The organism is Nonomuraea sp. NPDC054003, from assembly GCF_055585125.1.
Genome location: NZ_JBVJKR010000013.1, coordinates 161,526 through 214,282 on the forward strand (window position 1 = coordinate 161,526; position 52,757 = coordinate 214,282).

Genomic DNA, 52,757 nt, shown 5'->3' on the forward strand with positions numbered 1-52,757 from the left:
GTCCGGTGCAGTTCGGGCGTGCGGGTCCAGCCGTGGTCCGTGGTGTCGGCGAGGCTCACCCACGGCGTGAGGATCGACTGCCACACGCCGAATCCGACGATGAGCAGCAGCGCGATCGCGGCGACGACGACGCGGAACACGATGTGGCGACGGACTCGCGCGGGCGCGGGCGGAAACGCTTCGGCGGACAGGGACATGGATCTCCTCCGGATCACGAGCTGGTGGACTGGGTCGTCCTCGGCCAGCGTCGCGGCGCGGAGGCGTCCCGGGACAGGGCGAGGGAACCCGTCGACCCGGGCGATGTGCCCGGCCGGACGGGACACCGGCCCGTGGCGTCCCGGGCGCGCGGGCCCCAGACTGATCCCATGTGGGTCCCGAGAGCCGCCGTCGGTGCGGTCGCCGTGCTCGTCGGCGTGGCCGGCCTGGCGGGCGCGGCGGCCGAGGGGTTCGCCGCGGCCGCCCATGACATACGGCTCCCTCTCGCGCTGGCGCTGGCGGGCACGCTCGTCGGTGTCGGGTGGTCCGTCGCCGGTGCGCTCCTGGCCTGGCTCCGCCCCGCCAACGCGATCGGCTGGCTCCTCCTCGTCGTCGGGACCATGACCCAGCTCTCGCTGACCGAGGAGGCGTTTCGCCGCGGCCGGCTGGCTCGGCCCCGCGGCGGCCGCAGGCGACTGGACGGCACGCGTTCCCGGGCTGGTCCTCACCCTGGTGGGCGGATGGAGCATCATGGCGATGCTGGGCACGCTGCCCGCGTTCTTCCCCACCGGGCGCCCGCCCGGACGCGCCTGGTGGTGGCCGGTGGGCGTGGTCGCCCTCGGGGCGGTGCTCATCCAGCTGCACTGGCTCGCGGGGCAGCCGTCGGACGGCCCGCTCGGCGCGGTGTCCTTCGTCGTGTACCTGGCCGGTGCGGCGACGATCTGGGTGCTCGCGATCGTCAGGTGGGCCAGGTCGGCCGCGCCGCGACGCCAGCAGCTCGCGTGGCCGCTCGGCATCGTCATCCTCATCATCGTGGTGAACCTGCTCGGCGACAGCCTGGCCGCCCAGGTCGCCCAGGTCACGAGCCTTTACCTGCTGCCGGCGGCGATCGCGGTCGCGGTGCTGCGCTATCGCCTGCTGGGCATCGACGCGTCACCACGGGCGGATCCGGTGCGGATCGTGGCCGAGATCGGCACGCACGTCGGCGCGCCGGCCGACACCGACGGCGAACTGCTCACCGCGGTACTCGCGGCCGTGCGGCGGTCGGTCGGCGCCCCCGGCGCCCGGATCCGCGACGCCTCCCGATCAGTGATCGCGTGCAGCGGCGACCTGCGGCCCGACGCCGAGTTTCCCGCCACGGCGTTCAGCGCCACCCTGGCGGTCGGCGGCATGCCGCTCGGCGTGCTGGAGGTGGTGCCGAGGTGGCCGGAGGAGGGGTTCGCACGGCGCGAGGAACGGATGCTCGCCGCGCTGGCCGCCCAGGTGGCCGCCGTGCTCCACGCGCGAGGCCTGGCCGAACAGCTGGAAGCGCAGCGTGATGCCGCGATGGACGCCCGCACGCGGGAGCGCGAACGGCTCCGCCACGAGCTGCACGACGGGCTCGGGCCCGCCCTGACGGGGATGGGACTGGGGCTCGCCGGACTGGAGGACGCGATCCGGGCGTCCAGCGCGACGACCGCGCTGCAGATCACCGGGGTGCTCCGCGCCGAGGTGGCCGTGACCGTGTCGGAGGTGCGTCGCATCCTCGACGACCTGCGGCCGGCGGCGATCGAGGAGCGCGGCTTCGCCGAGGCGATCCGGCGCGGGGTCGTCTCGGTGGCCGCGACCCTGCCGGTCAGCGTGGAGGTCGGTCCGCTGCCCGCGCTGCCGCCGAGGGTGGAGCAGACGGCCTACCGGGTCGTGACCGAGGCGGTGACCAACGCCGTCCGCCACGCCGGCGCCAGACAGCTCGACGTGTGCGTGCGAGGCGACGAGGGCGACAACCTCGTGGTCGACGTGCGCGACGACGGCGCGGGATTCGACCCGTCCCGGCCGCCGCGCGGCGGGATCGGCCTGGCCTCGATGCGGGCACGCGCCCGCGAGCTCGGCGGCGAGGTCGCGATCAGCTCGTCGGACGCGGGCACCACGGTGACGCTGAGGGTGCCGATGGCGGTGCGGATCGCATGAGCGCCCCGGTACGTCTGGTCGTCGCCGACGACCATCCGATGTTCCGCTTCGGCCTGCGCGCGGCGCTGGCCTCCTCACCCGACGTCGACGTCGTCGGCGAGGCCGCTGACGGCGCGGAGCTGGTCCGGCTCGTGGAGGAACTGTCGCCCGAGGTCGCGCTCACCGACCTGGAGATGCCCGGGGTCGACGGGCTCAGTGCCCTCGCCACGCTGACCGACCGCTTCCCCGACCTCGGGGTGCTCGTGCTGACGATGCACGCCGACGACGAGCGGCTGCTCGCCGCGGTACGCGCCGGCGCTCGCGGCTACCTGCTCAAGGGCGCGGAGCGCGAGGAGATCACCCGCGCCGTCCTCGTGGTCGCCGCCGGCGGCACCGTGTTCGGCGGAGAGGTCGGCCGCCGGATCGCCGCGTACGCGACACGGCCGCTCACCGCCGCGGGCAAGGTCTTCCCCGAGCTCACCGATCGCGAGCACGAGGTGCTCGGCCTCGTGGCGGCGGGGCTCGGCAACCACGGGATCGCGGCCAGGCTCGTCCTCTCCGAGAAGACCGTGCGCAACCACGTCGCCGCCATCCTCGCCAAGCTCCAGGCACGCGACCGTGCGGCGCTCGTCGCGCGCGCCCGCGACCGCGGACTCGGGCAGCATCCGGTCGAGTGACGTCGCGCGCGGTCGACGATCGGCGCCTGCGCCGCGTCCCGGGACCTTGCCTGACTCGGGTGAGTCAAAACTCTTGTGATCCATCCGTGGGACGCCGACGAATCAGAGTCTGCTTCGCCAAGTCGACGAAAGGACTCTGCGATGAAGCATCCACGCCACTGGTTACGCCGGCCACTCGCGGCAGGCACCGCCCTGGCACTTACTCTGGGCCTGCTGGCCTTCGGTTCTCCCGCTGCGGCGGCCGGTCCTCCTCCGCCCGCCTACGCTGCCGGCCTGCCCGACCTGAGCACTCCGCGCGTGGCCCACGACTACACCCTCACCCGGTCGGCCAAGGGGGTGGCGGCGCGCGGCGCGGACGGCTCCTTGCTGTACAGCACGTTCTCGGGCGGCGTCTTCGGCCCCTTCCAGTCGCTGGGAGGGGTGATCGTCGGTGACCCGAACGTCGTGGTGACCTCCTACGGCACCGAGTTCTACGTACGCGGCACCGATGACCAGGTCTACACCAACACCATCACCCCGTCCGGCGTGGTCACCGGCTACTCCATCGTGCCCGGTCTGAGGGTGACCGGCGAGGTCGAGGCGATCGTCGCCTTCGACGAGCCGCCCGCCAGCGTCAAACTCTTCGCCCGGGGCACCGATGGCGCGGTGTGGACGAACGTCCGCCGCAACGGCGCCTGGGTCGGCTGGCGCAGCCTCGGCGGTTTCGCCACCAGTGACATCACCGCCAGCCGCGGGTTCTTCACTCTTCCCTTCAACGTCCGCGTCTTCGTCCGGGGCAGCGACAACCGCGTCTACTTCAGCAATGTGAGCGCGAACACCGCCACCGCCTTCGAGCCGATCGGCGACCTGCGCGTCACCAGCAACATCGCCGTCCGCGACGACTTCGGCATCAACGCGTACGAGATCGCGGCCCGGGGCGAGGACAACCGGGTGTGGACCATGAACCTCGTCACCATAGGCGCCACCTGGCAGCCGCTGGACGGCCTCACCGCGACCAGCGACATCGCGCTCGCCACCAACTTCCTGTACGTCCGCGGGCCCGACAACGCCGTCTACGCCTACCGGCGTGACCGCGTCGTGGGCTACGAGCGGGTCGACGGCGAGGCGACCGGCAATCCCGCGGCCTTCGCCACCGCCCCCAACGGGGGCCCCCACGACCAGACGCTGCTGGCCCGGCTGACCTCCGGCGCGCTGGCGTCCAACTTCCGGCCCTACGTCAACGGCCAGCCGGCCGGCCAGTTCGGCGGCTACACCACCATCGCCGGTCCCCCTGTCGACTGATTCCCCGATCGGTGGCCGGGGTAGCCCCCGGCCACACGGCACGCCGCCTTCGCGCCGGCCGCACCACCTGCCCCGCTGCCACGTGACGTCACGAGTGTGAGTCGTCCCTCTGACTATGGTGGATGCTCAAAGATCGAGGGAGTGGCGATGTCGGTGGTGCGGCTGCTGGTGCTCGGGGCCGTGCGGCGGCGCGGCAGCGCGCACGGCTACCAGGTCCGCTCCGACCTGGAGTCGTGGGGCGCGCACGAGTGGGCGGGGCTCAAACCGGGCTCGATCTACCACGCGCTGCGCCAGATGGCCGTCGAGGGACTGCTGCGCGCGGACGAGGAGGCGCCCAGCACCGCCGGCGGCCCGCCCCGGATCGACTACGAGATCACCGAGGCGGGCGAGGCCGACTACTTCGCGCTGCTCCGCCACGCGCTCTCCAAGGCCGACCAGCGGCTCGACATGCTGAGCGCCGGAGCCGGCCTGATGGACGACCTGCCCAGGGCCGAGGCGGTCGAGCTGCTGAAGACGCGGGTGCGAGCGCTGGAGGAGTGGCGTTCCCGGGTCCGGCGCGACTGGTCGCCGGACGAGGACCCGGAGGCGTGGGGCATGGTGGGGGAGGTGCTCGGCATGTGGGTGCACACCGCCGAGAGCGCCGCCGAGTGGACCCGCGGCCTCATCGAGCGACTGGAACGCGGCGCGTACGTGATGGCGGGCGAGAAGCCTCGCGCGGCGGTAAGCCGTCCAGACCGCGGGTGAAGAAGACATCAGGCCGCGGATCGGCGGGCGCTGAGTGACCCCCGCGGGCGGTCAGTCGTCCAGACCCCGGGCGCTGAGTGCCTCGCCCAGGGCGTCGGCGTGCCGCAGCGCGCCCACCACCAGCGGCACCGCGAACGCGCGCATGCTCCACTCGACGCCCCTGGCCCGCTGCGCCTCCCGTACGCGGGTGGCGAGCGCGGCGATGACCGGGATGCTGCGGATGGTGAGCGAGAGCAGCAGCGACAGCCGGAACGGGTCCAGCCCCACCCGCCGGGCGGGCCGCAGGGCACGCTCCAGCGTGGCCATCATGGCCGAGGTCCTGGTCGTCAGCGTGACCAGCCCGGCCAGTGCGACCGCCAGCACGATCCGGGACGTCACCAGGACCGCGGCCGACGGACCGGCGAGGACGAGCTGGATCACGAACAGCGCCGCCACGAACCAGAGGACCGGCCGCACCTGCGCCCACGCCGCTGCCGCGCCCACCCGCGCGACCGCGTACAGCGACACGACCACCACGGCCGCGCCCGCCATCGCCCACACGCTGGGCAGCAGGATCAGCCCGGTGCAGCAGACCGCCAGCGCCGCCAGCTTGGCCCCGGTCGGCATCCGGTGCAGGAACGAGTCGCCGGGCACGTAAGCGCCGGTGAGGGCGTTCACGCCATCAGCCCGCGGTAGTGGCCGATCGCCTCGTCCGGCGGTGCGTCGGCGACCACCCGGCCGTCGTCCAGCACCAGCACCCGGTCGAAGTCCGCCAGCAGCGACAGGTCATGGGTGACCACCACCACCTGCTGGGGCAGGACGCGCAGGTGCTCGGCCACCAGCCTGGAGTGGCGCAAGTCGAGCAGCGTCGTCGGCTCGTCCATGATCAGGATCTCCGGCTCCAGCACCAGCACCGAGCAGAGCGCCAGCAACTGTTTCTGCCCGCCGGACAGCTGGTGCGCCGGATGGTCGGCGTGCCCGGCCAGCCCGTGCCGCTCCAGCACGGCCGCCACCCTGTCCCGCACCTCCTCGGCCGGGAGCTTGTGGCGGCGCAGCGAGAACGCCACGTCCTCGGCCACGGTCGGCATCACGATCTGCGCGTCCGGGTCGGTGAACAGGAACCCCACCCGCCGCCGGATCTTGGCCGCCTGCCGCCGCGTGTCGTGACCCAGCACGGTCACCGTCCCCGAGGTGGGCAGCGCCAGCCCGTTGAACAGCCGGGCGAGCGTGCTCTTGCCCGACCCGTTGGCCCCGATCACGCCGATCCGCCGCTCGGCCAGCGTCGCGCTCACCCCGCGCAGCACCTCGCGCTCCCCGAGCCGGACACGCACGTCAGCGAGCTCGATCACTCACACCACCTCGACCGGACATAGACGTCAGCGAACGCGAGCACTCCGACCACCCCGGCGAGGACGAGCCCTTTCACTCAAACCACCTCGAACAGGGCGGCGACGCCGAGCCCGCCGCCGACCGCCGCCGTCGCCAGCCCGAGTGTCCCCCGGGGCGCCCCGGCGCGTACCAGCCGGCTGAACAGCCGCGTCACCACGACCGCGCCGCTGGCCCCCCACGGGTGCCCGAGCGCGATCGCGCCACCGTCCGCGCACACCCGCCCGGCGTCCGCGCCCAGCGGGTCGAGCCCGAGCGCGTCGGTGACGGCCAGCGTCTGCGCGGCGAACGCCTCCACGATCTCCACCGCCGCCACCCGTTCCAGGCTCGTGCCGGTACGGGCGAGCAGCCGGCGCACGGCGGGCACCGGCCCCCAGCCGGGCAGCGCCGGATCGCACCCCACCACCGCGCCCGCCACCAGCCGCAGCCCCGGCCTGCCATCACGCAGCCGCTCCGGCACGACGGCGACCGCGGCGGCGCCGTCGCTGTTGGGCGAGCAGTTGCCCGCGGTCACCGCGCCCCCCGGCACGAACGCCCCGGGCAGCCGCGCCAGCGTCGCCGGGCGCAGCGTCCGCGGCCGCTGGTCGCTGGAGTGCTCCCCGACCGGGACGATCTCCGCCGCGAACCTGCCCGCCGCACGGGCGTCCACCGCCTTGGCGTGGCTGGCGGCCGCATAGGAGTCCTGGCGCTCACGGCTCACGCCGCGCGCCGCGCCGAGGGCCTCCGCCGCTTCCCCCATGTCCGGATCCGGGTGCCCTTCCGGGGCGAAAGGAGCACGCTCGTACGGGGACCCGTCCCGAAACGCCCGCACCGGCGCGGTCGACGCGCTCTCGGCGCCCCCCGCGATCACGAACTCCATGTCCCCGCTCCGTACGGCCTGCGCCGCGATCAGAATGGCGGCCAGCCCGCTCCCGCACTGCCGGTCCACCGTCACCCCCGGCACGCCTTCCCCCAGCCCGGCCCTCAGCGCCGCCACCCGCGCCACATTCCCTCCGGGCCCCATGCAGTTCCCCAGCACGACGTCCTCGACCCTGGCGAACTCCCTGTGTCGAGCGGGGCTGACCGCACCCGGGTCACTCTCCGCGAGAACCCCGCTCGGGGTGAGGTCCCGGGCGCTGGGACGAGGTTCTGCGTGCTCCCCAAGGTCTGGGTCGCGTCCGTGCCCCCCGCAGGTGAGGTCGTGCGCGTTCGCGCGGTCCTGGTCCCGGCCGTCGGGGAGGTGGTCCCGGTCGTGCTCCGGGAAGAGCCCGCGACGGGCGTCCTGGGCCACTGCGCCGATCACCGCGGCGGCCAGGGCGTCGACCGTGACCGTTTTGAACGCGTGGCCGGCGGTGCCGATCGGGGTCCGGCGGGCAGCCACGATCACCGGATCGTGCGGGCCCGTCATGGGAGTCTCCGCAGGTCGGCGTCGCCGGCGGTCGGGTGGCCCGTCACGGGAGTCTCCGCAGGTCAGGGATGCCGGTGGTCGGGCGGCGCGCCATGAGAGTTCCCGCAGGTTGGGATTGCCGGTGGTCGGGTGGCCCCGTCATGGGAGTCTCCGCAGGTCGGGGTCGGTGGTGGTCAGGCGGGCCGCTACCTGGGCGCGGGCGGGCTTGCCGGTCGGGGTGCGGGGGAGGTCGGTGATCGCGTACCAGCGGCGGGGGCGCTGGGCGGCGGCCAGGCCGTCGCGTGCCACCTTCTCCAGGGTGGTCCTGGACGGGAGTGGGCCGGCGCCGGCCTCGACCACGGCGGTCACGACCGAACCCAGCTCGGGGTGCGGGGAACCGACGACCACGACGTCACCCACGCCGGGCGCGCGCCGGAGCACCTCCTCGACGTCCTCGGGGACCACCGTCGCGCCGCCGGTCTGGATCGCGCCGTCGCCACGGCCGCGCAGCCGCAGCGGCTCTCCCGGGGTGTACGGATCGGCGAGGTCGCCGACGCTCATCCACTTGTCCTCGGCCTTGAGCGGGCCCGCCACGCCGCCCAGGTAGCCCTCGGCCAGCCAGGGGGAGCGCGTCCACACCTCGCCCAGGGGCGGCCTGACCTCGATCTCCACCCCGGGGAACGGCCGCAGCCCGCCGCCGTCGGCGTCCACGGCCACGAAGGACAGCTCGGTGGCGCCGTAGTAGGCGACCACCCGCACGCCCCCGGCGCGTTCCCGCACCTCGGCCGGGAGCGCGGCCCCGCCCACCACGACGACCCGCAGCGGCGCGTCCTCGGGCAGGGCGTCCAGCAGCCGTGGCAGCAGGTGCGGCACCACGTGCACCGCCGTCGCCCGCCGCGCCAGCTCCGGCAGCGACCCCGGCGCCCACCGGCCGGGCGCCAGCACCGTCGCGCCCACGGCCAGCGCGTGCACGGCCGCGAACCCGTACAGGGAAGACGTCAGCGGCCCCGGGACCAGCACCACATCATCCGCGCCGATCCCGGTGATCTCGCTCAACGGCCCGAACGACCCCGTCCACGACTCCCGCGTACGGACGACGGCACGCGGCCGCCCGGTGCTCCCCGAACTGAAACACGCCCACGCCAAATCAGCAGGCGACGGCGCGAACCATCCCCCAACGGGCAAGGACCGGGTGACCGGCCCCGCCGAGCCGACCCCGGCGAGGTGGGTCTGTGCGCCCGAGCCTGTCGGTCCGGCCCCGACGGGCGAGGGCTGGGCGTTGGGGTGGGTTGGGTCGGCCCCGACGGGCGAGGGCTGTGCGCCCGGGTCGGTCGGACCGGTGGTGAGCAGGGTCTCGATGAGGAGGTCCGCTGGGACGCCGTCGCGCAGTGTCGGTTCGTACAGCAGTGGTGTGGCCCCCGTCAGGTCGGCGGCCAGGATGGCGATCAGCTGGTCGACGGGGTCACGCAGGCAGATGCCCACGACCGGCGCCCTCGTCCGGGCAGCCGCCGTGATGGCGCGCCCGTCCGCCGAGGGCGGGGAGAGCGCCGGTGGGGTGTCCCGGGCCGCGGCCGGAGCGGCGATCGGCCGGGGGAGGGCGGCCGTGAGGGACGCCGCCTCTTCCAGCGCGCGACGGGCCAGGGCGCCGTACGTGATGTCGCCGTACGGGCCGGAGACCGCGACCCGGTCGGGGTGGGTGGAGGCGTGCCGGATGACCTGTGCTGCGACTGGCATGCCCCGGTCAGCCCTCCTCGCCGGATCTCGGACGCTTGTGGACGGTGGGGATCGCGCCCGGGTAGGCGCGCTGCACCCCTCGCGCGATCCACGAGGCCAGCACCGCCTTGGCCAGGTCGCCCGGCACGAAGGTCAGGGTGAACAGGGCCGCGCCGCCCAGCGTGAGATCACCGAAGATCGCGTACACCGGGATGCCGCACAGGTAGATGACCCCCATGCCGCCGACCAGGCACGCTACCAGCAGCCGGACCATGCTCGGGCTGCGCCCCCCGCGCTCCGCGATCCACCCGGTGACGAACGCGCCCGGCAGCCACCCGATCAGGAACCCCGCGGACGGCTGGGTGAAGACGCCGAGCCCGCCCCGGCCCCCGGCCAGGAGCGGCAGCCCCACCGCCACCAGCGCGAGCAGCACCAGCACCGCCAGCGCCCCCCGCCGCGAGCCGAGTATCAGCCCGGCGAGCATGACCCCCAGGGTCTGAGCCGTGACGGGCACCAGGCCGCCGAAGAGGCTCACCCCAGGAACCAGCCCCAGCACCGCGATCAGCGCGGCGAAGACGGCCACCCGGGCGACGTCTGCAGGGGAGAACCACTTCATCGCTCCTCCTCGATTGTGTGTGCGGATTCGATCCCACACCACGGGGCGGGATTCACGCATGGAGGGTTGCCACAACGTTCCCCGCCGAGGAATGTCTCAGATGGATGGCCGAGAGACGGACCGGGAGGAATACGCGCCTGCGTACGGGAAGAGACTACGTGCGACGAAGGGACGAGGATGACTTCCAGCGGTCTGGGCGGAATCGTCGAGTGGGTCACCGGTCTCATGGAGACGCTCGGCGCGCCCGGCGCGGGCATCGCGGTCGCGCTGGAGAACCTGTTCCCGCCGATCCCGAGCGAGGTCATCCTGCCGCTGGCCGGGTTCACGGTGAGCAGGGGCGGGCTGGTGTTCTGGCACGTCCTGCTGTGGACCACGATCGGCTCGGTGGTGGGCGCGCTCGCGCTCTACGCGATCGGGGCGCTGCTGGGCAGGCGGCGGGTGCACGCGCTGTACGCGAAGGTGCCGCTGCTCAAGCCGGAGGACGTGGACAAGAGCGAGCAGTGGTTCGCCAGGCACGGTCGCAAGACGGTGTTCTTCGGGCGGATGGTGCCGCTGTTCAGGAGCCTGATCTCGATCCCGGCCGGCTTCGAGCGGATGCCGCTGCCCACGTTCGTGCTGCTCACCGCGGTGGGCAGCTTCATCTGGAACACCGCGCTCGTGACCGCCGGCTACTTCCTGGGCCGGCAGTGGTCGATCGTCGAGACGTACGTCGGGATCTTCACGTACGTGGTGATCGGCCTGGTCGTGCTGGCCGTCGGCGTGTTCGTCTGGAAGCGGCTGTCGGAGCGCCGCGGCGCCCGGCAGAACTGACGCGGGTCACGTGAAGTGGGTGACGAACCAGGAGCCGGTCAGGTCGGCGACCTGGTCCAGGGCTCCGGGCTCCTCGAACAGGTGGGTGGCGCCGGGCACGATCTCCAGGCGGCTCTCGCCGCCCAGCTCCCGCTGGGCCTCCCGGTTCAGTTCGAGCACCTGCTCGTCGTGGCCGCCCACGATGAGCAGCGTCGGCGCCCGTACGGAAGCGAGACGCGGGCCCGCGAGATCCGGGCGGCCGCCCCGGGAGACGATCGCGGCCACGTCGGCGTCCGGCTCGGCCGCGGCGCTGAGGGCGGCGGCGGCGCCGGTGCTCGCGCCGAAGTAGCCGAGCGGCAGGTTCGCCGCGGCCGGCTGCTCCCGCACCCGCTCCGTCGCCGTCAGCAGTCTGCCTGCCAGCAGTTCGATGTCGAACACGTTGGCCCGGTCGTACTCCTCCTCCGGTGTCAGCAGGTCGAACAGCAGGGTGCCCAGCCCGGCCTCGTTCAGCGCGGCGGCCACGTACCTGTTGCGCGGGCTGCGGCCGCTGCTGCCGCTGCCGTGCGCGAACAGCACCACGCCGCGCGCCCCGTCCGGCACCACCAGCTGACCTGTAAGTTCGGCGTCCATCCTCACCACCTCCACTCAAGCAGGGTGTCTACCCAGCTCACGCGGGTGTGTTCCTGCGACGATGCCGGGATGGGGGAGCGATCGAGGCAGGGGCTGCCGCCGTTCGAGCGGATCTCCAGGCAGAGCAGGCTGATCCTGGAGCGCGCTCGCAGCCTGGGACTGCCCGGATGGCTGCGCGCCGAGCGTGAGCCGCTGCTCCAGGGGATCAAGCTGACGGCCGCGTGCGTGCTCGCCTGGTGGCTGGTGGCCCGGGTGCTGCAGGACAGGATGCCGGTGCTGGGGGCGATCGGGGTGCTGCTCACGTTCTCGGCCACCGCCTACGGCACGGTCGTGCGCGGGGTGCAGCAGGTCGGGGCCGTCACGGTCGGGCTCTTCGGGGCCGGTGGGCTGATCCTCCTGCTCGGCATCAACGGGATCACGCTCGCCATCCTGGTCGCGGGCGGGCTGGTGGTGAGCCGGCTGCTCAACCTGCCCAAGCAGAACGTGCAGATCCCGATCACCGCCCTGCTGGTGTTCGCGCTGGGCGCCCAGTACAGCCTGGAGCGCCTGGTCGACCTGCTGCTGGGCGCCGTCATCGGCATCCTGGCCAACCTGATCGTGCTCCCGCCCCGGTACGTGGAGGAGGCGCGCAGGGAGATGGCCGAGCTGGCCGGTGACCTGTCGTCGCTGTCCGCCGCCATGGGCAAGGGCGTGCGCGGCGCGTGGGGTGAGGACGAGGCGAGAAGCTGGCTGGAGCGGTCCCGCGAGGTGGACGCGCGCCTGCGGGAGAGCCAGGAGGTGGCCGAGCAGGCCGCCGAGTCGGTCCGGCTGGTGCCGCTCCGGCGGCGACGGCAGGACGAGCAGCTCGACCAGGTGGCCGAGGCCATGACCTGCCTCGACCACGCGGGCCTGCAACTGCGCGGCATCGCCAGGTCGCTCACCGACCTGGCGGCCGGGGTGCGCGGGCTGCCCGCGGAGGACGTCCACCGGGTGCCCGCGGCGCTCGGCGACGAGCTGCTGGCCATCTCCAAGGCCTTCGCCGCGTTCGGCCGGCTCCAGCTCGGCCGGGGCAGCGTGCGCGACCTCGGCCGGCTGCGGACCGCGCTGCGCGAGAGCGGCGAGCACCAGGTGCTGGTCGCCGAGCGCGTCCCCGACACCGAGAACGTCCAGCTGTGGTCGTTGCACGGGGCGATGCTGGACCAGTGCGCGACCATCAGGCACGAGCTCGACCCGGAGAACGGGCCGCACCAGGCGGCGTTCCCCGCCTGGCTCATCCCCGGCTGACGGTCCCGGTCAGGTCATGACCAGCACGGTGACGAACTGCAGCACGTGCCAGGCCACGTAGGCGCCCGCCGCGATGAACGCCCACTCCTTGGCCCTGGAGACGCGGGTGACGCGGCGCAGCACCTCGACCGGCTCCCGCCGCGCCCGCGCGGACCTGGCCAGGAAGTACGCCGACGTGAACCAGGCCGCGCCCGACACCGCCAGCAGCCCCGCCGACAGCAGGAACAGCAGCTCCGGCTCGGGCATCGCGTCGCCCGGGGCGAGCTGGCGGGTCCACGCGGCCGGCACCAGGGTGAGGACCAGGACGGTGATCCGCCTGTCCCCGCGCTCCTGTCGCCTCAACCACCGCAGGTCTCGACGCAGATGGTTCTTGAGCATCCGGATCACCTCCGCTGTCCGTGGCCGGTGAGACCAGTTGAACGCCGGTGACCTGATCAGATCTGCGACCTCCCCCGGGCGGAATTCACGACATTCGTCGGAGTTCCTGGGCGGCCTTTCTCGCCTCGACCACGTCGCCCACCTCGTCGAGGGTGCGCACCGCCTCTCCCAGATGGGCCACGGCGGCCGCGACGTCGCCCCGCCGCCACGCGATCAGGCCGAGCGCCCGCAGCGCGCAGCCCAGGTCGCGGCGGGTGCCGCAGGCGTGGTGGACCTCCCCGGCCCGCGCCGCGTGCACGTACGCCTCCTCGGGCCGGTTCAGGTCGAGCAGGATCATGGCGAGCGTGGTGAGCGCCGCGCCCCAGCGGTCGCGCGTACCGGTCTCGTGCAGCAGCTCGACGGTCTGGCGCGCGTACGCCAGCGCGGGGGACGGGCGGCCCGCGGTGTGCAGCGCCAGCGCGATCGACAGCAGCGCGCTGGCCTTGTCGTCGCGCATCTCCTCCCTGATCTCCAGCGACCGCCTGGCCGCGCGCAGCGCGTCCTGGTGACGGCCGAGCGACAGGTACGTGTTCGCGAGCGTCTCCTGGACGTCGGCCTCGGCCCTGCGACCGCCGACGGCCTGCACGATGTCCAGCGCCTCCAGCGCGTACACGAACGCCACCTGCGACTGGCCCTGCCTGCGCCGCACCCGGGCCAGCCGGTTCAGCATGCGCGCCTCCATGGGCAGGTCGCGGATCACCCGGCTGATGGCCAGCGCCTGCGTGAGGTACTCGTCGGCGCGCAGGTAGTCGGCCAGCCGCCAGTGCACCAGCCCGATGTCGCCGAGCGTCTCGGCCTTGCCCTGCTCGTGGTGGAGCTCGACCTGTACGGCCAGCGCCTGCTCGAAGTGGGCCAGCGCCTCGTCGTACCGGGAGCCGTTGCGCGCGATGCGGCCCAGCGCGCACAGCGCCCGGCCCGAGCCGTGCTGGTCGCCGGTGGCGGTGTAGCCGGCCAGCGCCCGCTCCGCGTCGCGCCGGGCGTCGTGCGGCAGCCGCAGCGTGTCGTACACCTCGGCCAGGCAGAGCAGCGTCTCGGCCTCGGCGTGCTCGTCGCCCAGCTCGTGGCAGATCGACAGCGCCTCCAGCCCTTCCGACAGCGCGGCGTTCGGCTCGCCGAGGCTCTGCTGCACCCGGGCCAGCATGATCAGGCTCTGCGCGGTGCCGCGCCGGTCGCCCAGCTCCTCCCGTACCTCCAGCGCCTGGCCGGCGTGGTGGAGCGCCGGCTCGTGGCGTCCCTGGGACAGGTGGAGGCGGGACAGCGCGTGCAGGCTGTCGGCCACCCCGGCCAGGTCGCCGATCTCCTGGTAGCCGCAGAGCGCCTCGTCCGCCGCCTTCAGCGCGTCCTCCAGGTTGCCCGCGATGCCGTGCACCTCGGCCAGGTCGATGAGCGCGCGGGCGCGGCCCTCCCGGTCGCCGAGCGTGGCGAAGTCGGCCAGCGCCTCGCCGATGTAGCGGGCCGCCCGGGTGGACGGGCCGATGTCGCGGTGGATCGAGCCCAGATGGCTGCGCATCAGCGCGACGGCCCGGCGGTTGCCGATCCGCTGCGCGCACTCCAGCCCCGCCTGCTGGATCTCCAGGTTGTTCTCGTAGTACCGCAGCCGCCTGAACGGCTCGAACACGGCGTGCGCGAGCTGCCAGGCGATCCCGTACGCGCCGCTCTCCTCGGCGGTGCGCACCACCGACACCAGGGCACGCCGTTCGGCCTCGAACCACTCGCCCGGCGTGCCCGGCTCCGTGGCGGTCATCAGGTAGTGGTCGAGCAGCCGTACCCTGGCCTCCCGCACGCCCGCCTCGGCGTGCCTGCCCAGCTCCCTGGCCAGCCGCTTGACCAGGTCGTGCACCCGGTAGCGGGAGCCGGGCAGCGGCTCGACCAGATACGCCCGGTGCAGCCCGGCCAGTGACGCCAGCGCCTCCGGCACCGGCACGCCGAGCGCCGCGGCCAGCACCTCGGGCGTGAAAGGGCCGCCGGGCAGCAGCCCGATGTGCCGGAAGGCGCGCCGCTGGGCCGGGCCGAGCGACTCGTACGCCAGATCCAGCGCCGACCCGAAGGCCTGCTCCGGGTCGCCGGGGAACCGCTGCCGCCGCTCCGGGCGGCGCAGCTCCTGCACCCGGGAGGCGACGCTCAGCTCCGGGTTCTCGGCGAGCTTGGCGGCCGAGATGCGCAGCGCGAACGGATGGTACGAGCACACCCGCGCCAGCTCGGCCAGCCCGTCGCGGTCGGCCGCCCGCGGCGAGTCCTCACCCAGCAGCCCGACCAGCAGCGCCACCGCGTTGCCCGGGTCGAGCACGTGCAGGTCCATCAGGTCCGCCTGGCCGGTGGCGCGCAGCGGCGCCATCCTGGTCCGGCTGGTCACCAGCACCACGCAGTCCTTGCCACCGGGCAGCAGCGTGCGCACCTGGGCCGGGTCGGCGGCGTTGTCCAGGATGAGCAGCAGCCTGCGCCCGGCGATCCGGCTGCGGTAGAGCAGCATCAGCTCGGCCTCGTCGGCGGCCGGCATGTGCTCGCCGACGCCGAGCGAGCGCAGGATCTGACCGAGCGCCTCCGCCGTGGTCATCGGGGGCTGGGCGGGCGACTGGCCGCGCAGGTCGATGACGATCTGCCCGTCGGGGAACCGGCCGGCGTGCAGGTGCGCCCAGTGGGTGACCAGCGCCGTCTTGCCGACGCCCGGCAGGCCCTGGATCACCATCGTGTTCGTCCTGCGGGTCCGCTCCAGCCATTCGGTGAGCAGGTCCAGGCTCTGCTGCCGCCCGGTGAAGTCGGGCACGTCCGCGGGGAGCTGCGCGGGACGGGGCACCTCGGCGGCCGGCAGCGGCTCGGCCGGCGCGCCCGGCCCGGTGAGGAACGGGGTGATCCGGCCCTCCCACGGCACGGCCAGATGCTCCCAGTCGCCGGCCAGCGTGCGCATCGCGGCCGGGTCGGCGACGCGTAACCGTCGGTAGCCGGGACGCACCAGCCAGCCGCGCCGCACCCACTGGGCGAGTGTCCGCTGCACCACGTCGGGAACGCTGCCGACCAGGTCGGCCAGTGTCTCCATGGACAGCGGCGGGGCCGACTCGGAGGCCAGCCCGTAGCGGGCGTCGAGGTTGAGCAGCCACACGGCCAGCCGGGTCGCCACCGGGGCCCTGGCCAGCGCCTCGTGCCTGCGCGCCGCCACGTTCCTGGCGAACAGCTCCTGCACCAGCGCGGTCGCCACGGCCGTGCTGGACGCGGCGTGCTCCCGCAGCCGCCGCATGTCGATCGGCCAGGCGCGCACCTCGGTCAGCGCGTCGACCTTCACCCGCTCCCCGGGGTGCCAGAACGCCGGCTCGCCCACCAGGTCGCCGCCGGAACGCAGGTCGTGCACGATCTCGCGGTCGCCGCCGGGGAGGTGTTCCCTGGCGTAGCCGTGCTCGATCAGGTAGACGCGGCCGGTGGGCCGCAGCGGGGAGCAGAGCCATTCACCGCGCCGGTAGACCCGGGCGCGGGCGTTCTCCTCGACGAGGGATCGGAACACGTTCACCGGCACCACCCATCTCGGGACGGCGGTGTCCGCGGCATGACAGCACGACCCAGGTCGGGGGCAGACCTGTCAGGACAGTCCAACCCGGGGAAAGGGCCCTGTCAACCGGAGAGGGCGATCAGACGGTCGCGGTGTCGGCCCGGTCGGGGACGAAGCGGTAGCCGACGTTGCGGACCGTGCCGATGAGCGACTCGTACTCGGTGCCGAGCTTGGCCCGCAGCCGCCGCACGTGCACGTCGACGGTCCTGGTGCCGCCGAAGTAGTCGTAGCCCCAGACCTCCTGCAGCAGTTGGGCGCGGGTGAACACCCGGCCGGGGTGCTGCGCGAGGTACTTCAGCAGCTCGAACTCCTTGAACGTCAGGTCGAGCACCCTGCCCCGCAGCCGCGCGGTGTAGGTGGCCTCGTCGATTGACAGGTCACCGCTGCGGATCTCGTCGGGCACGTCCTCGCCGGAAGCCTGGGAAATGCGGCCGATGGCCATGCGCAGCCGCGCCTCCACCTCCGCCGGGCCCGCCTTGTCGAGCAGGACGTCGTCGACCCCCCACTCCGCCGTCATCGCGGCCAGCCCGCCCTCGGTGACGATCACCATCAGGGGGCAGTCGACGCCGGTGGTGCGGATCAGCCGGCACAGGCTCTTGGCCTGCACGAGCTCTTTGCGCGCGTCGACGATCACGGCGTCCGACGGAGGCGCGTCGAGGAGGGCGGACGCCTCCGCGGGGGCCACGCGGACCGAGTGGAGGAGCAGCCCCAGAGCCGGGAGCACCTCCGCGGACGGCTCGAGCGCGTTGGTGAGCAGAAGCAGGTTGCTCATGGCGGCCTCCTCGAACAAGTAAGGACCCGGGGGCTACGTCGCCCGAGTCCTGTAGGCGAGGATATCCCAGGAGCAAGTCGCGTCCATTGAGCGTCCGGCAGGTGAACGACGCATCGCATGAAACAACCAGGTAAACAGGAACGCACAATGGTGGAGAAGGATCGGTGAGACAGCCATGGCCTCGGGAAAAGTGCGTTATTGGGCGGCGGCGAAGGCGGCGGCAGGTGTGGCCGAAGAGGAGTTCGAGGCGGTCACACTGGGCGAACTCATGACGAAAATCACAGCAGATCGCGCCGAACTCGCCCGTGTGGTCAGGAGATCGTCATTTCTGATCGACGGTTCGCCCGTCGGTAAAAGACCTCATGGCGAGGTGGAACTGTCCGACGGCGTGACTGTGGAGGTGCTGCCCCCGTTCGCCGGCGGGTGATCCGCCCGTCTCGCGGGGAATGGAGCCGATAAGCTTCTTGACCCCCGCCCGAGACAGGGAGTGCGATGCGCAAGCTGCTCGTTTTCCTGATCCTGCTGATCATCCTCCTCGCCGTGCTCGACCGGGTGGCGGTCGCGGGCGTGCAGCGCGACCTCGCCAACAGGATCGCCGCCGCCGCCGACGTGCGGGGCACCCCGGAGGTGGAGATCACCGGCATCCCCTTCCTGACCCAGGCGATCTCCGGCCACTACCAGGAGGTCCGCTTCGACCTCGGCACCCTGCGTTACGGCGGGGTGCCGATCGAGGGTCTCAAGGGAGCCGCGTACGACGTGACCGCGCCGCTCGCCGACCTGCTCCAGAACCGCGCCGACATCCGGGCCGGGCGGGTCGCCGTCACCGGCACGCTGACGGACGCGACCATCGACAGGTTCGCCCCGCAGGGCGTGAAGGTCAGCGGCAAGGGCGACCGGTTCGTCGCCTCGGGCGAGCTGGCGGTGGGCGCGCAGAAGGTGAAGTTCACCGCGGAGATGAAGGTCGAGATGACCGAGGAGGGCATCCGGCTGCAGGCGGAGAAGATCGAGGGGGTGCCCGCCCAGCTCGCCCGGTTCGTGACCTACACGATCCCGTTCCAGGGGAAGCTGCCCTTCGACGTGAAGGTGACCGAGGTCAAGAGCGTGTCCGGAGGTCTGCGGATCTCCGCCGAAGCGTCTGACGTGCCGCTCCGTGGATGAGCGTGAACCGTCCCGCCCTCTCGTACGTGATGAGGGGGTGAGCTCAGCTGGCACCGCCGACGAGGAACTCGTGAGGACCCTGTTCGACGAGCACGCCGGGCCACTGTACGGATACGTGCTGCGACTGACGGGCGACTCGGGACGGGCGGAGGACGTGGTGCAGGAGACGCTGCTGCGGGCGTGGCGGCATCCCGGCGCACTCGAGGGCCGCCCGATCCGCGCCTGGCTGTTCACCGTGGCCCGCAACCTCGTCGTCGACCAGCACCGCGCCCGCCGGGCGCGGCCCCCCGAGACGGGCGACGAGGCGCTGGCGGTGCTGCCGGCCGACGACGAGCTGGAGCGCGCGGTCGAGTCGTGGGCCGTGGCCGAGGCGTTAGCCGCGCTCCGGCCCGAGCACCGCGAGGTGCTCATGGAGGTCTACTACCGGGGGCGATCGGTGAAGGAGGCGTCGGCGAAGCTGGGCATCCCGGCGGGCACGGTCAAGTCGCGCACCTACTACGCGCTGCGGGCGCTCAAGCTCGCGCTGGAAGAGCGGGGGCTGGCGCCATGACGACGTGTGAGGAGGTCCGGCTGGCGCTCGGCGCGCACGCGCTCGGCGCGCTCGACCCGCAGGAGGCCGAGGAGATCGACCTCCACCTGGCCACCTGCGAGGAGTGCGGCGGCGAGCTGGAGGAGCTGGCGGGCGTCGCCGGTTTCCTGGGCAAGGTGTCAGAGCGCGACGTCGAGCTGGTCGCCAGCCCGCCGCGGCGGGTGCTCGAACGGCTGCTCACCGACCGCGCCAGGCGGCGCAGGCGGGGCCGCGCGCTCATGGCCGTCGCGGCCGCGGCGGCGGTGGTGGGCGTGGGCGGCGTCGTGTGGTCCGCCATGCCCGGCGAGGCTCCGACGGCCGCCTCGGCGCCGGCCGCCGAGCAGGCCAGCCAGTTCAGCGCCGGCGAGGGCGACGCGGCCCAGTCGGAGCTCGCCGAGGACAACAGCACCGAGGACAACAGCGCAGAGGCGCAGGACAGCGAGAAGCTCACCACCCGGCAGGAGTCCTCACCGGCGCCTTCGGACTCGCGCGCGCCCGCCCCGCTGCGCTCCCCGCTGGGACGCGCGTTCACCGGCGCCGACGCCGGCTACCGGGCGACCGTGACCGCCGCGCCCGACGGCCGGCGCACGGATCTGATGGTGCAGGTCGAAGGGATCCCGCCCGGCACGGAGTGCAGGCTCGTGGTCGTCGCCGCCGACGGCTCCCGGGAGCGGACCGAGCCGTGGCAGGTCACCCGCGAGATGTACGAGGACAACGCGGTCTTCCGGCACGAGACGCGCACCGCGATGGCCGACATCGCCGCGTTCGAGATCACCGATGCCGGCGGCGAGGTGCTGGTGCGGATCCCGGTGACAGGGAAGTAATCCGCGGGGCCGGTGGTTGCACCGGGAGATGACCGGAGTGTGGATCGCGCTGGCCACGCTGGCGCTCGGAGCGGCGATCGGGGTGATCAGGCTGCGCGCCGACGGACGCCTGCGCGACCGTGATCCCGGCGACGATCCCGGTGACCGGCTGGGAGCCGGCGAGCTGGGCGCGGAGCTGGGGGAGCGGGCCACGCTCGTGCAGTTCTCCACCGCCTTCTGCCAGCCGTGCCGCGCGACGCGCCGGATCCTCGCCGACGTGAGCGCGCTGGTCCCCGGCGTGGCGCACGTGGAGATCGACGCCGAGTCCAGGCTCGACCTCGTACGGCGGCTCGACGTGCTGCGCACCCCGACCGTCTTCGTGCTCGACGGCCGGGGAGCCATCGTGCGCAAGGCGTCAGGGCAGCCCAGGAAGGCCGACGTGCTCAACGCGCTCGCCGCGGTCGTGTCTCACGACCCGTCTCACAAGCCGGACGACATGTGACAGATGTCGAGACGCCGAGTAGTCTTCTCGGCATGAACCCATCGACAGAGCTGCTGACGAAGCGGCGCGCGGTTGATTTCTGCCGCGTCGCGACCGCGCTCTGTCGCGCTGCCTGAGGACGGTCTCGCGCGGACTTCCGATCCGCCTCTTCCCGACCCCCTTGCAGGAGCATCCCACGATGCGTGCCGATCCCAGAGCGCTGCGCTTCGGCGCGGCCATGACCACTCTGATCCTCCTCCTCGTCCTGGTGACGGGCAGCGCCTGGCTGCTCGCCGCCCAGGCCGTGGTGTTCGCGTTCGGCATCGCGGGCAGATCACCGTACGGGATGCTTTTCGGGGCGTTCGTCAGGAGCGCCCCTAAGGAGACCGAAGACTCCCGCCCGCCGCGTTTCGCGCAGGGGGTGGGGCTGGTCTTCGCGGTCGCGGGGCTGGCCGGATTCGCCACCGGGATCATGTCGCTGGCCCTCGTGGCCACGGCCGCGGCCCTCCTCGCCGCATTCCTCAACGCAGCCTTCGGATTCTGCCTTGGCTGCGAAATGTATCTGCTGATCCGCCGTATATTGCCCGCCGCCAACATGGAGGTACCACAATGAGCCGCTCCGCCGTCCTGGTGGATGCCGACTGGGTCGAGGCCAACCTCGACACCCCTGGTGTCGTCTACGTCGAGGTCGACGAAGACACCAGCGCCTACGACAAGGGCCACATCCGTGGCGCAGTGAAGATCGATTGGCGGCAGGACCTGCAGGACCCGGTCCGCCGCGACTTCGTCGACAGGACCGGTTTCGAGGCGCTGCTCTCCGACCGCGGCATCGCCAACGACGACACCGTGATCCTCTACGGCGGCAACAACAACTGGTTCGCGGCCTACGCCTACTGGTACTTCAAGCTGTACGGCCACGAGAACGTCAAGCTTCTCGACGGTGGCCGCAAGAAGTGGGAGCTGGAGTCCCGCGAGCTGGTCACCGACGTGCCGGAGCGTGCCAAGACCCAGTACGTCGTCGCCCAGGAGGACACGTCCATCCGCGCCTTCCGCGACGACGTGGTCGCCGCGATCGGCAAGCTCAACCTGGTCGACGTCCGCTCGCCCGACGAGTTCACCGGCAAGCTGATCGCCCCCGCCCACCTGCCGCAGGAGTCGGCGCAGCGCGGCGGCCACGTGCCGACCGCCCGCAGCATCCCGTGGTCCAAGGCGGCCAACGACGACGGCACGTTCAAGTCCGACGACGAGCTGCGCACCCTCTACACCGAGGCGGGCGTCGACTTCGGCAAGGACACCATCGCCTACTGCCGCATCGGCGAGCGTTCCGCCCACACCTGGTTCGTGCTGCACGAGCTGCTCGACCAGGAGAACGTGAAGAACTACGACGGTTCGTGGACCGAATACGGCTCGCTCGTGGGCGTGCCGATCGAGCTGGGGGAGGCCCGATGAGCGCGCAGGGTTGCGGAGCGCCGGAGCAGACCATCGCGCTGCCGGCCGGGATCGATCTGTCCAACCAGGCGGTGATCCAGGGCAGGGTCACCGGCGTCGGCACCGCCTACGCGCGGCTGCTCGACCACACCGGCGAGTTCACCGGTGAGGTCGTGGTGTCCGACGAGGGAGTGTTCCGCTTCTTCGCCGGCCCCGGCGACTGGACCGTACGCATCATCGCGGGCGGCGGCGTCACCCGCGACGTCCAGGTGAGCGCCAAGCTCGGTGAGGTGTCCGAGCTGGCCGTCGCCGTCTGATCGTCGATCGTCAAAGGGCCCGCGTCCTTCCCGGACGCGGGCCCTTCGCGTGCGGCCGGGCCGGACTCCCGCGCGGCCACCCGTTCACTCCGTCCGGGCGCGCCGGAGCCCGAGGAACTCCAGCCCCGCGTACACCGCGACCACCGCGGCCCCGGTCAGCATGAAAGCCACGCCCAGGCCGCTGAGCGGAATCGCCCCGGTCAGCACCAGGGCCACGAGAGCCACGCACGACAGCGCGTTGCCCGCGACGACCAGCGCCACGTACCGCACGGGGATCCGGGGGTAGCCGGCGATCAGGCCGAGCGCGGCGGCGCCGCCGAGCATGGCCACGCCGAACGGCACCGACCAGGCGGGCGGCAGCCCGAACCAGCCGGAGAACGGCCGCCACGCGGCGAGCAGGACCACGCCGAAGAGGGCGGTGCTCCAGCCGTCGATCCGCAGGATCACGCGGAGCCGTTCCGCCGCCGGGCCGCCGACCGTGGTACGCCGGGCGACCTCCGCCCCTGTCGCCGTGCTCATCCGGTCACTCCTCCCCCTCGGGTCCGCCCCCGGAAGGGCCTGTCCGGAACGACCATGTCACCGCCCGGATCACGGTCTCAATAACCTCCGAGGTCATGGCGGCGCCCACCTGGTGACGGCCTAGGCTCCTCCACATGGACACACGACAGCCGTCACCGGCGGGGACGCTCCTGCGCGAGTGGCGTAGCCGTCGCAGGCTCAGCCAGCTCGACCTCTCGCTCCTGGCCGACACCTCCGCCCGGCACCTGTCGTACCTGGAGACCGGCCGCGCGAAGCCGAGCCGGGCGATGCCGCTGCGCCTGTCGGCCGCGCTGGACATACCGCTCAGGGAACGCAACACCCTGCTGCTCGCCGCCGGCTACGCCCCCGCGTACCGGGAGAGCAGCCTCGACGACGGCTACATGGCGTCGGTCCGGTCGGCGCTGGAGACCATGCTGACCGCGCACGAGCCGTACCCGGCGGTCGTGGTGGACCGGCTGTGGAACGTGGTGCAGGGCAACCGCGCCATGGCCGTCCTCATGGAGGGCGTCCCGGCACACCTGCTGGAGCCGTGCCCGAACGTCTTCCGGCTGGCGTTGCACCCCGAAGGGCTCGCTTCGCGGCTGTCCAACCTGGGCGAGGTGCGCGAGCTGTTCCTGGACCGGCTGCTGCGCCAGGTCAACGCCACCGGCGACGCCGACCTGCGGGCCCTGTACGAGGAGGTGTCCCGCTATCCCGGGCCCGGCGGCGACGAGCCCGGCGGCTCACACCACCGGCCGAGCCCGATCCAGGTGCCGCTGCGCTTCCGCACGCCGTTCGGCGAGCTGGCGATGTTCAGCACCATGGCCACGTTCGGCGCCCCCGCCGACGTGACGCTGTCGGAGCTGGCGATCGAGCTGTTCTACCCGCTGGACGACTTCACCGCCGCGGCTCTCAGAGCTTGGCCGGATAGCGCATGAGCAGGGTGGCGTGGACGACGTCGGCGCCCGTCGCGTGGTAGACGTGCGGGACGTCCGAGCGCCACGAGATGTGCTCGCCCGGCCCCGCGGTCAGCGGGGCGTCCAGGGGCCCGGCCGCCAGGGTGCCGCTGAAGACCGTGACATGTTCCGTCGCCCCCTCCAGGTGGGCAGGTGAGTTCTGGGTGATCCCCGGAGGGACGCGCAGCCGGTAGAGCTCGTAGGTGACGTGATCGTCCTCGAAGAGCTCCATCAGCGCCGCCTCCACGGCGGTGCCGCGGACGTTCCGGGGCTCGGGCGGGGAGTCGAGTATCGCCCCGATGGGCACGCCGAGCTGGGCGGTGATGGCCCAGAGCGTCTCCAGAGTGGGGTTGCGGGTGCCGGTCTCGACGCCGGAGAGCGTGGCCTTGCCGATGCTCGCCCGCCTGGCGAGCTCCGACAGCGAGACCCCGCGCGCCTGGCGCAGCTGCCGCACCCGCTGCCCGATCACGCGCGGATCGGTGTCCGGCGCGGGCCGCGAGTCCATGGAGCCATGATGCATCTCCGGGCCCGCGACCGCGCCTGGCTTCACGGTGACCGGTTGCCCGGATGCGGCTGCGGCAGGTTGTGGCATCCCGCTACGATTCCACCGATGTCCGGAACGTCTGGTGTGATGGCGCCGCCACGGCCCGGCCCAGCACCGGGCCGGCGGATGCCGTCGCCGTTCTCACTGCCCATGCACACCCTGCGGCTCGCGGGGAAGTGCGCGCTGCCCCTCATCCTCTGGTTCTCCGCCGGCGAACTGGTCCGCTACGTGCTGCTGTACGCGGGCACGGAGGTCGCCTACGGGGACTTCCGCCAGCTCCGCCTGGTCGCCGTGATGACGATCCTCACGCTGGTCGTGCTGGCCGCGATGACCGTCACCACCGGCATGCTCCACAGCATGCGCGGCGCGCTCTGGGAGGTACGGGCGCGGGCCGCCGACGGGGTCGAGGACGAACGGTTCTTCCGTACGCTCGACCGGATGGCCCCCGCGTTCGCGGTCCTCTACCTCGCCTGGGGCTTCCACACCGAGGACGCGCGCGACTTCCAGCAGATGGACCTGCTGCACCACTTCTACGACATGACCGAGGCCCAGTGGTTTGGCGAGGAGACCCACGTCGGCATGAGCCTGGCCGACCTCGACTGGCGGGTGTCACTCGGCGCGATGGCGGTCACGTTCCTGCTGAAGACGCTCTTCGCCAAGCTGGTGGAGAAGGGCAAGGGCCGGTTCTATGGGTTCGCCGCCGCCTTCTCCGAGTTCGGCTTCGTCTTCTACGGGCTGAACGCGACGGTCGCCTTCGCCGACGCCCGCGCCGAGTGGACGGACAGCCGCGCGGCCGTCGCCGGCACCAGGCAGGCGCTGGCCGACGCCAAGGAGACGGTCCCGGCCTGGGAGGCCTTCACCGAGGCGTTCGGCGCCTTCTGGCCGCTGTTCCTGGACGCGGTGGCGGTCCCGCTGGCCTGGCTCACCGTGGCCATGCTCGTCTTCGGCGCCTTCTCCGACGAGGCGCGCACCCTGGTCAGGGGCACCCGCCTGGAGAAGGGCGTGGACCGGCTGGAAAGCAGCCACGAGATCACCCAGAAGTCGTTCCAGCACGTCACCAGCGGCTTCACCGACCGCTGGCTGCCGCTGGCCAACTCCCTGCGGATGATCGTCAGGGGTGGCGCCCCGCTGTTCGGCATGATGTGCCTGTGCTACGTGGCCTTGACCGTGGGGTCCCGCTACGGCGACCGCGCGGTCCGCACCCTCATCGGCTCCGAGGCCGACTGGGCCTGGATGTACCTGGGCGCGCCGGTCGGCTTCGTCCGCGACCTGCTGGTGACCACGCTGACCATGGCGCTCCTGGCGGCCACCTTCGACATCGCCGCCACCCGCGCCCGGCTCCGCGGCGAGCCGCTCAACGCCTCCTGAACGTCAGCTCGACCAGGTTGTCGATCCTGACCGCCTCCGAGTCCTTCTTGAACAGGTCGTCGATGGGAGTGTCCGAGCGGTACGAGCTCGGCCTGAAGGAGAGCTCCACCTCGTCCTTCACCTCGGTGGGCACCACGGCGACGCCCTGGATCCGATACTCCTGGCCCACCACCAGCCGGTCGGTCGGCCGGTCGCCCGGGATCAGCTCCACCACCCAGGTGCGGCCCGCCCGGTCGGTCAGCTCGAGATCCGTGGGCTCGGCCACCATGGTCGCGCTGTCCTCGTCGAGGACCTTCTTCCTGATGTCGATCGCGAGCCAGGTGACCTCCGGGCCGTGCTTGTTGTCCTTCGGCGGGTCGGTGGGGGCGACGGCGGCCTTGAACTCCGTCTTGTAGACCTCGTACGAGCCACCGGCCGGGACCGTCACCTGCTTCGGGTACAGCCCTCTGGTGGTGACGGACTCGTAGAACTGGTAGCCGTCGAACGCGGTGGCGGCGGTGGCGAGCAGGGACGCCACGACAGCGCCCACGGCGACGAACACCATCCGCTTCCTCCGCGACCGCGCGCCCCCCTTTCCGGAGGCAGCCCCTCCGGCCCCGGAGACGCTCTCACCGGCCCCGCCGGTTTTCGCGGCGATCGCGCCCATCCCCAGGGCGGCCGTGTCGGAGGGTCCGCCGATCCCTGAGGCGGTTTCCGCGCCGAGTCCCCCCATCCCCAGGGCCGCGTCGGGGCCGGGCGCGGGGTGGAGTCCGCCGGTTTCCGCGGCGGGCCGGCGCTCCGGTGGGCTCGCTTCGGGTGCGGCCGGTCCGGGGGCGGGTTTCCCGGGGGGCGGGAAGGGCCGGGGCAGGGGTTTGTCGGCTCGTACCGCCGGGATGGGCTGGGTGGCGCCCATGGGGTTGCGGCGCGGGACGGGGGGCCAGACCTGCTGGTCGGGGGGCATGGGGCGGCTCCGGCCAGGGAGCGTGCCGGGGGTCGTGGGCGGCCCTCCCTGGGCGCCTTGCCCGCGCGGGCCTTGAGGCCAGCCCGGAGGGGGCGCGGGACTCTGAGGGGGCGCCTGCCCAGCCTGAGGTTGTCCCGGCCGCGCCTGGCGTCGTGGCCGCGCAGGTCGGCCCGTGGGGGAGCGTTGTCCGGCCGAGGGCTGCTGGTCAGGGCGGGCCGGATGGCCGGCGGGGGGCTGCCGGTCAGGATGGGCCGGATGGCCGGTGGCGGGGTGCTGCTCGGCGGCCTGCCGATCCGGGTACGGCCGGCCGGCACCGTCCGGATATGTGGGCCGGCCCGAGCCGTCCGGGTACGTGGGCCCGCCCGCGCCGGGCTGTCCCGGATCTCCGTGATGCGGGGGTTGACCAGGAGGTGCCGCGTGCCGGGGGCGGGAGGGCCGTTCCGGATCGTACGGCGGGTCGTCCTGTTCCGGCGGGACCTGGTCGTACGGGCCGGGGGAGGGCGGGGTGTCGGGTTCCTGCGGGCGCCGGTGGTCCTTCCTGGGAGCGAACCAGTCGCGTTCGTTGCTCATCGGCAGATCACTTCTCGGCGGTGGAGTAGACGTCCTGGGCGGAGCCGACGAGCTTGCGCGCCGCCGCCTCGTCCAGCGCGAGGTCGATCTCGGCCTCCGGCTGGTACGGCTCGACCAGCGCCGTCGGCGGCAGCCCGACGACCAGCCGGGCGCCGGCGAGCACGGAGGCGGGCACCTCGAAGAAGTACGACCCCCCGGCCCAGATGTCGGGCTGCACCCACTTGGCGCTGGCGGTGGCCGAACTGTCGATCCGGTCGGTGGCGGAGAACTTCTTGCCGTCGGTGGTCAGCAGCACGGCCGGCCCGAGCTTGTACGGCTTGAGCTTGGACTTGGCGGAGACGTCGACGACGAGGAACAGGCGGTCCGTCTTGAGCGTGTCGGAGAGGTGCCGGATGCTCTTGGCCGCGGTGACCGAGTTGAGCCGGACGACGAACCGGGTGGCGTCGACGTTCTCGCCCTTGCCGCCGAGGTAGGTCAGCGGGGCGGAGTACTCGTTGTGGCTGAGGTCCAGCGACTGCAGGCCGATCGCCGCGCCCAGGAGCACGAGCCCGACGGCGGCGTTGAGCAGCCGCGACCCGCCCCGCCGCCCGGAGCGCCGGCCGGGGGCCTCGGGAGCCTCTGGGCGCCGGGCGGTGGCGGTCACGCCGAGCCTCCGGTCTTGACGGGGAGCGTCACCTTGGCCTGGACGGTCGGCACCCACTTCTCGCCCGCCTGCTCGGTGACCATCTGCCACCGGACGGTCTCGTCCTGGAAGCCGGGCTCGTACGCGAAAGTCGCCACGTCGAGCGTCATCTGCTCGGGCGGCCGCTCGCCCGCGTCGAGCCGGTAGCGTACGACGACCTTGGTCGTCGTGCCCGGATGGAGCTGGTTCGTCTGGTCTTCCTCGGCCAGCGCGAAGGTGAACGGCCCCTTGCCCTCCTTGATCGTCGGCGTGATCCTGACCAGGGAGTTGGCGAAGGAGGAGCCGAACCCGGCCTGATCGGGCTTGGCGGGCGGCATGCCGACGCTCATGGTCTCGTCGCCCAGGTTGGTGACGTCGAAGACCATCTCCACGAACCGCTTGTCTTCTTCGAAGGTCAGCTCGCCCTTCTCCACCGTCACCCGCGCCTCGACGAACCTGGTGGAGTAGAGCCCCTGGTCGAGGACCGCGCCCTGGCTGAGGGTCTTGGGCGGCACCTCGACCTCCTCCAGCCCGCCGAGCAGCGCGACGATGCCGACGACGGTCACGGTCAGCAGGGCGATGACGGGCACCACGACCGGGCGTCTGTGTTCGCTGCTGCCGGCGGGCGCTTCCGTCATGGCTAGTGATGGTAATAGGTCAACCTTGTCCCACTCACCCCATTGCGCCCATCAAGCTGGCGGAATTGCCGAGAACCCTGCCGCAGCAGGGGTTGTAGCTCATACGCTGTCACGGAGCGGAGGGAAAACAGAACGACATAGCGCAGCCGGAGGGGGTCACGTGGCGGACGTGCATCCCGATCACGCGCAGCTCCAGGCCGACCGCATCTACCTGGGCTGGCAGTACATCCTGCCGCATCCCGACCCGGGCCCGCCGCCGAAACGGCCGTCTCCGGCGGAGGAGCCGCCCGTCACCGAGCGGGACGACGAGGAGCGGGCCGCGCTGCTGCGCCGCGAGCGGCTCCAGGAAGACATGCTGAACCGGCCGGTGCGGCTGGTGCGCGCGTTCATGCTCGTGCTGGCCGCGCTGATCGTCGTGCTGGCCCTGGTCGGCTACCTCGCCTGGCAGTTCGCGCTGATCGGCGTGCTCGCGGCCGGCGGGGTGGCGGCCATCTGCGCCTACGCGCTCGTCCAGGGCGACCGGGCGGTCCGCTACCGCGTGTCGGAGCAGCAGGCGAGGAACGACCGCCAGCGCCAGGAACGTGACAGGGAGCTGTTCAGGGCGCAGGAGGAGCACGCCCAGCTCTACCGCGAGTGGCAGGAGGAGAAGGAACGCTTCGACCGCCAGCTCACCTGGTACTCGGTCGCGGTGCCCGACGAGATCGACCGGGTCGACGTGGCCGGCGGCACGCTGCCGGGCTGGTCGGCGCTGATCACGCTGCTCGGCGCGACCCGCCTCTACAGCGGCGGCCACCTGACGGTGCTCGACCTGTCGGAGGGCGCGATCGCCAAGGACCTGATCGAGCTGGCCCGCAAGGGCGGCGACGACCCGCTCGTGTGGGTGCTGCCGGTGGACCTGCCCCGGCTCGACCTGGGGGCGACGCTCAAGCCCGAGGCGTTCGCCGACGTGCTCGCGCACGTGGTCAGCGTGAGCGAGGAGCACCGCACCACCCGCGACCTCAGCTTCGACAACGCGATCCTGGAACGGGTGCTCGAGGTGCTCGGCGAGAACGCCACGATCAGCCAGGTGACGGCCGCCCTGCGGGCGCTGGCGCAGGTCGGCGACCCGCGCGAGGACCTGCGGTTCGGCCTCATCACCGCCACCCAGCTGGAGCGCATCGGCACGCTGTTCGGGCGCGGGGTGAGCGACCGGGTGGTGATCGAGCGGGCCTGGGCGCTGGAGTCGCAGCTGCGCAAGCTGGAGACGCTCGGCACGCAGGCGGTCCGGCTGCCGCCCGCCCGGCTGCGCGTGGTCAGCATGGACCGGCAGGCCGGGGTGTTCGGCAACCGCGTGCTCGGCACGTACGTGGCGACCGCGCTCACCCACATCCTGCGCCAGTCGCCCGCCTCCGACCGGCCGTGGTACCACACGATCATCGTGGCGGGCGCCGACAAGCTCCGCGGCGACGTGCTCGACCGGCTCATGGACGCCTGCGAGACGTCCCGTACCGGACTGGTGCTGACCTACCGCTCGCTCACGCCGACCGTGCGCGAGCGGCTCGGCCGCGGCCACGCGGCGGTCGCGTTCATGCGGCTGGGCAACGCCGAGGACGCCAGGGTGGCGAGCGAGCACGTCGGCACCGAGCACCGGCTGGAGCTGGCCCAGCTCACCGAGACGATCAGCGAGTCGCTGCCGGGCCTGGACGGCGGCTACACCTCCACCATCGAGCAGCTCGACGACGCCGGCGGGCGGCCCGACGAGAGCGCCGCCGACCTGGCCGAGGACATCACCGAGTCGACCGAGTGGGGCCGCACCGCCGACAAGATCTCGGAGAAGGAGCGGGTGCTGCAGCGCTCGCGCGAGTTCCTCGTCGAGCCGCACCAGCTCCAGCAGCTCCCCACCACGTCGGTGATCGTCACCGACGCGACCGCGCACGGCCGGCGGGTCCGCCTGGCCGACGCCAACCCGGCGATCCTGACCTTCCCCAAGACGACGCTCGCCGAGCTGGAGGAGGTGCGCGAGACCACGATCCAGGAGCCCTCCGAGAACGGCCACCGCGAGCCGCCGCCGAACCTCGGCCCGCCACCGGCACGCCTCGACTGGCGCAAGGACAGGCAATGACAGGCAAGGAAATGGTCAAAGTCCACGTGATGCGCTGGCGTTCGGCGGGAGTTTACTGACAACCGTCTGTGGGGGGATGAAATGCAGCCGAGTGTGTCGCTGAGCGGACCCTGGTACCGGATCCAGTCGATCGCCGCTCCCTCGCGCAGCTCGTCGGCCGAGTGGGATTTCGTCACCGTGCTGCCCGCCGCGCTGTCGGCGGCGGCGCGCGACAGGCCGTTCGTCATCGGCTGGCTCTCGCGCGGGTCGGGCGCGCCGCTGGAGCTGATCACGAACGCGGGCCCGCTGTCGCCGCCCCGGCAGCCGCGCCGGTCGCCGGACTCGCCCGACCGCCCGGCCGGGCCGCAGCCGCTGCTCTTCCCCGGCGGCGCGCGCGGCGTCGAGCTCGACGACGGCTACCTGGCCGACCTGGCGGACCTGGTCTGGACCCCGTGCCCCGGCCGTCAGGCGCCGCCGCTCGGGGGCCGCAGAGAGCCGGACGCCGACGAGCTGAAAAGACCGACGCTGTTCGAGGCGACGCTGGTCACCCTGATGTCGCGGCCCTTCGCGTGGCTGGTCGTGGCCGAGCCGACCGACCTGCTCGACGCCGAGGTGGCTCATCTGCGCACCCAGCTCAACGTGCTCAGGCAGTACGGCGACGCCTCCGAGCGGTCCAGGTTCGACGCCGAGCGGGCCGAGCGGCGCATGCAGGAGCTCGACGCCTTCCGCGAGGCCGGGCTCTGGAACGTCCGGGTGCTGGCCGGCGCCGCCAACCCTGACGAACTGCGGCAGATCGCGCCCGTCCTGGTCGGGTCGGTGGAGATGAGCCATCACCCGTACCGGCTGCGCAGCGCGCACGGCGCGGTGCACGCGCTGCCGGAGGCGCTGGCGCTGACCATGCAGGACCCCGCCGACGGCGCGGCGGCCCCGTTCGCGGCCACGGCGGGGGCGCTGGCGGCGCTGGCCGGGCTGCCCAGGCGCGAGGTGCCGGGCGTGCGGGTGCTCGACTCCGGGTTCTTCGACGTGACGTCCGAGGCCGGGGAGGGCGAGCTGGAGCTGGGCGAGATCCTCGACGGCCAGGACCGGCCGGTCGGCTCGTTCCGGGTGCCGCTGGCCACGCTCAACCGGCACGCGTTCGTCACCGGCGCCACCGGCTCGGGCAAGTCGCAGACCGTCAGGCACCTGCTGGAGCAGCTCAGCAACGCGGGCATCCCGTGGCTGGCCATCGAGGCGGCCAAGTCCGAGTACGCGGCCATCGCCGGGCGGGTCGAACCGGCGCAGGTCACCGTGATCAACCCGTCGGCGCCGGACGGCGTGCCGTTCAGCGTGAACCCGCTGGAGCCGGAGCCCGGCTACCCGGTGCAGGCGCATATCGACATGATCAGGGCGCTGTTCATGGCGGCTTTCGACGCCGAGGAGCCGTTCCCGCAGATCATGTCGCTGGCGTTGCAGCGCGTGTACGAGGCCACCGGCTGGGACGTCGTCACCGGCGGCGCCGTGCCCGGGTCGAAGGTGCCGCCGAGCGTGCCGACGCTGGAGCAGCTCCAGCGGCACGCGATGGACGTCATCCAGGAGATCGGCTACGGCCGCGAGGTGCAGGCCGACGTGGAGGGGTTCATCTCGCTGCGGCTGCGCTCGCTGCGCGTCGGCTCGGCCGGCCGGTTCTTCGAGGGCGGCCACCCGGCCGACATCGGCGGGCTGCTGCGCCGCAACGTGGTGCTGGCGATCGAGGACGTGGCCAACGACGAGGACAAGGCGTTCCTCATGGGCACGCTGATCATCCGGGTCGTCGAACACCTGCGGATGCGCGCCCGCCAGGAGAAGAGCGCCGGCCTGCGGCACGTCATCGTCATCGAGGAGGCGCACCGGCTGCTGCGCGACCGCGGCACCGGCCGGGCCGCCACGCACGCGGTGGAGCTGCTGGCCGGCATGCTCGCCGAGATCAGGGCGTACGGCGAGGGCATCGTGGTGGCCGAGCAGATCCCCACCAAGCTGGTCTCCGACGTGGTCAAGAACACCGCGCTCAAGGTCGTGCACCGGCTGCCCGCCGAGGACGACCGGCAGCTCGTCGGCGCGGCCATGAACCTCAGCGAGGAGCAGTCCCGCCAGGTCGTCTCGCTGCCGCCCGGCGACGCGGCCGTGTTCGCCGACGGGATGGACCGGCCGCTGCGGGTGCGCGTGCCGCTCGGCGAGTCGCGCGAGAAGGCGCTGGCCGGCCCGCCGCCGCCGATCAGGGGCCGCCGCTCGGCCGCCTGCGGCGCGCCGTGCCGCACCGGCCAGGCCTGCACGCTGGTGGAGCTCCGCGAGGCCGACGTGCTCGCCGACGCGCCCGAGTGGGCCTGGCTGCGCATCTGGTGCGACACGGTCGTGCTCGCCTTCGTCAGCAACCGGCCGCTGCCCGGCGTGCCGCGGGCGCTCGCGGCCGCCTGGGCCGAGCTGCCGGCCCGTCGCGCCGAGTGCCTGCTCGCCACGCTGGTCGAGCGCTCGGTGCGGCGCCGCGCCTGGGCGCTGCGGAGCTGGTTCGACCCGGCGCTGCTCACCGAGAAGGCGGCCGCCGCCGCCACCCGCCTGCTGGGCGGCCAGGGGGGCGGCGAGCGCCCCGGCGCCTCGTGGGTGCTCCCGCAGGTGCGCTGGCTGCACGAGGTCGACAGGCTCTTCCCGTACGGGAGGCCCGCGCCGGACCTGCGCACCCCCGCCCCGCCGATGGAGTACGCGATCTTCCGGCAGAACGGCGACGGCCCGCACCCGGAGCCCCATGGGGAGCTGCTCGGCCACCGGGCCAAGGCGCTGCGCCACCACCCGCTGTCGATGGAGATGGACCACAACAGGGAGCTGGCCTGGCGGGTCATCCTGGGCGACGACGAGCACGAGGGCGTCAGGCGTGACGTCGACGCGGTGGCCATCGGCGTCGAGCCGCAGGCCAGGCTCCGGCACGTCGGCCAGATCATGGGGGCCGGGTGGCTGGAAGGGGTGCTGGCGTGGCCGCACAGGTTCGTGCTGCCGTTCGGGCACGACAGCGCGCCCGAGATCTCGTTCCCGGAGCCTCACCTGGCGGAACAGGTCCGGTGATCGCGAGTAAGCGGTTGGGCATGTCCGATCCGGACTAGGATTTGTCAGCATGACCCAGCTTTCACTGCGGGCTCAGCTCGCGAGCGCCCTGGGCCGCAGTGCCGCCACGCTGTCCAGGATGACCGGGCGCGGCGACGGCTCGGTGATCGGCGGGCGGGTCGGCCTGATGCTCGAGCCCGACCTGCTCCGCAAGCTTGCCCGCGACCGCAAGCTGGCCCTGGTCAGCGCGACCAACGGCAAGACGACCACGACGCGGCTGATCACGTCCGCACTGCTGGAGCTGGGGGAGGTGGCCACCAACGCGTTCGGCGCCAACATGCCCGCGGGCCACGTCTCCGCCCTCTCCACGCACAAGAACGCGCCCTACGGCGTGCTGGAGGTCGACGAGAAATACCTGCCCGAGGTGCTCGACACCACCGGCGCGGGCGTCGTCTGCCTGATGAACCTCAGCCGCGACCAGATGGACCGCGCCGCCGAGATCTGGCTGCTGGCGCAGAAGTGGCGCAACGCCCTGTCGGGCAAGCCCACCCACGTCATCGCCAACTGCGACGACCCGCTGGTCACCTGGGGCGCCTCCACGGCCGCCAAGGTCACCTGGGTGGCCGGCGGGCAGCGCTGGAAGGAAGACTCCTGGAGCTGCCCCGAGTGCGGCGGCCCGCTGGAGCGCAAGGACGCCGACTGGGCCTGCCGCGAGTGCACCTTCCACCGGCCCGAGCCGCAGTGGGTGCTCGACGACGATGCGGTGATCGACCCGCGCGGCCAGCGCTGGCTGATCGACATCCAGCTCCCCGGCCTGGCCAACCGGTCCAACGCGGCGATGGCGCTGGCCGTCGCCGACGCGTTCGGGCTGTCGGTGGAGCGGGCGATGCCCCGGCTGCGCGAGGTGACCTCGGTCGCCGGCCGCTACACGACGGTCGAGCGCGACGGCCGCCAGGCGCGGCTGCTGCTGTCCAAGAACCCCGCGGGCTGGCTGGAGGCGTTCGACGTCTCCGACCCCAACCTGCCGATCATCCTGTCGGTCAACGCGCAGGGCCCCGACGGCCGCGACACCTCCTGGCTGTGGGACGTCGACTATCGCATCCTGCGCGGGCGGCCCGTGTTCGTGACCGGTGAGCGCCGCCTCGACCTGGCGCTCCGGCTCGAAGTGGCCGACGTGCCGTTCGCGCTCTGCGCGTCGTTCTCGGAGGCGCTGGCCATGCAGCCGCCCGGCCGGGTCGACGTGATCGCCAACTACACCGCCTTCCAGCAGATCCGATCGGAGTTCGGCCGTGCCGTCTGACAGCGCCCTGCGCATCGTCTGGATCTACCCCGACCTGCTGAGCACCTACGGCGACCAGGGCAACGTGCTCGTCCTGGAGCATCGCGCCCAGCGTCGCGGGATCGAGACGGAGACGGTCCACGTCCGCTCCTCCGACCCGGTGCCGGAGACCGGCGACGTCTACCTCATCGGCGGCGGCGAGGACCGGCCGCAGATCCTCGCGGCCGAGCGGCTGCGCCGCGACGGCGGCCTGCAGCGCGCGGTCACCCGCGGCGCCTCCCTGCTCGCCGTCTGCGCCGGCTACCAGATCATGGGCAGCACGTTCGGCGGCGAGGAGGGTCAGCCGGTCGACGGCATCGGCCTGCTCGACCTCGCCAGCGCCCGGGGTCCCGCGAGGGCCGTGGGCGAGCTGGTGGCCGAGGTCGACGCCGCGCTCGGGCTGCCGACGCTGACCGGGTTCGAGAACCACATGGGCGTCACCCGTCTCGGCCCCGGCGTAAAGCCGCTGTCTAGGACCGTGAAGGGCGTCGGCAACGGCGACGGCTTCGAGGGCTGCTACGCCGGCCACGTGGTCGGCACCTACCTGCACGGCCCCGCCCTGGCCCGCAACCCGGCGCTGGCCGACCTGCTGCTGTCGTGGCGGGTGGGCGAGCTGGCCCCGCTCGACGACACCCGCTACGAGCAGCTCCGCCAGGAACGGCTCAGCGCCGTGCTGGCCCAGTAGGTCAGTAGACGAGCGCCTGGACGCCCTCGTCCGTCACCTCCTCGACGAACGTGGGCGCTCCGGCGATGCGCACGCCCTCGATCACGTCCTCGACCGTGATCTCGCGCCGCGCCGCACACTGCGTGCAGAGCGTCACCCGCCCGCTGGCCAGCACCGCGCCGAGCAACTCGGCGAGCGGGACCGCGTGGGGCAGCTCGAACTTCTCGGCCCGGCCGGGGAGCGCGAACCACGCGGACTCGCCGGTCAGCCAGACGGAGACGGGAACCCCGCTCGCGAGCGCCGCGGCCGCGACCGTGAACGCCTGGTTGCAGCGCTCGGGGTCGTCGGCGCCCGCCGTCACCTTGATCACCAGTGATCGTGCCATGCCCGCCACCCTAGAACGTCACCCGCCCGCCCCGCGCCACTAGGGTTCTGCATATGGAGGAACCACAGGTGCATCCTGACCTGGAACCGATCGCTTTCCTGCTCGGACGGTGGGAAGGCGCCGGCGTCGGGGGCTACCCGACGATCGAGAGCTTCAACTTCGGTCAGGAGATCGAGTTCGGCCACAACGGCAAGCCCTTCCTGACGTACGTGAGCCGCACCTGGCTGCTCGACCAGGACGGCAACCGGGTCAGGCCGCTGGCCACGGAGTCGGGCTACTGGCGGGCGCTGCCGGAACGGCAGCTGGAGGTGGTGCTGTCACACCCGACCGGCATCGTGGAGATCTACGTCGGCGAGGTCGTCTTCCACAAGATCGACCTGCGGACGGATGTGGTGGCGCGCACGGTCACGGCCAAGGAGTACACCGCGGGCCGCCGCCTCTACGGGCTGGTCAACGGCAACCTGATGTGGGCCTACGACATGGCCGCGGTGGGGCATCCGCTCACGTCGCACATGTCGGCGGAGCTGAAGAAGGTCGGCTGAGAAACGAAGAAGGGCCCCGGGCGACGTTCCGCTCTCGGGGAGAGCGGGCCGGATGGACCAAAGGCGATGACAGGTGTCACGCCCTCCGGCTGCCAGGGGCCCCGGTGGTTGCCTCGTACTCGCGAACGACTGCGAGACAACAGCCCGCGTCGTCAGCGGACAACCACCTCGCTGGTCCTCTTATGGCTAACCATTATGTGGACCACCTCCTTTCCGCGTATTCACGAAGCTATGCGGTCTCCGGCTGACAGGGCAAGCGATTAACGTCCGGCCGTAGACTCGGGGGCATGACGGAGACGCAGTGGCATGAGGAGCTTCGCGCCAAGGGTTACCGGGTCACTCCGCAGCGCCAGCTCGTCCTGGAGGCGGTCAAGGAGCTGGAGCACGCCACGCCCGAGGAGATCTGCGGCAAGGTCCGCGAGACCGCCCGCGGGGTCAACATCTCCACCGTCTACCGCACTCTGGAGCTGCTCGAAGAGCTCGGCATGGTGACCCACACCCACCTGGGTCACGGCGCCCCGACCTACCACCTGGCGGCCGAGGCCGACCACGTCCACCTGGTGTGCCGGGGCTGCGGCCAGGTCATCGAGGTCCGGCCCGAGCTGGCCGAAGGGCTGGTGCGCGGGCTCGACGACGAGCTGGGGTTCGCGGCCGACGTCCACCACCTGACCGTCTTCGGGCGCTGCCGCGAGTGCCGATAGCCTGGGAGGTATGCGTAGCCCACTGCTGGATCTGCCGGGAGCCGTCGCAGCCGACGCCCCCGACGCCGACGTCGCGGCACACTACGGCGACCTGTTCGCCGAGCAGCGCGCGCTGGTCAAAGGCGAGGCGGTCGTCGACCGGAGCAACCGCGAGGTGGTGCGCGTCTCCGGGGCCGACCGGCTGACCTGGCTCAACGACCTCACCTCGCAGAAACTCGACACTCTCCAGCCGGGCGAGTGGACGCAGACGCTCGTGCTCGACCCCCAGGGCCGCGTCGAACACCACCTGACCCTGGTCGACGACGGTGCGGCCGTGCTGGCCCACGTCGAGCCCGGCACCGCCGACGCCCTGATCGGCTACCTCGACCGGATGCGGTTCATGCTCAGGGTCGAGGTGACGCGGGCCGACGACCTCGCGGTGCTGTCCACCGCCGCCGGCGACTCCTACGTGCCGCGCGCCGAGCTGGGCGACCACCTGGGCAAGCCGCTCGCGGGCCTGTGGGCGTACGAGGCGCTGCGGATCGAGGCGCACCGGCCGCGGCTGGGGTTCGACACCGACCACAAGACGATCCCCCACGAAGTGGGCTGGATCGGTCCGGCGGTCCACCTCACCAAGGGCTGCTACCGCGGCCAGGAGACGGTCGCCCGCGTCCACAACCTGGGCCACCCGCCGCGGCGGCTGGTCTTCCTGCACCTCGACGGCAGCGTCGACACGCTGCCCGCGCACGGCGCGCCGGTGATCTTCGAGAGCCAGGAGGTCGGCACCGTCGGCTCGGCGGCCCGCCACCACGAGCTCGGGCCCATCGCGCTGGCGGTGATCAAGCGGACGGTCCCGGTCGACGCCCAGCTCCTGGCCGGCGGCGTGGCGGCCGCCCAGGAGGTCGTGGTGCCGCCCGACGCGGGCCGCAACGTGAGCATCGACCCGGGGCTGCGCCGGCGCATCAGATAGCGCGGCCCGCTAGACGTCCACGATCAGCGTGATCGGGCCGTCGTTGACGAGCGACACCTTCATGTCGGCGCCGAAGCTGCCCGTCTCCACGTGCGCGCCCAGCCCGCGCAGCTCCTCGACCACCGCGTCGACCAGCGGCTCGGCGACGGGTCCCGGCGCGGCGGCCTGCCAGGTGGGGCGCCTGCCCTTGCGGGCGTCGCCGTAGAGGGTGAACTGGCTGATCACCAGGAGCGGCGCGGCCACGTCGGAGCACGACTTCTCGCCGTGCAGGACGCGCAGGCCCCACAGCTTGGCGGCCAGCCTGGCCGCCTGGGCCCGCGTGTCGGTGTGGGTCACGCCCACCAGGACGAGGAGGCCGGGCTCGTCGATCGCGCCGACCGTCTGCCCGTCGACGGCCACCGAGGCGGAGCTCACCCGCTGAACGACTGCTCGCATGGGATCCCATTCTGGCCCAGCCGTGAGACCTCCGTAGACTCGTGACGAAAGGGGTGCGTGATGTCGCTGGTCGTGGAGGTCGTCCGGTCCGGGTTCGTGGAGTCCAGGCACGAGGTGCGCATGCTGGCCCTCGACACCGTGGGCAGCCCCGCCGAGGCGCACGGGGCGGTGCACGTGCCGGCCTCGCCCCGCTCGACCATGAAGCCGCTGCAGGCGCTGGCGATGCTCCACAACGGCCTCAACCTGAGCGGCGAGCTGCTGGCGCTGGCCTGCGCCTCCCACGCGGGCGAGCCCTTCCACGTCGAAGGCGTCACGAAGATCCTGGCCGGGGTGGGGCTCGACGAGTCGGCGCTGCTCTGCCCCGAGGACTATCCGGAGGACCGGGCGGTGACCGAGCGCGGCCGCCTCTACATGAACTGCTCGGGCAAGCACGCCGCCATGCTCGCCGCGTGCGTCGCCAACGGCTGGCCCACCGCCTCCTACCTGGCGGTCACCCACCCGCTGCAGCGGGCGATCCGGAACACCGTGGAGGAGCTGACCGGCGAGCGGATCACCGCCTCGGGCGTCGACGGGTGCGGGGCGCCGCTGTTCTTCGTCTCGATGCTGGGCGTGGCCAAGGCGTTCCGGTCGCTCGCGCTGGCCGCCGACGACAGCAGGGAGCGGGCCGTGTTCGACGCGATGCGCGCCCATCCCGAGTGGACGTCAGGCACTCATCGGCCGGAGGCCGCGCTCATGCGGGCGCTGCCCGGCCTGCTGGTGAAGGCGGGCGCGGAGGGCTTCCAGGCGTTCGTGTTCGAGGACGGCAGGACCGGCGTCATCAAGATCGAGGACGGCTCGGGCCGGGCCCGCACCCCGCTCACCGTGGCGGCGCTGCGCTCGCTCGGCCTGACCTCGCCGGCGCTCGACGGGCTCGCCGTCCACCGCGTGATGGGCGGCGGCGAGCCGGTGGGCGAGCTGCGCGTGCGCACCACCCACCGCTGACCTCAGAGCGTGCGGAACTGACGGCTCGCCGAGATCGCGCCCGACGTGGTCGTGGTGAACGTGCGCATCGAGCCGGCGAACTTCGACAGGTCCCACTCCGCCGGGCCGTGGTACCAGTAGAGGTTGTCGGCCTGGTGTCCGTTGCCGGTCACCGACGCCACCAGCCGCGACCAGTGCTCCACCCCGTCGAAGATCACGGCGTACGGGAGATAGCGGGAGAACAGCTCGACCCGGTCCTTCTCCGCGACGTTGCCCACGTCGCCGGAGAAGAGGAAGTCGCGGAAGCCGAGCGTGTGCGCGAGCGCCGCCGCCCCCTTGGCGGTCTTGGCCGGCATGTACTGGCCGCCGACGGCCAGCGCGCCACCCGCGATGATGACGGCCAGCCCCAGCAGGCCGTAGGAGGTGAACCAGGCGAGCAGGGCCGTGGACACCACGCCGGCGACCAGGAGCACGACGCCGACCGTGGTCCAGAGGGTGCGCTCGGCGTCGGGACGGCGGGCGAACCAGCCCTGCCGCACCACGTCGGCGTAGAGGGCGTCGCGGACCTTGCCCAGGTGGGCCGCGAACGAGCCGGACAGCTGCGACAGCAGCACCGCCTCACGCCCCTCGAAGATGGCGTCGTAGAGCGCCTGCTCGTACGGCAGCAGCGTGTGGGACGGCGCGTGCGGCAGCCGCACCAGCAGCCAGTCGGGGGCGTCGTAGGTCTGCCGGGGCTGCTCGTCGATCCGCAGATAGCCGCGTACTGCGAGGTCCACGATGGTCGCGGTCACGTCGACCACGTCGGCCTGCTCGTCCACCAGCGTGCCGATCTGGCCCGGACGGACGCCGTCGGGCGGGGAGAAGTGGCCGTTCTGCACGGGGTTGACCGCGCCCGTCTCGTGGCTGACGACGCGGGCGTCGCGGCCCCGCGTCCAGTAGAGCAGCGCCACGCCGCCGAGCAGCAGCACCAGCAGGGCCGCCAGCGCGCCGCCGGTCACCGGGTTGAGCGCGAACGCGCCAGCCAGGGAGAAGCGCTTGTCGAGGATCGGCTGCCCGCCGCTCGCGCCCTCGGGGAAGCCCACCACGACGGTGAGGGCCTGGCCGGGCGCGAGGCCCTCCTGCTCGAAGTCGGCCTGGGTGCCGGTGTGGTCCATCGCCGCGGAGGTGCAGCCGATGGCGGAGGTGAGCTCGCCGGCGAAGCACGAGAGGTTCTGCACCAGGCCGGGGCCGGTGACCTTGACCGTGGCCTTGTCGACGGCGGTGTCCCAGCCGCTCACCGCGAACCAGCGCAGCTCCTCGGCGTCACCGGCGGGGGCGACCGCGCCCTTCACGTCGTACTCGACGGTCGCGGGCGAGGTGACCGTCAGCACGCCGTCGGCGTAGGTGCCGCCTTTGACGTTGGAGATCTCGTAGAGGCGGTCGTTGGCGTCGTCGTGGCGCGTGCGGGTGAGGAACGTCCGCTTCAGCTCGCCAGAGCCGCCCTCGAGCTTCTCGACGACGTGGACGGTGCCGCCCTTGCCCAGGGTCATGGTGACGTCGGCGGTGATGCCGGCGTTCGCCGCCATGGCGGGAGCGGCGATCAGCGCGAGAGCGGTCGTCACCAGTGCGGCCAGCGTCAGCCTGAAACCCGTCATGGCCGGTCATCGTATCGGGTCCGCCTGACACATCCGTAGGTGTCTGGATCAGTCGGAGATCGCGATGCGCAGCCGGCGGAAGCCGCGGCCCTTGCTCTCGACCTTGGTCACCTTGATGCGGCCGATCTGCTTGGTGGAGGCGACGTGGGTGCCGCCGTCGGCCTGGGTGTCGAGGCCGACGATGTCGACGATCCGCACGTCGCGCACCTCCGGCGGCACCAGGTTGGTGGCGGTGCGGATGATGTCGGGGATCGCGAACGCCTCGTCACGCGGCAGCACCCGCACGTCGATGCGGCGGTCGGCGAGGATCTCGGCGTTGCAGGCGTCCTCGACGGCCTCCTTGAAGCCGGGCGGCACCTCGGGCAGGTTGAAGTCCATCCGGGCGGTCAGCGGCTCCATGTTGCCGCCGGTGACCGGGCAGTGGAAGTCGCGGAAGACCACTCCGCACAGCACGTGGAGGCCGGAGTGGGTGCGCATCAGGGCGGAGCGCCGCTCGTCCGCCACGGCGGCGCGCACGACCGTGCCCACCGGCGGGATCGGGTCGCCCTCGGCGGGGATCAGCTGGAGGTCGTCGCCCTTGCGCACGCCGACGACGCGGGTCTCGACGCCCTGCCAGATGAGCACGCCGTGGTCGGCGGGCTGGCCGCCCCCGCCGGGGTAGAAGGCCGACCTGTTGACCACGATGCCCTCGGGGGTCGCGTCGAGGACCACGGCCTCGAAGTCGCGCAGGCTCTGGTCGGAGAGTTCGAGGCGCTCGGTGCGCCCGTGCAGCTCGGTGGTCATGCCGCGCGTCACCAGGGGCCGTAGGGGCCGCTGTTGCCGCCGCGCCCGCCCATGCCCTTCACCGCGGGCTTGACGTCCACGATGTAGATGGCGGCGGCGATCACCGCGGCGATGGAGAACAGCCCCAGCCCGATGCCCAGGAAGGCACGGCCTCCGATGACCAGGAAGTTGATCACGTACGAGTAGGCGCCGGCGGCCGAGAACAGCGTGGCCAGAATCAGGATGATCAGCCAGATGTTCTTCTGCAGCTTGCCCGCCGAGACGAACGCGTCGGCCGGCACCCGGAGCGCGTGCACCAGCGCGTATCCCGACATGCCCAGAACGATCAGGGACAGCACCGAGAAGAGGAGGTTGAAGACCAGGTTGATGAATTGCATGTGTTGGCTCCCGCCCAATGCCGCGATGAGTCGGGCTTCAGCCTAATGGCCGCCCGCGTTCCACGGGCACCGCTCAAGCGCCGGAAACGCGCGAAAGCCCGCCTCCGCGAGGAGACGGGCTTCGCCGGGTGGGTCAGGCCTTGGCCTTGGTGGTGCGGGTCCTCTTGACCGGCTGGGCGACCGGCGGCTCGGCGGCCTCCGACATCTCCTCCAGCTCAAGGGCGGCCTCGCCGCTGGTCTTGCTGACGACCTTGCGGCCGCGGACCGCGAACTCCTCGTAGACCTTGACGGCGCGGTTGGTGAACTCGTCGGCGTACTCGCGGGCCTTCTCCGGGAGCTCCTTGGCGATGTCCTCGGCCTTGCCGGCGTACTCGCGGGCCCTCTCCGGGAGATCCTTCGCGATGTCCTCGGCCTTGCCGGCGTAGGCGCGCGCCCTCTCGGGGAGCTCCCTGGTCAGCTCGGCGCGGCGCGACTGCAGCTTCTGCAGCCGCTCGGGCAGCTCGCGCAGCTTCTCCACGGCGTAGTCGCCGGCCCCCGCGACCGCGTAGAACGGCTTGGTGTCGGCGAGTTTCTTCACTTCGGTGGCGAGCGTCATGATGGGTTAACCTTCCTTCGTTTCCTGGTTGACGGGGCCGTTGCCGTTGCCCGCCGCGTAGGGCTCAAGTGCGGCGAGGAGTTCGGGCGGCAGCGGCTGTTCGTCGTCCGGTGCGGAGGCGGGCCGGGGGTGGGCGTTCTGGGAGGTCTGCTCGTCCCCGGCCGGTCCTTCCTTCCGGAACGACTCGTAGATGTCGATCAGCACCTGGCGCTGCCGCTCGGTGATGTGCGGGTCTTCGCGGATCGCCGTGATGACGTCGCTGGGAGGTTCGTGATCCTCGATGAGACCGGCCTGCACATAGAGCACCTGCGACGAGATGCGCAGGCCCTTGGCGATCTGGTTGAGGATCTCCGCACTCGGCTTGCGGAGGCCGCGCTCGATCTGGCTCAGGTAGGGATTGGACACCCCCGCCGCGGCAGCCAGCTGGCGCAGCGAGATCTTCGCCTGCTGCCGCTGCTCGCGGATGTATTCGCCGATCGAGCCGACTTTGGGAAGTGCCATGCCTCGATTATGCCGCCCGTTGCTTGCAGTTGCAAACGAACTGGTTAACACCTGCAAGCGCTAGAGCTGGATAATCCACAGGAACGGGGTCGATGTGACCAACGTCACGGACAGCGCGACGATGCCCGCCCGGGCCCTGCGCGGCAGCTCGGGAGCGGGCTTGATCAGGCGGTCGACCCTGGCCATGACGTTGCTGGCGTGCAGGCCGAGCATCCCGCTGGGAGCCGGCATGGCGCCCGCGGTGCCGAACCGCAGCAGGGCCGTGGCCAGCCGGCGCGGCGAGCAGTAACGGCGGGCCCGGTCGTCGGCCGCCATCTCGATGAGCAGCTCCACCTGCTCCTGCGCCTCGCACACCACCTTCGACCAGGGCAACGCCCGGCGCAGCGCGGCGAACGGCAACAGCACCAGATCGTGGCGCTCGCGTACGTGGGCCGCCTCGTGCGCCAGCACGGCGGCGAGCTCGTCGCGCGACCACAGCCGCAGCGCGCCCTCGCTCACCACCACCTGGGAGCGCAGCCCCGGCACGCAGTAGGCCGCCGCGCCGGGGTGGTCGAGCACCCGCACGCCCGGCACGCCGGGGTCGTCGCGGGAGATCAGCGCGAGCAGCGTGCGGTGGCGCCTGCGGGCGCGCAGCGCGTGCACCCCCGCCGAGATCAGCACCACGACCAGCACGGTCAGCGAGGTGAGGCCGGCGATCATGGCGAGCACGTGCAGCGGGTCCCACGCCGTGCCGGGCGCCTCGCCCTGGACGAACGCGACCAGGCCGGGCAGCACGCCTATGCCGTAGGGCTGCACCCCGAAGGCGAGCATGGCCCCGGTGGTGGCCAGCCCCCACGCCACGCCCAGCGACTGCCACAGGATGATGGCCAGCCGGGGCGCGCGGTAGGTCCAGCGAGCGGTGGTGAGACGCCAGGAGCCGATCGCGCACGCCGTGGCGAGCGCGGCCAGCACCGCTGCCGTGATCACTCTTCCTCCAGCTCCGTAAGGGCTCTGCGCAGGATCTCCGCCTCGTCTCCGGAGACGGCCTGGGCGAAACGGGTCAGGGCGGCGGAACGGTCGCCCGTCATGTCGAGAGCTCCAAGCATAAGCTCGGCGATGTAGCTGTCGCGGCTTTCCGCGGGTTCGTAGCGCCAGGCACGCCCGTCACGGGTGCGCCGGAGGAAGCCTTTGCGGGTGAGGCGGTCGAGAACGGTCATGACCGTGGTCGGCGCCAGGTCACGGTCGGCGATGAGACGGCCGACCTCGCGGGCGGTCAGCGGGATGCTCTCCACCCACAAGATATCCATGATGCTGCGTTCAAGCTCGCCAAGACCCTTCACACGCTCCAGCGTAGTACTACACGGCGTCGAGCAGCCATCCGGGATCCTGGTGAGATGGATATCACGCTGGTGCAGGGAGATATCACGAAACAGGAAGTGGACGCGATCGTGAACGCGGCCAACTCCTCTCTCATGGGCGGCGGCGGGGTGGACGGGGCGATCCACCGGAACGGCGGGCCCGAGATCATCGAGGAGTGCCGGAGGCTGCGCGCCTCCCAGTACGGGCGCGGCCTGCCGACCGGCGAAGCGGTCGCCACCACCGCCGGGCGGCTGCCCGCGCGCTGGGTGATCCACACGGTCGGGCCCGTGCACTCGCCGTTCGAGGACCGCTCCGGGCTGCTGGCCTCGTGCTACCAAGAGTCGCTGCGGGTGGCCGGGTCGCTGGGCGCCGAGTCGGTGGCGTTCCCGGCGATCGGCACCGGCATCTTCGGCTGGCCGCTCGCCGACGGCGCCCGCGTCGCGGTCGACGCCGTGCGCGCCTCGGTGGCGTCGGTGGCGTCGGTGGCGGAGGTGCGGTTCGTGCTGTACGAGGCGACCGCGTACGCCACCTTCGAAGCGGCGCTGTGACCGTCACGCGTCCCGGACGTCCGGCGCCACCGCCGGCCAGGGCACGGTGAGCTCGCCGAGACGCCAGCGGGCGCGGCCGCCGAGCGGCGGGTGACAGGGGATCGGCCAGGTGGCCGCGAGGGTCCGCGCCGCGGCGATCCAGCGCTGGCGCGCGCCATGCGAGCTGTACGGGGCGCTGACCGCCCACGCGTGGTCCCAGTCGCGCAGGAACGCGTGGATCCGCTCCCCGGGCACGTTGCGGTGGATGAGCGTCTTCGGCAGCCGGTCGGCCAGGTCCGACGGCCGCTCGAACGCGTCGAACCGGGCCGAGAACGTCAGCGTCCGCGGGCCCGACGCGTCCAGCCCCACCCACACCGCCCGGTGCCCCACCTCCGAGCAGGTGCCCTCGACCAGCACGCCGCCGGGGGCCAGCCTCTCCAGCAGCGCCCGCCAGTAGCGCCAGGCCTCCGCCTCCCCGTACTGGCGCAGCACGTTGAAGGCCCGCACCAGCACCGGCGGCCGGGCGACGGGCAGCTCGAAGCCGCCGAGCGCGAAGCTCAGCCCTTCCCGCTCGTACGGCTTGGCCGCCGCCACCCGGGCCGGGTCGATCTCGATCCCCACCACCTCGACGTCCGGCGCCACCCGCCGCAGCCGGGTGAACAGCTCCAGCGTCGTCACGTGCGAGGCCCCGTACCCCAGGTCCACCACGAGCGGCCTGGCGGTGGCGCGCAGCAGCCGGCCGTGGACGGCGGCGATCCACCGGTCGGCGCGCCGCAGCCGGTTGTGGCCGGTCGTGCCCCGGGTGATCGAGCCGACCGGTCTAGCCACTGACGCGGTGCACCTTGTGCTGGGCGGCCTGGGCGCGGGGGCGGATGACCAGGCGGTCGACGTTGACGTGCGCGGGCCGCGTCACGCACCAGGCGATCGCGTCGGCGACGTCGTCGGAGCTGAGCGGGTCGGGCACGCCCTCGTACACCTTGTCCGCCCGCTCGGCGTCGCCGCGGAACCGGGTCAGCGCGAACCCCTCAGAGCGCACCATGCCGGGCGCGATCTCCACGATCCGCACCGGCTGCCCGACCAGCTCCAGCCTGAGCGTCTCGGTCATGGACGTCTGCGCGTGCTTGGCCGCGCAGTAACCGCCGCCTCCCTCGTACGAGACCAGCCCGGCCGTCGAGGTCAGCATCACCAGCACGCCGTCGCCCGAGCCGATCAGCTTCGGCAGCAGCGCCTGGGTGACGCGCAGCGAGCCGAGCACGTTGGTGTCGTACATCCGCTGCCAGTCGTCCACCCGGCCTCCGGACACCGGCTCCAGCCCGAGCGCGCCGCCGGCGTTGTTGACCAGCACGTCGCAGCGATCCAGCGAGGCCGCCAGCTCGTCCACCGACTCCTGGGAGGTAACGTCGAGCGTCACCGGAGTGACGCCGGGCACCTCGGCCGCCAGCTTCTCCAGCCGGTCGCGCCGCCTGGCTCCGGCCACCACGTGGTAGCCCTCGGCGGCCAGCCGCCGCGCTGTCGCCTCGCCGATGCCGCTGCTCGCGCCGGTCACCACAGCCGTTCTCTTCATGCGCCACATCCTGCCAGGCCGCCCTTCGGGGACCCCCACTGTGATGCCTTGTCGGGAATGTCGAAAAAATCTGGACAGTTGTAAGTCACTTGGAGGTGATGTCGGGTGAGGCGACGACGGGTCAACCGGGTCGCGACGATCAGCATGCACACGTCACCGCTCGACCAGCCCGGTACGGGCGACGCCGGCGGCATGAACGTGTACATCGTCGAATCCGCCAAACGGCTGGCTCAATCGGGCGTGGAGGTGGACATCTTCACCCGCGCCACGGCCCGCGACCTGCCACCGGTCGCCGAACTGGCGCCCGGTGTCCTGGTCCGTCACCTGACCGCCGGACCGTACGAGGAGATGGACCGGGCCGACCTGCCCGGCCAGATGTGCGCGTTCCTGTCCGAGGTGCTGCGCATCGAGGCCATGTACGAGCCCGGCCACTACGACGTGATCCACTCCCACTACTGGCTGTCCGGCCAGGTCGGCTGGCTCGCCAAGGAACGCTGGGGCGTCCCGCTCGTGCACACCATGCACACCATGGCCAAGGTCAAGAACCGGCTCCTCGCCGAGGGCGACCGGCCCGAGCCGCAGGCCCGCGTCGTCGGCGAGGAACAGGTCGTGCAGATCGCCGACCGCCTCGTGGCCAACACCGCCGACGAGGCGCACGAGCTCATCGACCTGTACGGGGCCGCCGAACAGCGCGTCGCCGTCGTCAACCCCGGCGTCAACCTGACCGTCTTCCAGCCCGCCTCGCAGGGCGCCGCCCGGCAGCGGCTCGGCCTGCCGCAGGGCGCGCGCGTCCTGCTGTTCGTCGGCCGCATCCAGCCGCTCAAGGCCCCCGACGTGCTGCTGCGCGCCGCCTCCCGCATGCTCATCGACGACCCGTCACTGCGCGGCCGCCTCGTCGTCGCCTGCGTCGGCGGACCCTCCGGCAACGGCCTGGCCAGGCCGTCCATCCTCACCGAACTCGCCACCGAGCTCGGCATCGCCGACACCGTCCGGCTCGTGCCGCCGGCGCCGCAGCACGAGCTCGCCGACTGGTACCGCGCCTCCGACCTCACCGTAGTCCCCTCCCACAGCGAGTCCTTCGGCCTCGTCGCCCTGGAGTCCCAGGCCTGCGGCACCCCCGTGGTCGCCGCCGCCGTCGGCGGGCTGCGCACCGCCGTCCGCGACGGCGTGTCCGGGCTCCTCGTAGACGGGCACGACCCGCACGACTGGGCGCAGGCCATCGGCGGCCTCCTCACCGACCCGGCCCGCCTCGCCGCCCTCTCCGCGGGGGCGCGCGAGCACGCCGCCGCCTTCGGCTGGCAGGCCACCTCCGCACGCCTCATGGACGTGTACGCGCAAGCCGTCGCCCACCTGCACCGGCAGCCGGTGGCGGTGAACTCGTAGGCTGTAGCGCATGCGCGACCTCATCGAAGCCGCGCTCAAGGCCGCGGACGTCGAACACGACGAGCCGCGGCCGGGAGCGTTCCTCGCCAAGCTGCCCGGCCGGCACAAACTCGCCACCATGACCTGGCTGATCGTCGGCGAGCGGGTCCTGCACATCGAGGCGTTCTTCTGCCGCCAGCCCGACGAGAACCACGCCGAGTTCTACAAGTGGCTGCTCGCCAGGAACGGCTCCACGTACGGCGTCCACTTCTCCGTCGACCCCGTCGGCGACGTCTACCTGGTCGGCCGCATGCCCCTCACCGCCGTCACCGAGGAGGAGATCGACCGCATCCTCGGCTGCGTGCTCACCTACTCCGACGAGTCGTTCGACCGCGCCCTGGAGATCGGCTTCGCCTCCTCCATCAGGCGCGAGTGGGAATGGCGCAAGAAACGCGGCGAATCGCTCGCCAACCTGCAGGCTTTCGCCCGCTTCGCGGACCCGGAGCGCTCCTGAACCAGGCCGCCCTAGGATGGGGCGCATGGCGACTTTGGTGCTGCTACGGCATGGCGAGAGCGACTGGAACGCGAAGGGCCTGTTCACCGGCTGGGTGGACGTGAGCCTGTCGGCGAAGGGCGAGGACGAGGCCCGCCGGGGCGGCAAGCTCCTCACCGACGCCGGCCTCTACCCCGACGTCGTCCACACGAGCCTGCTCAACCGGGCCATCCAGACGGCCCAGTTCGCCCTCGGCGAGGCCGACCTCCTCTGGCTCCCGGTCAAGCGCTCCTGGCGGCTCAACGAGCGCCACTACGGCGCCCTCCAGGGTAAGAACAAGGCCCAGACCCGCGAGGAGTTCGGCGAGGAGCAGTTCATGCTCTGGCGGCGCTCCTACGACACGCCCCCGCCGCCCATCGCCGACGACGACGAGTTCTCCCAGGTGGGCGACCGCCGCTACGCCCTCCTCCCGCCCGAGCTGATGCCGCGTACCGAATGCCTCAAGGACGTGGTGGACCGGATGCTGCCGTACTGGTACGACGACATCGTCCCCGACCTGTCCGCGGGCCGCACCGTGCTCGTGGCCGCCCACGGCAACTCCCTGCGCGCCCTGGTCAAGCACCTGGACGGGATCAGCGACGAGGACATCGCCGGGCTCAACATCCCCACGGGGATCCCGCTGCGGTACGACCTGGACGAGCACTTCCGGCCGCTGAAGCGCGGCGGCGAGTACCTGGACCCGGAGGCCGCCAAGGCCGCCATCCAGGCGGTGGCCAACCAGGGCCGCTGACGCGCTGTGGGGGATTGTGCGGTGTGAGCCGTCTCGTCCTCGGTGAAAACCCTCAAGCCTTTTTGGGAAACCCCTCGGGCTGGGCGCCGTTACGCGTGCCTGACGGCCCGCTCAGCCCGCCGTAGGGCGTGAAGGCGCGGCCTTGCGCGGCACCGGGCGCTGCGCGCTTTTCGGCTCAGACGTGTTGTGCGGGGGCTTCGCCCCCGCGCCCCCGAGGACAGGCGCGGCCCTGCGCGGGACTGGGCGCTGCGCGCCTTCCGGCTCAGGCTGTGTCGAGTGGGGGCGAGCCCCCACACCCCCGGCGAGGGAGCTGCCGCCCCCTCGCGCTCCCCGGTCTCCCTTGCCCGGCCAGTGGATGGATCTTGCGGCGTTGACCGCCACTGACAACGACCATCCCCGCGAGTGCCGAACCGAAGGCTGGCGGCCGGGTTCACGTAGGCGATCCGGCACCGCTCAACTTGCTGTCAAGGCCGAATAGCCGAGAGCCAGGTCCCTTGGACACCGGATCGCTGACCACGAGCCCTCCTCGCCATTTCCCGAACTCATCGCGGTACCGATACTGCAGGTCACGAAGACGAGCGCCGAAATCAGCCTGCACGCGGGCGTAGAGCCCCGAAGAATGTGGATTCCCGGGCCGACGAGGACAATATGCCGAGGCTGCCATCGGAAACACCAAGGTAGAAGCCAGCAGGTCGGCGATCTGCAGTCCAGCGGGGTTCTCGCTGGCTGCGAACAGGGGCACTTCGCTGAGAGGCGTGTAGGGATCACCGCCCGTTCTCCACTTCTGAGTGAAGATTGAGTGGGACACACCGAGATTGGTCCGATGTTCCCTACCGTCCGCGATCAGGACTCCCTGGTCGCTGCGGGATGTCAGGAATTGGCAGAAGTGTCGGGCTATGTCCTGCACGGCATAGCCGTAGCTGGCGGTCGGGTTGAGACCCTTACCGGCTTCCTTGACCCATACTCGGCCGACCACGCGACACCCGTGGGTTTCTACGAGGTCGAGTAGATCTGAGCGGAACCGATCTGCCTTACGGCGCTGGTTACGTGAGTGGCTCCGGGTCATCTGCAAGATCTCGCTGCCCTTGATCTCCCCCAAGATGTGATCAAGCGCCAGTCCGCTTGCGAACCTTCCGGGGAAATGGGTGCGCTTCAGTGCGAGGAAGTCCCTGGTAAGCGCGGGGATGGAAGCACTACTGACGATGAGCCCCAGAAGCACCATGGCGGGCGTGGCCGTCAGACTCATGTCGGGGGACTCGCAGCCACCAGACTCATCCAGGTAGCAGAGTTGCACCAGGTCAAGATAGCGCTAAGGCCGCCCGTAGGCGGCCTTAGGATGTGGTGTTCGGGTTTCCCCTAGGCACCGGTAGAAAATTTCTACCCACATGTAAGCACGGTCGTGCGTGTGCGAGCAAACGCATCGGGGACGCCACCGGTGTCGGTCCTCAAGCATGTGGGCCTGGTGCTCATCCGCCGGTGCGATGCCCTGATCAAACGACATGCGCTCACTGGTCAGGACCGGGGAGCGCGAGGGGGCGGTAGCTCCCTCGCCGGGGGTGTGGGGGCTCGCCCCCGCACAACACAGGCTGAGCCGAAAGGCGCGCAGCGCCCGGCCACCGCGCAAGGCCGCGCTTTCAGGGCCTACGGCGGGCTGAGCGGGCCGTCAGGCACGCGTAACGGCGCCCAGCCCGAGGGGTTTCCCAAAAGATTTTCTGGTTTTGAACCTAATGACCAGCTTTGCGCCTAATGAAACGGCACCCCGAACCAGGCGCACACCGAACAAGATCGGGCACACAAACAAGATCAGGTACGCCGAATCAAATCGGGGTGCGCCACACCAGGCGGCGCACCGCGATCATCACTCCGGCCGCGTCCCCGTCACCAGATAGACGACATCCCGCGCCACACTCACCGCGTGGTCCGCGTACCGCTCGTAGTACCGCCCGATCAGCGTGATGTCGATCGCCGGCTCCACCCCGTGGCTCCAGTCCTTGCTGAGGATGGTGCGGAACAGCCGCCGGTGCAGCCGGTCCATCGCGTCGTCGTCCTGTTCCAGTTCCAGGGCGACCTCGACGTCGCGGGAGGCGATGCAGCCGCCGGCCTTGGTGACCAGGTTTTCGGCGATCTGTCCCATCTCGATGATGGTGGAGCGGATCTCGGCGGGGATGGCGGAGTCGGGGTGGCGCAGGCGGGCCACCTTGGCGACGTGGACGGCGAGGTCGCCCATCCTTTCCAGATCGGCGCCCATCCGCAGCGCGGTGATGACCAGGCGCAGGTCGACGGCCACCGGCTGCTGCCTGGCCATGAGGTCGAAGATGGACCCCTCGATGCCCGAGTAGAGCGCGTTCACCTCCTCGTCGCGGGAGATGACCTGCTCGGCGAGCTGGAGGTCCGCGTCGAGCAGCGCGGTGGTGGCGCGCGAGATGGCGGAGCGGACAAGCCTGGTCATCTCGACCAGCCTGTCAGTGAGGGCGTCTAGTTCTTCGTGGTACGCGTCACGCATGACGTCACCGTACGGCGACGTCTGTGAACGAACTCCGACTCGGAGGTGAACTTTCCGGGAAAGGGCGGTTCATCTCCCTGGTGAGGGGTCTGTGCGCGCGGGGGCGCCGCCTACCATCGGGAACATGAGTGAGATGGCCTTGAGCTTCGCGGCCCTGGCCGGCTTCGTCGTGGGGGCTCTGGCTGTGTTGTTCTACCGTAACCAGATCGAGGCGCCCAGCAGGAAGAGCGAGGTCTCCGATCCGGGGGTCACGGCGCTGCCGCAGGGCGTGGCCTCGGTGCTCGCGGTGCTGCCCTCGTCGGCGGTGGTGCTCGACGCGCACGACCGCGTGCTGAGGGCCAGTTCGGCCGCTCGCGCGTTCGGGCTCGTCAAGGGTGACCGGCTGATGGTCGCCGAGCTGCTCGCGCTGGCGCGGCAGGTACGGCGCGACGGCGAGATCCGTGAGACGGAGATCGACGTGGCGGGCAACAAGTTCGGCCAGGAGACCACGAGCTTCGCGGTCCGTGTGGCGCCTCTCGGCTCGTTCGGCCAGGTGCTGGTGCTGGCGGAGGACCAGACCGAGCGGCGCAGGGTCGAGGCGGTGCGCCGCGACTTCGTGGCGAACGTCAGCCACGAGCTCAAGACCCCGGTCGGCGCGCTGAGCCTGCTGGCGGAGACGATCCAGGACGCCGCCGACGACCCCGAGGCCGTCACCCGGTTCGCGGCCCGCATGCAGCACGAGGCGGCCCGGCTCACCTACCTGGTGCAGGACATCATCACGCTGAGCCGCATACAGGGCGCCGAGCCCATCCCGGCGCCCGCCCAGGTCTCCATCGACGAGGCCATCGGCGTCGCCATCGACCACTGCAACACCCGCGCCGGCGCCAAGGACATCACGCTCGTCACCGGCGGCACCGACGGGCTGCGCATCTGGGGCGACGAGGAGCTGCTGGTGACCGCGCTGCGCAACCTCATCGACAACGCGA

58 protein-coding genes (2 of these 58 cut by a window edge) are annotated in these 52,757 nt (G+C 72.1%); 30 read left to right on the top strand and 28 right to left on the bottom strand.

The genetic code is table 11. The features are described 5' to 3' along the window. A protein-coding gene (locus tag ACZ6YG_RS31445; RefSeq protein ID WP_466020005.1) for a hypothetical protein crosses the window boundary here: on the bottom strand, positions 1–464 show its start. Its footprint begins 550 nt before the window's first position; only the first 464 of its 1,014 coding nucleotides appear in the window; its start codon is at positions 462–464; the stop codon falls past the left edge of the window. Positions 465–726: 262 nt separating this feature from the next. On the opposite strand from ACZ6YG_RS31445, the gene ACZ6YG_RS31450 reads away from it, so the two are divergent. The 4 genes from ACZ6YG_RS31450 to ACZ6YG_RS31465 all read left to right on the top strand — a co-directional run bounded on the left by ACZ6YG_RS31450 (position 727) and on the right by ACZ6YG_RS31465 (position 4,823). Further along, entirely contained in the window at positions 727–2,142 is a 1,416-nt protein-coding gene (locus ACZ6YG_RS31450) for a sensor histidine kinase (RefSeq protein ID WP_466020006.1), read from the top strand. Further along, positions 2,139–2,798, top strand: coding sequence for a response regulator (locus ACZ6YG_RS31455; RefSeq protein WP_148036636.1), 660 nt, complete (start codon positions 2,139–2,141; stop codon positions 2,796–2,798). Before ACZ6YG_RS31450 ends, ACZ6YG_RS31455 begins: the two co-directional genes overlap by 4 nt. 141 nt (positions 2,799–2,939) lie before the next feature. Continuing rightward, positions 2,940–4,079 carry a DUF8189 domain-containing protein gene (locus ACZ6YG_RS31460; RefSeq protein WP_148036637.1) on the top strand — a complete coding sequence of 380 codons (1,140 nt, stop codon included), beginning with the start codon at positions 2,940–2,942 and terminating at the stop codon, positions 4,077–4,079. Between the two features lie 147 nt (positions 4,080–4,226). Beyond that, entirely contained in the window at positions 4,227–4,823 is a 597-nt protein-coding gene (locus ACZ6YG_RS31465; protein WP_466020007.1) for a PadR family transcriptional regulator, read from the top strand. 51 nt (positions 4,824–4,874) lie between these two features. On the opposite strand, the gene ACZ6YG_RS31470 is transcribed toward ACZ6YG_RS31465, so the two are convergent. The 5 genes from ACZ6YG_RS31470 to ACZ6YG_RS31490 form a co-directional block, all read right to left on the bottom strand. Next, entirely contained in the window at positions 4,875–5,480 is a 606-nt protein-coding gene (locus ACZ6YG_RS31470; RefSeq protein WP_148036639.1) for an energy-coupling factor transporter transmembrane component T family protein, read from the bottom strand. Further along, the gene (locus ACZ6YG_RS31475; RefSeq protein WP_466020008.1) at positions 5,477–6,151 is read right to left on the bottom strand and encodes an energy-coupling factor ABC transporter ATP-binding protein; all 675 of its coding nucleotides are present in this window, start codon (positions 6,149–6,151) and stop codon (positions 5,477–5,479) included. The genes ACZ6YG_RS31470 and ACZ6YG_RS31475 overlap by 4 nt, the downstream gene beginning before the upstream one ends. A 77-nt stretch (positions 6,152–6,228) precedes the next feature. Continuing rightward, positions 6,229–7,575: a thiolase family protein gene (locus ACZ6YG_RS31480; RefSeq protein ID WP_466020009.1), complete on the bottom strand. Its 1,347-nt coding sequence runs from the start codon at positions 7,573–7,575 to the stop codon at positions 6,229–6,231. Positions 7,576–7,713: 138 nt separating this feature from the next. Continuing rightward, on the bottom strand, positions 7,714–9,288 hold the full coding sequence (locus ACZ6YG_RS31485) for an AMP-binding protein (protein WP_466020010.1): 1,575 nt from the start codon (positions 9,286–9,288) through the stop codon (positions 7,714–7,716). A gap of 7 nt (positions 9,289–9,295) precedes the next feature. After that, positions 9,296–9,883 (bottom strand): biotin transporter BioY, encoded by a 588-nt coding sequence (locus tag ACZ6YG_RS31490; protein WP_148036642.1) that lies wholly within the window; start codon positions 9,881–9,883, stop codon positions 9,296–9,298. Positions 9,884–10,060: 177 nt separating this feature from the next. Here ACZ6YG_RS31490 and ACZ6YG_RS31495 point away from each other — a divergent pair, with 177 nt between their 5' ends. Further along, on the top strand, positions 10,061–10,693 hold the full coding sequence (locus ACZ6YG_RS31495; RefSeq protein ID WP_271275209.1) for a DedA family protein: 633 nt from the start codon (positions 10,061–10,063) through the stop codon (positions 10,691–10,693). A 6-nt stretch (positions 10,694–10,699) separates the two neighbouring features. On the opposite strand, the gene ACZ6YG_RS31500 is transcribed toward ACZ6YG_RS31495, so the two are convergent. Continuing rightward, a complete protein-coding gene (locus ACZ6YG_RS31500; protein ID WP_466020011.1) occupies positions 10,700–11,302 on the bottom strand; it encodes a dienelactone hydrolase family protein in 603 nt (200 codons plus the stop codon). Between the two features lie 69 nt (positions 11,303–11,371). Between ACZ6YG_RS31500 and ACZ6YG_RS31505 the strand changes: the two genes are divergently transcribed. Then, positions 11,372–12,565: an FUSC family protein gene (locus ACZ6YG_RS31505; RefSeq protein WP_466020012.1), complete on the top strand. Its 1,194-nt coding sequence runs from the start codon at positions 11,372–11,374 to the stop codon at positions 12,563–12,565. 9 nt (positions 12,566–12,574) lie between these two features. On the opposite strand, the gene ACZ6YG_RS31510 is transcribed toward ACZ6YG_RS31505, so the two are convergent. From ACZ6YG_RS31510 to ACZ6YG_RS31520, 3 genes are all read right to left on the bottom strand, one after another. Continuing rightward, positions 12,575–12,943 carry a hypothetical protein gene (locus tag ACZ6YG_RS31510; RefSeq protein WP_466020013.1) on the bottom strand — a complete coding sequence of 123 codons (369 nt, stop codon included), beginning with the start codon at positions 12,941–12,943 and terminating at the stop codon, positions 12,575–12,577. Between the two features lie 85 nt (positions 12,944–13,028). Beyond that, the gene (locus tag ACZ6YG_RS31515) at positions 13,029–16,481 is read right to left on the bottom strand and encodes a tetratricopeptide repeat protein (RefSeq protein ID WP_466020014.1); all 3,453 of its coding nucleotides are present in this window, start codon (positions 16,479–16,481) and stop codon (positions 13,029–13,031) included. Positions 16,482–16,599: 118 nt separating this feature from the next. Further along, positions 16,600–17,292, bottom strand: a complete 693-nt coding sequence (locus tag ACZ6YG_RS31520) for a response regulator transcription factor (protein ID WP_148036648.1) — start codon at positions 17,290–17,292, stop codon at positions 16,600–16,602. 175 nt (positions 17,293–17,467) lie between these two features. Between ACZ6YG_RS31520 and ACZ6YG_RS31525 the strand changes: the two genes are divergently transcribed. From ACZ6YG_RS31525 to ACZ6YG_RS31565, 9 genes are all read left to right on the top strand, one after another. Continuing rightward, entirely contained in the window at positions 17,468–17,719 is a 252-nt protein-coding gene (locus tag ACZ6YG_RS31525) for a MoaD/ThiS family protein (protein ID WP_148036649.1), read from the top strand. A gap of 65 nt (positions 17,720–17,784) precedes the next feature. Then, positions 17,785–18,450 carry an LmeA family phospholipid-binding protein gene (locus ACZ6YG_RS31530; RefSeq protein ID WP_148036650.1) on the top strand — a complete coding sequence of 222 codons (666 nt, stop codon included), beginning with the start codon at positions 17,785–17,787 and terminating at the stop codon, positions 18,448–18,450. Between the two features lie 37 nt (positions 18,451–18,487). Then, the gene (locus ACZ6YG_RS31535) at positions 18,488–19,000 is read left to right on the top strand and encodes a sigma-70 family RNA polymerase sigma factor (protein ID WP_148036651.1); all 513 of its coding nucleotides are present in this window, start codon (positions 18,488–18,490) and stop codon (positions 18,998–19,000) included. Then, positions 18,997–19,842: a zf-HC2 domain-containing protein gene (locus tag ACZ6YG_RS31540; RefSeq protein ID WP_466020015.1), complete on the top strand. Its 846-nt coding sequence runs from the start codon at positions 18,997–18,999 to the stop codon at positions 19,840–19,842. The genes ACZ6YG_RS31535 and ACZ6YG_RS31540 overlap by 4 nt, the downstream gene beginning before the upstream one ends. A 28-nt stretch (positions 19,843–19,870) precedes the next feature. Further along, positions 19,871–20,323: a TlpA family protein disulfide reductase gene (locus tag ACZ6YG_RS31545; protein WP_466020016.1), complete on the top strand. Its 453-nt coding sequence runs from the start codon at positions 19,871–19,873 to the stop codon at positions 20,321–20,323. A gap of 32 nt (positions 20,324–20,355) precedes the next feature. After that, on the top strand, positions 20,356–20,439 hold the full coding sequence (locus tag ACZ6YG_RS31550; protein WP_350668905.1) for a putative leader peptide: 84 nt from the start codon (positions 20,356–20,358) through the stop codon (positions 20,437–20,439). A 62-nt stretch (positions 20,440–20,501) separates the two neighbouring features. Next, positions 20,502–20,915 carry a DUF4395 domain-containing protein gene (locus tag ACZ6YG_RS31555; RefSeq protein WP_219546142.1) on the top strand — a complete coding sequence of 138 codons (414 nt, stop codon included), beginning with the start codon at positions 20,502–20,504 and terminating at the stop codon, positions 20,913–20,915. Next, positions 20,912–21,751, top strand: a complete 840-nt coding sequence (locus ACZ6YG_RS31560) for a sulfurtransferase (protein ID WP_148036655.1) — start codon at positions 20,912–20,914, stop codon at positions 21,749–21,751. Before ACZ6YG_RS31555 ends, ACZ6YG_RS31560 begins: the two co-directional genes overlap by 4 nt. After that, the gene (locus ACZ6YG_RS31565) at positions 21,748–22,047 is read left to right on the top strand and encodes a DUF1416 domain-containing protein (protein WP_148036656.1); all 300 of its coding nucleotides are present in this window, start codon (positions 21,748–21,750) and stop codon (positions 22,045–22,047) included. The genes ACZ6YG_RS31560 and ACZ6YG_RS31565 overlap by 4 nt, the downstream gene beginning before the upstream one ends. A gap of 84 nt (positions 22,048–22,131) precedes the next feature. On the opposite strand, the gene ACZ6YG_RS31570 is transcribed toward ACZ6YG_RS31565, so the two are convergent. Continuing rightward, a complete protein-coding gene (locus ACZ6YG_RS31570) occupies positions 22,132–22,566 on the bottom strand; it encodes a hypothetical protein (protein WP_466020017.1) in 435 nt (144 codons plus the stop codon). Positions 22,567–22,700: 134 nt separating this feature from the next. Between ACZ6YG_RS31570 and ACZ6YG_RS31575 the strand changes: the two genes are divergently transcribed. Beyond that, positions 22,701–23,504, top strand: a complete 804-nt coding sequence (locus ACZ6YG_RS31575; RefSeq protein ID WP_466020018.1) for a helix-turn-helix domain-containing protein — start codon at positions 22,701–22,703, stop codon at positions 23,502–23,504. Here ACZ6YG_RS31575 and ACZ6YG_RS31580 read toward each other — a convergent pair. Continuing rightward, the gene (locus ACZ6YG_RS31580) at positions 23,479–24,027 is read right to left on the bottom strand and encodes a helix-turn-helix domain-containing protein (protein WP_466020019.1); all 549 of its coding nucleotides are present in this window, start codon (positions 24,025–24,027) and stop codon (positions 23,479–23,481) included. The two genes, ACZ6YG_RS31575 and ACZ6YG_RS31580, sit on opposite strands and share 26 nt — an antisense overlap. A 105-nt stretch (positions 24,028–24,132) precedes the next feature. Here ACZ6YG_RS31580 and ACZ6YG_RS31585 point away from each other — a divergent pair, with 105 nt between their 5' ends. Beyond that, positions 24,133–25,434: a hypothetical protein gene (locus ACZ6YG_RS31585; RefSeq protein ID WP_219546147.1), complete on the top strand. Its 1,302-nt coding sequence runs from the start codon at positions 24,133–24,135 to the stop codon at positions 25,432–25,434. Here ACZ6YG_RS31585 and ACZ6YG_RS31590 read toward each other — a convergent pair. The 3 genes from ACZ6YG_RS31590 to ACZ6YG_RS31600 all read right to left on the bottom strand — a co-directional run bounded on the left by ACZ6YG_RS31590 (position 25,421) and on the right by ACZ6YG_RS31600 (position 28,243). Then, positions 25,421–25,978 (bottom strand): hypothetical protein, encoded by a 558-nt coding sequence (locus tag ACZ6YG_RS31590; protein ID WP_148036661.1) that lies wholly within the window; start codon positions 25,976–25,978, stop codon positions 25,421–25,423. The genes ACZ6YG_RS31585 and ACZ6YG_RS31590 overlap by 14 nt on opposite strands. 973 nt (positions 25,979–26,951) lie before the next feature. After that, positions 26,952–27,587, bottom strand: a complete 636-nt coding sequence (locus ACZ6YG_RS31595) for a hypothetical protein (protein ID WP_148036662.1) — start codon at positions 27,585–27,587, stop codon at positions 26,952–26,954. Beyond that, positions 27,584–28,243, bottom strand: a complete 660-nt coding sequence (locus tag ACZ6YG_RS31600) for a hypothetical protein (protein WP_466020020.1) — start codon at positions 28,241–28,243, stop codon at positions 27,584–27,586. The genes ACZ6YG_RS31595 and ACZ6YG_RS31600 overlap by 4 nt, the downstream gene beginning before the upstream one ends. Before the next feature lie 160 nt (positions 28,244–28,403). Here ACZ6YG_RS31600 and ACZ6YG_RS31605 point away from each other — a divergent pair, with 160 nt between their 5' ends. The 4 genes from ACZ6YG_RS31605 to ACZ6YG_RS31620 all read left to right on the top strand — a co-directional run bounded on the left by ACZ6YG_RS31605 (position 28,404) and on the right by ACZ6YG_RS31620 (position 35,374). Beyond that, on the top strand, positions 28,404–30,344 hold the full coding sequence (locus tag ACZ6YG_RS31605; protein ID WP_466020021.1) for a hypothetical protein: 1,941 nt from the start codon (positions 28,404–28,406) through the stop codon (positions 30,342–30,344). Between the two features lie 93 nt (positions 30,345–30,437). Continuing rightward, positions 30,438–33,392, top strand: coding sequence for an ATP-binding protein (locus ACZ6YG_RS31610; protein WP_271278946.1), 2,955 nt, complete (start codon positions 30,438–30,440; stop codon positions 33,390–33,392). 49 nt (positions 33,393–33,441) lie between these two features. Then, on the top strand, positions 33,442–34,671 hold the full coding sequence (locus tag ACZ6YG_RS31615) for a MurT ligase domain-containing protein (RefSeq protein ID WP_148036666.1): 1,230 nt from the start codon (positions 33,442–33,444) through the stop codon (positions 34,669–34,671). Further along, entirely contained in the window at positions 34,661–35,374 is a 714-nt protein-coding gene (locus ACZ6YG_RS31620; protein ID WP_148036667.1) for a type 1 glutamine amidotransferase, read from the top strand. The genes ACZ6YG_RS31615 and ACZ6YG_RS31620 overlap by 11 nt, the downstream gene beginning before the upstream one ends. Position 35,375: 1 nt before the next feature. On the opposite strand, the gene ACZ6YG_RS31625 is transcribed toward ACZ6YG_RS31620, so the two are convergent. Next, entirely contained in the window at positions 35,376–35,738 is a 363-nt protein-coding gene (locus tag ACZ6YG_RS31625; RefSeq protein ID WP_466020022.1) for a DsrE family protein, read from the bottom strand. 53 nt (positions 35,739–35,791) lie between these two features. Between ACZ6YG_RS31625 and ACZ6YG_RS31630 the strand changes: the two genes are divergently transcribed. The 3 genes from ACZ6YG_RS31630 to ygfZ all read left to right on the top strand — a co-directional run bounded on the left by ACZ6YG_RS31630 (position 35,792) and on the right by ygfZ (position 37,930). After that, positions 35,792–36,280: a heme-binding beta-barrel domain-containing protein gene (locus ACZ6YG_RS31630; protein ID WP_148036669.1), complete on the top strand. Its 489-nt coding sequence runs from the start codon at positions 35,792–35,794 to the stop codon at positions 36,278–36,280. 287 nt (positions 36,281–36,567) lie between these two features. Next, positions 36,568–36,981, top strand: coding sequence for a Fur family transcriptional regulator (locus ACZ6YG_RS31635; RefSeq protein ID WP_148036670.1), 414 nt, complete (start codon positions 36,568–36,570; stop codon positions 36,979–36,981). 10 nt (positions 36,982–36,991) lie between these two features. After that, a complete protein-coding gene (ygfZ, locus tag ACZ6YG_RS31640; RefSeq protein WP_364233020.1) occupies positions 36,992–37,930 on the top strand; it encodes a CAF17-like 4Fe-4S cluster assembly/insertion protein YgfZ in 939 nt (312 codons plus the stop codon). Between the two features lie 9 nt (positions 37,931–37,939). Here ygfZ and dtd read toward each other — a convergent pair whose 3' ends face one another. Next, a complete protein-coding gene (gene dtd, locus ACZ6YG_RS31645) occupies positions 37,940–38,365 on the bottom strand; it encodes a D-aminoacyl-tRNA deacylase (RefSeq protein ID WP_466020023.1) in 426 nt (141 codons plus the stop codon). A 60-nt stretch (positions 38,366–38,425) separates the two neighbouring features. On the opposite strand from dtd, the gene ACZ6YG_RS31650 reads away from it, so the two are divergent. Next, a complete protein-coding gene (locus tag ACZ6YG_RS31650) occupies positions 38,426–39,346 on the top strand; it encodes an asparaginase (RefSeq protein WP_466020024.1) in 921 nt (306 codons plus the stop codon). 2 nt (positions 39,347–39,348) lie between these two features. Here the strand turns inward: ACZ6YG_RS31650 and ACZ6YG_RS31655 are convergent, their stop codons facing one another. The 7 genes from ACZ6YG_RS31655 to ACZ6YG_RS31685 all read right to left on the bottom strand — a co-directional run bounded on the left by ACZ6YG_RS31655 (position 39,349) and on the right by ACZ6YG_RS31685 (position 44,534). Then, on the bottom strand, positions 39,349–40,959 hold the full coding sequence (locus tag ACZ6YG_RS31655) for a DUF2207 domain-containing protein (protein ID WP_466020025.1): 1,611 nt from the start codon (positions 40,957–40,959) through the stop codon (positions 39,349–39,351). A gap of 48 nt (positions 40,960–41,007) precedes the next feature. Then, entirely contained in the window at positions 41,008–41,742 is a 735-nt protein-coding gene (locus ACZ6YG_RS31660; protein ID WP_148036675.1) for an alanyl-tRNA editing protein, read from the bottom strand. An 8-nt stretch (positions 41,743–41,750) separates the two neighbouring features. Further along, on the bottom strand, positions 41,751–42,119 hold the full coding sequence (locus ACZ6YG_RS31665; RefSeq protein WP_148036676.1) for a DUF2516 family protein: 369 nt from the start codon (positions 42,117–42,119) through the stop codon (positions 41,751–41,753). 133 nt (positions 42,120–42,252) lie between these two features. Next, positions 42,253–42,714: a hypothetical protein gene (locus tag ACZ6YG_RS31670; RefSeq protein ID WP_271278950.1), complete on the bottom strand. Its 462-nt coding sequence runs from the start codon at positions 42,712–42,714 to the stop codon at positions 42,253–42,255. A gap of 6 nt (positions 42,715–42,720) precedes the next feature. Beyond that, positions 42,721–43,215 carry a helix-turn-helix domain-containing protein gene (locus tag ACZ6YG_RS31675; RefSeq protein WP_148036678.1) on the bottom strand — a complete coding sequence of 165 codons (495 nt, stop codon included), beginning with the start codon at positions 43,213–43,215 and terminating at the stop codon, positions 42,721–42,723. A 60-nt stretch (positions 43,216–43,275) separates the two neighbouring features. Further along, positions 43,276–44,181 (bottom strand): M56 family metallopeptidase, encoded by a 906-nt coding sequence (locus tag ACZ6YG_RS31680; RefSeq protein WP_219546159.1) that lies wholly within the window; start codon positions 44,179–44,181, stop codon positions 43,276–43,278. Next, positions 44,178–44,534 carry a BlaI/MecI/CopY family transcriptional regulator gene (locus tag ACZ6YG_RS31685; protein ID WP_148036680.1) on the bottom strand — a complete coding sequence of 119 codons (357 nt, stop codon included), beginning with the start codon at positions 44,532–44,534 and terminating at the stop codon, positions 44,178–44,180. Before ACZ6YG_RS31685 ends, ACZ6YG_RS31680 begins: the two co-directional genes overlap by 4 nt. A 54-nt stretch (positions 44,535–44,588) precedes the next feature. Here ACZ6YG_RS31685 and ACZ6YG_RS31690 point away from each other — a divergent pair, with 54 nt between their 5' ends. Next, positions 44,589–45,101: an O-acetyl-ADP-ribose deacetylase gene (locus ACZ6YG_RS31690; RefSeq protein WP_466020026.1), complete on the top strand. Its 513-nt coding sequence runs from the start codon at positions 44,589–44,591 to the stop codon at positions 45,099–45,101. A gap of 3 nt (positions 45,102–45,104) precedes the next feature. Here the strand turns inward: ACZ6YG_RS31690 and ACZ6YG_RS31695 are convergent, their stop codons facing one another. Both ACZ6YG_RS31695 and ACZ6YG_RS31700 read right to left on the bottom strand, forming a co-directional pair. Continuing rightward, positions 45,105–45,908, bottom strand: a complete 804-nt coding sequence (locus ACZ6YG_RS31695) for a class I SAM-dependent methyltransferase (protein ID WP_148036682.1) — start codon at positions 45,906–45,908, stop codon at positions 45,105–45,107. Further along, positions 45,901–46,644, bottom strand: a complete 744-nt coding sequence (locus ACZ6YG_RS31700; protein WP_466020027.1) for an SDR family NAD(P)-dependent oxidoreductase — start codon at positions 46,642–46,644, stop codon at positions 45,901–45,903. The genes ACZ6YG_RS31695 and ACZ6YG_RS31700 overlap by 8 nt, the downstream gene beginning before the upstream one ends. 105 nt (positions 46,645–46,749) lie before the next feature. On the opposite strand from ACZ6YG_RS31700, the gene mshA reads away from it, so the two are divergent. Genes mshA through ACZ6YG_RS31715 form a run of 3 tightly spaced genes read left to right on the top strand, consistent with a single transcriptional unit; the run spans position 46,750 to position 49,289 of the window. Further along, entirely contained in the window at positions 46,750–48,027 is a 1,278-nt protein-coding gene (gene mshA / locus ACZ6YG_RS31705) for a D-inositol-3-phosphate glycosyltransferase (protein WP_416276725.1), read from the top strand. A 10-nt stretch (positions 48,028–48,037) separates the two neighbouring features. Beyond that, complete coding sequence (locus ACZ6YG_RS31710; protein ID WP_466020028.1) at positions 48,038–48,520, top strand: type III secretion system chaperone family protein; 483 nt, start codon at positions 48,038–48,040, stop codon at positions 48,518–48,520. A gap of 25 nt (positions 48,521–48,545) precedes the next feature. Further along, positions 48,546–49,289 (top strand): phosphoglyceromutase, encoded by a 744-nt coding sequence (locus ACZ6YG_RS31715; protein WP_148036685.1) that lies wholly within the window; start codon positions 48,546–48,548, stop codon positions 49,287–49,289. Positions 49,290–49,719: 430 nt separating this feature from the next. Here ACZ6YG_RS31715 and ACZ6YG_RS31720 read toward each other — a convergent pair whose 3' ends face one another. Beyond that, the gene (locus tag ACZ6YG_RS31720; RefSeq protein WP_466020029.1) at positions 49,720–50,583 is read right to left on the bottom strand and encodes a DUF3800 domain-containing protein; all 864 of its coding nucleotides are present in this window, start codon (positions 50,581–50,583) and stop codon (positions 49,720–49,722) included. 564 nt (positions 50,584–51,147) lie between these two features. Continuing rightward, the gene (gene phoU / locus ACZ6YG_RS31725; protein ID WP_148036686.1) at positions 51,148–51,792 is read right to left on the bottom strand and encodes a phosphate signaling complex protein PhoU; all 645 of its coding nucleotides are present in this window, start codon (positions 51,790–51,792) and stop codon (positions 51,148–51,150) included. A gap of 124 nt (positions 51,793–51,916) precedes the next feature. On the opposite strand from phoU, the gene ACZ6YG_RS31730 reads away from it, so the two are divergent. Then, positions 51,917–52,757 carry the 5' portion of a sensor histidine kinase gene (locus ACZ6YG_RS31730; RefSeq protein WP_246640229.1) on the top strand. The gene runs 338 nt beyond the window's last position, so the window shows 841 of its 1,179 coding nt (coding positions 1–841); it begins with the start codon at positions 51,917–51,919; its stop codon lies off the right edge, out of view.

Excerpts from the sequence above, each read along its gene's own strand:
- ACZ6YG_RS31450 (WP_466020006.1), top strand. The coding sequence starts at position 727 with ATGGCGATGCTGGGCACGCTGCCCGCGTTCTTCCCCACCGGGCGCCCG.
- ACZ6YG_RS31455 (WP_148036636.1), top strand. The coding sequence starts at position 2,139 with ATGAGCGCCCCGGTACGTCTGGTCGTCGCCGACGACCATCCGATGTTC.
- ACZ6YG_RS31460 (WP_148036637.1), top strand. The coding sequence starts at position 2,940 with ATGAAGCATCCACGCCACTGGTTACGCCGGCCACTCGCGGCAGGCACC.
- ACZ6YG_RS31465 (WP_466020007.1), top strand. The coding sequence starts at position 4,227 with ATGTCGGTGGTGCGGCTGCTGGTGCTCGGGGCCGTGCGGCGGCGCGGC.
- ACZ6YG_RS31480 (WP_466020009.1), bottom strand. The coding sequence starts at position 7,575 with ATGACGGGCCCGCACGATCCGGTGATCGTGGCTGCCCGCCGGACCCCG.
- ACZ6YG_RS31485 (WP_466020010.1), bottom strand. The coding sequence starts at position 9,288 with ATGCCAGTCGCAGCACAGGTCATCCGGCACGCCTCCACCCACCCCGAC.
- ACZ6YG_RS31490 (WP_148036642.1), bottom strand. The coding sequence starts at position 9,883 with ATGAAGTGGTTCTCCCCTGCAGACGTCGCCCGGGTGGCCGTCTTCGCC.
- ACZ6YG_RS31495 (WP_271275209.1), top strand. The coding sequence starts at position 10,061 with ATGACTTCCAGCGGTCTGGGCGGAATCGTCGAGTGGGTCACCGGTCTC.
- ACZ6YG_RS31500 (WP_466020011.1), bottom strand. The coding sequence starts at position 11,302 with ATGGACGCCGAACTTACAGGTCAGCTGGTGGTGCCGGACGGGGCGCGC.
- ACZ6YG_RS31505 (WP_466020012.1), top strand. The coding sequence starts at position 11,372 with ATGGGGGAGCGATCGAGGCAGGGGCTGCCGCCGTTCGAGCGGATCTCC.
- ACZ6YG_RS31510 (WP_466020013.1), bottom strand. The coding sequence starts at position 12,943 with ATGCTCAAGAACCATCTGCGTCGAGACCTGCGGTGGTTGAGGCGACAG.
- ACZ6YG_RS31520 (WP_148036648.1), bottom strand. The coding sequence starts at position 17,292 with ATGAGCAACCTGCTTCTGCTCACCAACGCGCTCGAGCCGTCCGCGGAG.
- ACZ6YG_RS31525 (WP_148036649.1), top strand. The coding sequence starts at position 17,468 with ATGGCCTCGGGAAAAGTGCGTTATTGGGCGGCGGCGAAGGCGGCGGCA.
- ACZ6YG_RS31530 (WP_148036650.1), top strand. The coding sequence starts at position 17,785 with ATGCGCAAGCTGCTCGTTTTCCTGATCCTGCTGATCATCCTCCTCGCC.
- ACZ6YG_RS31540 (WP_466020015.1), top strand. The coding sequence starts at position 18,997 with ATGACGACGTGTGAGGAGGTCCGGCTGGCGCTCGGCGCGCACGCGCTC.
- ACZ6YG_RS31545 (WP_466020016.1), top strand. The coding sequence starts at position 19,871 with ATGACCGGAGTGTGGATCGCGCTGGCCACGCTGGCGCTCGGAGCGGCG.
- ACZ6YG_RS31550 (WP_350668905.1), top strand. The coding sequence starts at position 20,356 with ATGAACCCATCGACAGAGCTGCTGACGAAGCGGCGCGCGGTTGATTTC.
- ACZ6YG_RS31555 (WP_219546142.1), top strand. The coding sequence starts at position 20,502 with ATGCGTGCCGATCCCAGAGCGCTGCGCTTCGGCGCGGCCATGACCACT.
- ACZ6YG_RS31560 (WP_148036655.1), top strand. The coding sequence starts at position 20,912 with ATGAGCCGCTCCGCCGTCCTGGTGGATGCCGACTGGGTCGAGGCCAAC.
- ACZ6YG_RS31565 (WP_148036656.1), top strand. The coding sequence starts at position 21,748 with ATGAGCGCGCAGGGTTGCGGAGCGCCGGAGCAGACCATCGCGCTGCCG.
- ACZ6YG_RS31570 (WP_466020017.1), bottom strand. The coding sequence starts at position 22,566 with ATGAGCACGGCGACAGGGGCGGAGGTCGCCCGGCGTACCACGGTCGGC.
- ACZ6YG_RS31575 (WP_466020018.1), top strand. The coding sequence starts at position 22,701 with ATGGACACACGACAGCCGTCACCGGCGGGGACGCTCCTGCGCGAGTGG.
- ACZ6YG_RS31580 (WP_466020019.1), bottom strand. The coding sequence starts at position 24,027 with ATGGACTCGCGGCCCGCGCCGGACACCGATCCGCGCGTGATCGGGCAG.
- ACZ6YG_RS31585 (WP_219546147.1), top strand. The coding sequence starts at position 24,133 with ATGTCCGGAACGTCTGGTGTGATGGCGCCGCCACGGCCCGGCCCAGCA.
- ACZ6YG_RS31590 (WP_148036661.1), bottom strand. The coding sequence starts at position 25,978 with ATGGTGTTCGTCGCCGTGGGCGCTGTCGTGGCGTCCCTGCTCGCCACC.
- ACZ6YG_RS31600 (WP_466020020.1), bottom strand. The coding sequence starts at position 28,243 with ATGACGGAAGCGCCCGCCGGCAGCAGCGAACACAGACGCCCGGTCGTG.
- ACZ6YG_RS31615 (WP_148036666.1), top strand. The coding sequence starts at position 33,442 with ATGACCCAGCTTTCACTGCGGGCTCAGCTCGCGAGCGCCCTGGGCCGC.
- ACZ6YG_RS31625 (WP_466020022.1), bottom strand. The coding sequence starts at position 35,738 with ATGGCACGATCACTGGTGATCAAGGTGACGGCGGGCGCCGACGACCCC.
- ACZ6YG_RS31630 (WP_148036669.1), top strand. The coding sequence starts at position 35,792 with ATGGAGGAACCACAGGTGCATCCTGACCTGGAACCGATCGCTTTCCTG.
- ACZ6YG_RS31635 (WP_148036670.1), top strand. The coding sequence starts at position 36,568 with ATGACGGAGACGCAGTGGCATGAGGAGCTTCGCGCCAAGGGTTACCGG.
- ygfZ (WP_364233020.1), top strand. The coding sequence starts at position 36,992 with ATGCGTAGCCCACTGCTGGATCTGCCGGGAGCCGTCGCAGCCGACGCC.
- dtd (WP_466020023.1), bottom strand. The coding sequence starts at position 38,365 with ATGCGAGCAGTCGTTCAGCGGGTGAGCTCCGCCTCGGTGGCCGTCGAC.
- ACZ6YG_RS31650 (WP_466020024.1), top strand. The coding sequence starts at position 38,426 with ATGTCGCTGGTCGTGGAGGTCGTCCGGTCCGGGTTCGTGGAGTCCAGG.
- ACZ6YG_RS31655 (WP_466020025.1), bottom strand. The coding sequence starts at position 40,959 with ATGACGGGTTTCAGGCTGACGCTGGCCGCACTGGTGACGACCGCTCTC.
- ACZ6YG_RS31660 (WP_148036675.1), bottom strand. The coding sequence starts at position 41,742 with ATGACCACCGAGCTGCACGGGCGCACCGAGCGCCTCGAACTCTCCGAC.
- ACZ6YG_RS31665 (WP_148036676.1), bottom strand. The coding sequence starts at position 42,119 with ATGCAATTCATCAACCTGGTCTTCAACCTCCTCTTCTCGGTGCTGTCC.
- ACZ6YG_RS31670 (WP_271278950.1), bottom strand. The coding sequence starts at position 42,714 with ATGACGCTCGCCACCGAAGTGAAGAAACTCGCCGACACCAAGCCGTTC.
- ACZ6YG_RS31675 (WP_148036678.1), bottom strand. The coding sequence starts at position 43,215 with ATGGCACTTCCCAAAGTCGGCTCGATCGGCGAATACATCCGCGAGCAG.
- ACZ6YG_RS31690 (WP_466020026.1), top strand. The coding sequence starts at position 44,589 with ATGGATATCACGCTGGTGCAGGGAGATATCACGAAACAGGAAGTGGAC.
- ACZ6YG_RS31700 (WP_466020027.1), bottom strand. The coding sequence starts at position 46,644 with ATGAAGAGAACGGCTGTGGTGACCGGCGCGAGCAGCGGCATCGGCGAG.
- ACZ6YG_RS31710 (WP_466020028.1), top strand. The coding sequence starts at position 48,038 with ATGCGCGACCTCATCGAAGCCGCGCTCAAGGCCGCGGACGTCGAACAC.
- ACZ6YG_RS31715 (WP_148036685.1), top strand. The coding sequence starts at position 48,546 with ATGGCGACTTTGGTGCTGCTACGGCATGGCGAGAGCGACTGGAACGCG.
- phoU (WP_148036686.1), bottom strand. The coding sequence starts at position 51,792 with ATGCGTGACGCGTACCACGAAGAACTAGACGCCCTCACTGACAGGCTG.